Source organism: Saccharibacillus sp. WB 17 (assembly GCF_008634075.2).
Classification (GTDB): Bacteria; Bacillota; Bacilli; order Paenibacillales; family Paenibacillaceae; genus Saccharibacillus; species Saccharibacillus brassicae.
In genome coordinates, this window is sequence record NZ_VPFK02000020.1 from 1 (window position 1) to 56,532 (window position 56,532).

61 protein-coding genes and 1 pseudogene are annotated in these 56,532 nt (G+C 53.4%); 50 read left to right on the forward strand and 12 right to left on the reverse strand.

Annotated features, from left to right (window positions below):
• From FTE24_RS09375 to FTE24_RS09395, 5 genes are all read left to right on the forward strand, one after another.
• Positions 1-912: helix-turn-helix transcriptional regulator (locus tag FTE24_RS09375; RefSeq protein WP_160441712.1), on the forward strand; the 912-nt coding region annotated here is incomplete at its 5' end.
• Between the two features lie 64 nt (positions 913-976).
• Entirely contained in the window at positions 977-2,785 is a 1,809-nt protein-coding gene (locus FTE24_RS09380) for a sensor histidine kinase (protein ID WP_150232988.1), read from the forward strand.
• A gap of 1,021 nt (positions 2,786-3,806) precedes the next feature.
• Positions 3,807-5,108, forward strand: a complete 1,302-nt coding sequence (locus tag FTE24_RS09385; protein WP_141446865.1) for an ABC transporter substrate-binding protein — start codon at positions 3,807-3,809, stop codon at positions 5,106-5,108.
• Positions 5,109-5,377: 269 nt separating this feature from the next.
• On the forward strand, positions 5,378-6,307 hold the full coding sequence (locus tag FTE24_RS09390; protein WP_415663190.1) for a carbohydrate ABC transporter permease: 930 nt from the start codon (positions 5,378-5,380) through the stop codon (positions 6,305-6,307).
• Positions 6,300-7,124: a carbohydrate ABC transporter permease gene (locus FTE24_RS09395; RefSeq protein WP_141446863.1), complete on the forward strand. Its 825-nt coding sequence runs from the start codon at positions 6,300-6,302 to the stop codon at positions 7,122-7,124. The genes FTE24_RS09390 and FTE24_RS09395 overlap by 8 nt, the downstream gene beginning before the upstream one ends.
• A 114-nt stretch (positions 7,125-7,238) precedes the next feature.
• On the opposite strand, the pseudogene FTE24_RS09400 reads toward FTE24_RS09395, so the two are convergent.
• Positions 7,239-7,841 (reverse strand): annotated as a pseudogene (locus FTE24_RS09400) (response regulator transcription factor); the annotation flags it as partial.
• Between the two features lie 255 nt (positions 7,842-8,096).
• Between FTE24_RS09400 and FTE24_RS09405 the strand changes: the two are divergent.
• From FTE24_RS09405 to FTE24_RS09420, 4 genes are all read left to right on the forward strand, one after another.
• On the forward strand, positions 8,097-11,417 hold the full coding sequence (locus tag FTE24_RS09405; protein WP_160441713.1) for an ATP-binding protein: 3,321 nt from the start codon (positions 8,097-8,099) through the stop codon (positions 11,415-11,417).
• Between the two features lie 205 nt (positions 11,418-11,622).
• Positions 11,623-12,357 carry a glycerophosphodiester phosphodiesterase gene (locus FTE24_RS09410; RefSeq protein ID WP_150232995.1) on the forward strand — a complete coding sequence of 245 codons (735 nt, stop codon included), beginning with the start codon at positions 11,623-11,625 and terminating at the stop codon, positions 12,355-12,357.
• Between the two features lie 123 nt (positions 12,358-12,480).
• Complete coding sequence (locus tag FTE24_RS09415) at positions 12,481-12,675, forward strand: spore coat protein (RefSeq protein WP_150232998.1); 195 nt, start codon at positions 12,481-12,483, stop codon at positions 12,673-12,675.
• 13 nt (positions 12,676-12,688) lie between these two features.
• Positions 12,689-13,012 (forward strand): spore coat protein, encoded by a 324-nt coding sequence (locus FTE24_RS09420; protein WP_150233000.1) that lies wholly within the window; start codon positions 12,689-12,691, stop codon positions 13,010-13,012.
• Positions 13,013-13,126: 114 nt separating this feature from the next.
• Here the strand turns inward: FTE24_RS09420 and FTE24_RS09425 are convergent, their stop codons facing one another.
• On the reverse strand, positions 13,127-14,248 hold the full coding sequence (locus FTE24_RS09425) for a helix-turn-helix transcriptional regulator (RefSeq protein WP_150233002.1): 1,122 nt from the start codon (positions 14,246-14,248) through the stop codon (positions 13,127-13,129).
• A 151-nt stretch (positions 14,249-14,399) separates the two neighbouring features.
• Here FTE24_RS09425 and FTE24_RS09430 point away from each other — a divergent pair, with 151 nt between their 5' ends.
• Positions 14,400-14,888 carry a VOC family protein gene (locus FTE24_RS09430; protein ID WP_237401708.1) on the forward strand — a complete coding sequence of 163 codons (489 nt, stop codon included), beginning with the start codon at positions 14,400-14,402 and terminating at the stop codon, positions 14,886-14,888.
• A 496-nt stretch (positions 14,889-15,384) separates the two neighbouring features.
• Here the strand turns inward: FTE24_RS09430 and nagA are convergent, their stop codons facing one another.
• The 4 genes from nagA to FTE24_RS09450 all read right to left on the reverse strand — a co-directional run bounded on the left by nagA (position 15,385) and on the right by FTE24_RS09450 (position 19,208).
• Positions 15,385-16,644, reverse strand: coding sequence for an N-acetylglucosamine-6-phosphate deacetylase (nagA, locus tag FTE24_RS09435; protein WP_237401723.1), 1,260 nt, complete (start codon positions 16,642-16,644; stop codon positions 15,385-15,387).
• Between the two features lie 320 nt (positions 16,645-16,964).
• Positions 16,965-17,690, reverse strand: a complete 726-nt coding sequence (gene nagB / locus FTE24_RS09440; protein WP_141446851.1) for a glucosamine-6-phosphate deaminase — start codon at positions 17,688-17,690, stop codon at positions 16,965-16,967.
• The gene (locus FTE24_RS09445; protein WP_141446849.1) at positions 17,687-18,553 is read right to left on the reverse strand and encodes a MurR/RpiR family transcriptional regulator; all 867 of its coding nucleotides are present in this window, start codon (positions 18,551-18,553) and stop codon (positions 17,687-17,689) included. Before FTE24_RS09445 ends, nagB begins: the two co-directional genes overlap by 4 nt.
• Positions 18,554-18,758: 205 nt before the next feature.
• Positions 18,759-19,208, reverse strand: coding sequence for a DUF6843 domain-containing protein (locus tag FTE24_RS09450; protein WP_150233004.1), 450 nt, complete (start codon positions 19,206-19,208; stop codon positions 18,759-18,761).
• 122 nt (positions 19,209-19,330) lie between these two features.
• On the opposite strand from FTE24_RS09450, the gene FTE24_RS09455 reads away from it, so the two are divergent.
• The 5 genes from FTE24_RS09455 to FTE24_RS09475 all read left to right on the forward strand — a co-directional run bounded on the left by FTE24_RS09455 (position 19,331) and on the right by FTE24_RS09475 (position 22,131).
• Positions 19,331-19,927 carry a YdeI/OmpD-associated family protein gene (locus FTE24_RS09455; protein WP_150233006.1) on the forward strand — a complete coding sequence of 199 codons (597 nt, stop codon included), beginning with the start codon at positions 19,331-19,333 and terminating at the stop codon, positions 19,925-19,927.
• A gap of 286 nt (positions 19,928-20,213) precedes the next feature.
• Complete coding sequence (locus FTE24_RS09460) at positions 20,214-20,561, forward strand: DUF3817 domain-containing protein (protein WP_150233008.1); 348 nt, start codon at positions 20,214-20,216, stop codon at positions 20,559-20,561.
• A gap of 128 nt (positions 20,562-20,689) precedes the next feature.
• On the forward strand, positions 20,690-21,199 hold the full coding sequence (locus FTE24_RS09465) for a tetratricopeptide repeat protein (RefSeq protein ID WP_150233010.1): 510 nt from the start codon (positions 20,690-20,692) through the stop codon (positions 21,197-21,199).
• A 74-nt stretch (positions 21,200-21,273) separates the two neighbouring features.
• Positions 21,274-21,510 (forward strand): hypothetical protein, encoded by a 237-nt coding sequence (locus FTE24_RS09470; protein WP_150233012.1) that lies wholly within the window; start codon positions 21,274-21,276, stop codon positions 21,508-21,510.
• 117 nt (positions 21,511-21,627) lie between these two features.
• Positions 21,628-22,131, forward strand: coding sequence for a hypothetical protein (locus FTE24_RS09475; protein WP_150233013.1), 504 nt, complete (start codon positions 21,628-21,630; stop codon positions 22,129-22,131).
• Positions 22,132-22,263: 132 nt separating this feature from the next.
• On the opposite strand, the gene FTE24_RS09480 is transcribed toward FTE24_RS09475, so the two are convergent.
• On the reverse strand, positions 22,264-22,650 hold the full coding sequence (locus tag FTE24_RS09480; RefSeq protein WP_150233015.1) for an aspartyl protease family protein: 387 nt from the start codon (positions 22,648-22,650) through the stop codon (positions 22,264-22,266).
• Positions 22,647-22,907 (reverse strand): hypothetical protein, encoded by a 261-nt coding sequence (locus FTE24_RS09485; protein ID WP_150233017.1) that lies wholly within the window; start codon positions 22,905-22,907, stop codon positions 22,647-22,649. Before FTE24_RS09485 ends, FTE24_RS09480 begins: the two co-directional genes overlap by 4 nt.
• A gap of 393 nt (positions 22,908-23,300) precedes the next feature.
• On the opposite strand from FTE24_RS09485, the gene FTE24_RS09490 reads away from it, so the two are divergent.
• Positions 23,301-24,536, forward strand: coding sequence for a hypothetical protein (locus tag FTE24_RS09490; protein ID WP_150233018.1), 1,236 nt, complete (start codon positions 23,301-23,303; stop codon positions 24,534-24,536).
• Positions 24,537-25,056: 520 nt separating this feature from the next.
• On the opposite strand, the gene FTE24_RS09495 is transcribed toward FTE24_RS09490, so the two are convergent.
• The gene (locus FTE24_RS09495; protein WP_150233021.1) at positions 25,057-25,419 is read right to left on the reverse strand and encodes a DUF3221 domain-containing protein; all 363 of its coding nucleotides are present in this window, start codon (positions 25,417-25,419) and stop codon (positions 25,057-25,059) included.
• Between the two features lie 290 nt (positions 25,420-25,709).
• On the opposite strand from FTE24_RS09495, the gene FTE24_RS09500 reads away from it, so the two are divergent.
• From FTE24_RS09500 to FTE24_RS09510, 3 genes are all read left to right on the forward strand, one after another.
• Complete coding sequence (locus FTE24_RS09500) at positions 25,710-25,883, forward strand: DUF2281 domain-containing protein (protein ID WP_141446831.1); 174 nt, start codon at positions 25,710-25,712, stop codon at positions 25,881-25,883.
• A complete protein-coding gene (locus FTE24_RS09505; protein ID WP_150233022.1) occupies positions 25,880-26,257 on the forward strand; it encodes a type II toxin-antitoxin system death-on-curing family toxin in 378 nt (125 codons plus the stop codon). Before FTE24_RS09500 ends, FTE24_RS09505 begins: the two co-directional genes overlap by 4 nt.
• Positions 26,258-26,439: 182 nt before the next feature.
• Positions 26,440-27,072, forward strand: coding sequence for a hypothetical protein (locus FTE24_RS09510; protein WP_150233024.1), 633 nt, complete (start codon positions 26,440-26,442; stop codon positions 27,070-27,072).
• Between the two features lie 175 nt (positions 27,073-27,247).
• On the opposite strand, the gene FTE24_RS09515 is transcribed toward FTE24_RS09510, so the two are convergent.
• A complete protein-coding gene (locus tag FTE24_RS09515; RefSeq protein ID WP_150233026.1) occupies positions 27,248-27,472 on the reverse strand; it encodes a hypothetical protein in 225 nt (74 codons plus the stop codon).
• Between the two features lie 675 nt (positions 27,473-28,147).
• Here FTE24_RS09515 and FTE24_RS09520 point away from each other — a divergent pair.
• The 11 genes from FTE24_RS09520 (at position 28,148) to FTE24_RS09570 (ending at position 34,976) form a co-directional block, all read left to right on the forward strand.
• Entirely contained in the window at positions 28,148-28,534 is a 387-nt protein-coding gene (locus FTE24_RS09520) for an Imm8 family immunity protein (RefSeq protein WP_150233028.1), read from the forward strand.
• Between the two features lie 387 nt (positions 28,535-28,921).
• Positions 28,922-29,122 (forward strand): DUF2716 domain-containing protein, encoded by a 201-nt coding sequence (locus tag FTE24_RS09525; RefSeq protein ID WP_150233030.1) that lies wholly within the window; start codon positions 28,922-28,924, stop codon positions 29,120-29,122.
• A gap of 101 nt (positions 29,123-29,223) precedes the next feature.
• A complete protein-coding gene (locus FTE24_RS09530) occupies positions 29,224-30,138 on the forward strand; it encodes a phosphotransferase (protein WP_150233032.1) in 915 nt (304 codons plus the stop codon).
• A 22-nt stretch (positions 30,139-30,160) separates the two neighbouring features.
• A complete protein-coding gene (locus tag FTE24_RS09535; protein ID WP_150233034.1) occupies positions 30,161-30,457 on the forward strand; it encodes a hypothetical protein in 297 nt (98 codons plus the stop codon).
• 198 nt (positions 30,458-30,655) lie between these two features.
• On the forward strand, positions 30,656-31,153 hold the full coding sequence (locus tag FTE24_RS09540; RefSeq protein ID WP_150233533.1) for a MepB family protein: 498 nt from the start codon (positions 30,656-30,658) through the stop codon (positions 31,151-31,153).
• A 63-nt stretch (positions 31,154-31,216) separates the two neighbouring features.
• Positions 31,217-31,849 (forward strand): Type 1 glutamine amidotransferase-like domain-containing protein, encoded by a 633-nt coding sequence (locus tag FTE24_RS09545; RefSeq protein WP_150233036.1) that lies wholly within the window; start codon positions 31,217-31,219, stop codon positions 31,847-31,849.
• A 220-nt stretch (positions 31,850-32,069) separates the two neighbouring features.
• On the forward strand, positions 32,070-32,603 hold the full coding sequence (locus tag FTE24_RS09550) for a phosphotransferase enzyme family protein (protein WP_237401724.1): 534 nt from the start codon (positions 32,070-32,072) through the stop codon (positions 32,601-32,603).
• A gap of 35 nt (positions 32,604-32,638) precedes the next feature.
• Positions 32,639-33,406 carry a nucleotidyltransferase domain-containing protein gene (locus tag FTE24_RS09555; protein ID WP_150233038.1) on the forward strand — a complete coding sequence of 256 codons (768 nt, stop codon included), beginning with the start codon at positions 32,639-32,641 and terminating at the stop codon, positions 33,404-33,406.
• Positions 33,407-33,460: 54 nt separating this feature from the next.
• Positions 33,461-34,078, forward strand: a complete 618-nt coding sequence (locus FTE24_RS09560) for a hypothetical protein (RefSeq protein WP_150233040.1) — start codon at positions 33,461-33,463, stop codon at positions 34,076-34,078.
• Positions 34,079-34,105: 27 nt separating this feature from the next.
• Positions 34,106-34,492, forward strand: a complete 387-nt coding sequence (locus FTE24_RS09565; RefSeq protein WP_150233042.1) for a hypothetical protein — start codon at positions 34,106-34,108, stop codon at positions 34,490-34,492.
• A gap of 52 nt (positions 34,493-34,544) precedes the next feature.
• Positions 34,545-34,976 carry a hypothetical protein gene (locus FTE24_RS09570; RefSeq protein ID WP_150233043.1) on the forward strand — a complete coding sequence of 144 codons (432 nt, stop codon included), beginning with the start codon at positions 34,545-34,547 and terminating at the stop codon, positions 34,974-34,976.
• A 263-nt stretch (positions 34,977-35,239) separates the two neighbouring features.
• On the opposite strand, the gene FTE24_RS09575 is transcribed toward FTE24_RS09570, so the two are convergent.
• The gene (locus FTE24_RS09575) at positions 35,240-35,857 is read right to left on the reverse strand and encodes a hypothetical protein (protein ID WP_150233045.1); all 618 of its coding nucleotides are present in this window, start codon (positions 35,855-35,857) and stop codon (positions 35,240-35,242) included.
• A 228-nt stretch (positions 35,858-36,085) separates the two neighbouring features.
• Here FTE24_RS09575 and FTE24_RS09580 point away from each other — a divergent pair, with 228 nt between their 5' ends.
• The 16 genes from FTE24_RS09580 (at position 36,086) to FTE24_RS09655 (ending at position 48,300) form a co-directional block, all read left to right on the forward strand.
• Complete coding sequence (locus FTE24_RS09580; protein WP_150233047.1) at positions 36,086-37,114, forward strand: ABC transporter substrate-binding protein; 1,029 nt, start codon at positions 36,086-36,088, stop codon at positions 37,112-37,114.
• A 1-nt stretch (position 37,115) separates the two neighbouring features.
• The gene (locus tag FTE24_RS09585) at positions 37,116-37,892 is read left to right on the forward strand and encodes a (2Fe-2S)-binding protein (RefSeq protein ID WP_150233049.1); all 777 of its coding nucleotides are present in this window, start codon (positions 37,116-37,118) and stop codon (positions 37,890-37,892) included.
• A 45-nt stretch (positions 37,893-37,937) separates the two neighbouring features.
• On the forward strand, positions 37,938-39,659 hold the full coding sequence (locus tag FTE24_RS09590; RefSeq protein WP_150233051.1) for a helix-turn-helix domain-containing protein: 1,722 nt from the start codon (positions 37,938-37,940) through the stop codon (positions 39,657-39,659).
• A gap of 211 nt (positions 39,660-39,870) precedes the next feature.
• The gene (locus tag FTE24_RS09595) at positions 39,871-40,320 is read left to right on the forward strand and encodes a hypothetical protein (protein WP_150233053.1); all 450 of its coding nucleotides are present in this window, start codon (positions 39,871-39,873) and stop codon (positions 40,318-40,320) included.
• Positions 40,321-40,403: 83 nt separating this feature from the next.
• Positions 40,404-40,994, forward strand: a complete 591-nt coding sequence (locus FTE24_RS09600; protein ID WP_150233535.1) for a kinase — start codon at positions 40,404-40,406, stop codon at positions 40,992-40,994.
• An 18-nt stretch (positions 40,995-41,012) separates the two neighbouring features.
• Complete coding sequence (locus FTE24_RS09605) at positions 41,013-41,936, forward strand: RCC1 domain-containing protein (protein WP_150233055.1); 924 nt, start codon at positions 41,013-41,015, stop codon at positions 41,934-41,936.
• Between the two features lie 65 nt (positions 41,937-42,001).
• Entirely contained in the window at positions 42,002-42,994 is a 993-nt protein-coding gene (locus FTE24_RS09610) for an NAD(P)H-quinone oxidoreductase (RefSeq protein ID WP_150233057.1), read from the forward strand.
• Between the two features lie 2 nt (positions 42,995-42,996).
• A complete protein-coding gene (locus FTE24_RS09615) occupies positions 42,997-43,662 on the forward strand; it encodes a hypothetical protein (RefSeq protein WP_150233059.1) in 666 nt (221 codons plus the stop codon).
• Positions 43,659-44,384, forward strand: coding sequence for a hypothetical protein (locus FTE24_RS09620; protein ID WP_141446795.1), 726 nt, complete (start codon positions 43,659-43,661; stop codon positions 44,382-44,384). Before FTE24_RS09615 ends, FTE24_RS09620 begins: the two co-directional genes overlap by 4 nt.
• A gap of 48 nt (positions 44,385-44,432) precedes the next feature.
• Positions 44,433-44,867, forward strand: coding sequence for a ribosomal-processing cysteine protease Prp (locus FTE24_RS09625; protein WP_150233061.1), 435 nt, complete (start codon positions 44,433-44,435; stop codon positions 44,865-44,867).
• Between the two features lie 117 nt (positions 44,868-44,984).
• Positions 44,985-45,311, forward strand: coding sequence for a hypothetical protein (locus FTE24_RS09630; protein ID WP_150233063.1), 327 nt, complete (start codon positions 44,985-44,987; stop codon positions 45,309-45,311).
• 15 nt (positions 45,312-45,326) lie between these two features.
• Positions 45,327-45,857, forward strand: a complete 531-nt coding sequence (locus FTE24_RS09635; protein ID WP_150233065.1) for a GNAT family N-acetyltransferase — start codon at positions 45,327-45,329, stop codon at positions 45,855-45,857.
• Between the two features lie 15 nt (positions 45,858-45,872).
• On the forward strand, positions 45,873-46,430 hold the full coding sequence (locus tag FTE24_RS09640) for a dihydrofolate reductase family protein (protein WP_150233066.1): 558 nt from the start codon (positions 45,873-45,875) through the stop codon (positions 46,428-46,430).
• An 82-nt stretch (positions 46,431-46,512) separates the two neighbouring features.
• Complete coding sequence (locus FTE24_RS09645; protein WP_141446787.1) at positions 46,513-46,932, forward strand: hypothetical protein; 420 nt, start codon at positions 46,513-46,515, stop codon at positions 46,930-46,932.
• A gap of 14 nt (positions 46,933-46,946) precedes the next feature.
• Positions 46,947-47,303 carry a hypothetical protein gene (locus tag FTE24_RS09650; RefSeq protein ID WP_150233068.1) on the forward strand — a complete coding sequence of 119 codons (357 nt, stop codon included), beginning with the start codon at positions 46,947-46,949 and terminating at the stop codon, positions 47,301-47,303.
• Positions 47,304-47,337: 34 nt separating this feature from the next.
• The gene (locus FTE24_RS09655) at positions 47,338-48,300 is read left to right on the forward strand and encodes a hypothetical protein (protein ID WP_150233070.1); all 963 of its coding nucleotides are present in this window, start codon (positions 47,338-47,340) and stop codon (positions 48,298-48,300) included.
• A gap of 84 nt (positions 48,301-48,384) precedes the next feature.
• Here the strand turns inward: FTE24_RS09655 and FTE24_RS09660 are convergent, their stop codons facing one another.
• Entirely contained in the window at positions 48,385-48,849 is a 465-nt protein-coding gene (locus FTE24_RS09660; protein ID WP_150233072.1) for a GNAT family N-acetyltransferase, read from the reverse strand.
• A gap of 172 nt (positions 48,850-49,021) precedes the next feature.
• Between FTE24_RS09660 and FTE24_RS09665 the strand changes: the two genes are divergently transcribed.
• The 4 genes from FTE24_RS09665 to FTE24_RS09680 all read left to right on the forward strand — a co-directional run bounded on the left by FTE24_RS09665 (position 49,022) and on the right by FTE24_RS09680 (position 56,217).
• Positions 49,022-49,537 (forward strand): phage tail protein, encoded by a 516-nt coding sequence (locus FTE24_RS09665; protein WP_150233074.1) that lies wholly within the window; start codon positions 49,022-49,024, stop codon positions 49,535-49,537.
• Between the two features lie 21 nt (positions 49,538-49,558).
• Positions 49,559-50,059 carry a phage tail protein gene (locus tag FTE24_RS09670; RefSeq protein WP_150233076.1) on the forward strand — a complete coding sequence of 167 codons (501 nt, stop codon included), beginning with the start codon at positions 49,559-49,561 and terminating at the stop codon, positions 50,057-50,059.
• Between the two features lie 30 nt (positions 50,060-50,089).
• A complete protein-coding gene (locus FTE24_RS09675) occupies positions 50,090-50,608 on the forward strand; it encodes a phage tail protein (RefSeq protein ID WP_150233078.1) in 519 nt (172 codons plus the stop codon).
• Positions 50,609-50,679: 71 nt separating this feature from the next.
• Positions 50,680-56,217, forward strand: coding sequence for a cadherin domain-containing protein (locus tag FTE24_RS09680; RefSeq protein WP_160441714.1), 5,538 nt, complete (start codon positions 50,680-50,682; stop codon positions 56,215-56,217).
• Positions 56,218-56,532: the final 315 nt, after the last annotated feature.

Genomic DNA, 56,532 nt, shown 5'->3' on the forward strand with positions numbered 1-56,532 from the left:
GCGCTGCTCGCCGCGCTGCGCGAGTGCGCGGCCGCCGAAGCCGGCGCGCCTGCGCCGCCGGCCGGTCTTGCGCCGACTTCGTCCGGCGCCGCCGCAGCCCCGCCCGAATTTTGGGCCGCGGGCACGGCGTTTGCCGCGCTCGGCGAGCTGAGCGCCGCGTACCGGCAGCTGCGCGAGCTGCTGGAGAGCCGCTTCTATTTCCCGGACCGGGCGCTGATGCTGCCGGAAGAGCTGCCGGAAGTCGGTGAACCGCTCCCGGCGTTCAATCTGCGCCTGTTCACAGAAGAGATCAAGCGGGAGCATTTCGCGGAAGCGTTCCGGGACCTGCGCGAATATACGGCGCGCATGGCGGCCGATTACCGGTCGACGCCGGTCGGGCTGAAGTCTTTTCTCGGCAATATCGTGTTTAACCTGATCACGCTGCTCGGCAATATGGATTACGACGCCGCGGATCTGGACGAAGCCAAATACGGCTTTTTCCGCGAGATCGAAGAAGCGCAGGATGCGCGGTCCGCCCTGTTTTTGCTGGAAAGTTTCTTGCTCAAAGCAGAGGCCAAAATCGCCGAACACGCCGGTCAGACAGGCGGCGCCAACATGAAGAAGCTGCTCGCGTATATCGACGAGCATTATGCCGAACCGCTGAGCCTGACCGGGCTGGGCCGGTATTTCCATTTCAATCCGTCGTATCTGTCCAGCTATTTCGCCACGCACAACAAGGAAGGCTTCAGCGAGTACCTGAACAAGATTCGCGTCTCGCGGGCCGAAGAACTGCTGCGCGAAGGCGAGATCAGCATCTCGGAGATCAGCGGTCGGGTCGGCTACTCGGACCCCGGCTATTTTACCAAAGTATTCAAGAAGCAAACCGGCCTCTCGCCGAGCCAGTACCGCCGTCAGCACGGGGCCGGTCGATAAGGCGCGATGACCGGGAAGTCAGCAATGACCGGCTGCGGGTTCATCCGAAGGAGGATTTACTACCATGAGAGCATACTGGAGCCGGTTCCACGCACAGCGCCTGTTCGTCAAACTGTTCTTCGTCATGGTCGTCGCGACGGTAACGGTCTGCGTCGTGACGTCGCTCGTGACGATCCGTATGTCCGAGCGCCTGTTTACCGAGACGTTTGGCATTACCAATTCCAAAGTATTGAACCAGATCCGCACGGGGATGGAGTCGTTCAACGATTCCGTCGTCAACGCCGCTTCGCACGCTTCGCTTAACGGAACGATCAAAGCGTATTTGAGCGGGGGAGAAGGCAGCGCTATCCGTATGGCGGAGACGTATTTCGGCATGAACCAGCAGATGAAGCAGACCAAATCGAACGTCGACGCGTATAACGTTGGCGTGACCGCGGTCGGGATCAACGGACGCAATTACTCGACCGACCGCAATTATTGGCCTGTGCCCGAGCGTCGGCTGCTCAAGCATCCGCTGGCGCAGCGCACCGAAGCCGAACCGAGGCGGTTGATCTATCAGTACGATTCGGAAGCGGCGGGCGAAGGCGGCACGTACATTCCGTACATCATCGCGTCCAAAGCGCTGATGGAACGCACGAGCGGCTACATCTACGGGACGCTGTACATCTCGATCCGCGAAGACGAATTCCGCCGCTTCTACGGCAACTTCACGAGCGCCGGCAACGACGTCGTTATCCTCGATGCCGAAGGCCGCATCGTGTCGAGCAACCGCGAAGAGCTGATCGGCACCGTCTCGAAGCCGCTGCTCGGCTATGCCAGGCCGGCGGCGGAAGGCGACGAAGTGTCGCGGCGCAACGTGGACGTATTTGGACGGAATTCCATTTTGCTGTCCAGCTACATCCCGGAGTACGATTTTTACCTCGTTAACCTGATCGACCGGGACTACGCGGCGGGCCGGGTCGTCAACCTGCGCGATCTCGTGCTCGTCGGCGGCCTGATCGTCGGCGCGGCGCTGCTGCTCGTGTTCCTGATCACGCGCCGGCAGACCCGCTCGCTGACCGTGCTCGTCCGGCAAATGTCGACGGTCACGGAGAAAAACTTCGACAATTACGTGCGCGTCACCGGAGCCGGCGGCTACGAAGTGCAGGAGCTCGGCCGTGCGTACAACTATATGCTAGACGAGCTCAACGACTATATCGCCAAGCTGCTGCAGACGCAGAAAGAGCGGCGCAACGCGGAACTGGCCGCGCTTCAGCGGCAAATCAATCCCCATTTCCTGTACAACACGCTCGCTTCGATCAAGATTCTCGTCCAAAAAGGCGACAAGGAAGCCGCGGCGGAGACGATCAACGCGCTGATCTCCCTGCTGCAGAACACGATCAGCAACGTCAGCGAGACGGTCACGATCGAGCAGGAACTCGAAAACATGCATAATTACGTCTTTATCAACCATGCCCGCTACGGCGACCGGATTCGTGTTAACGTGTTCGCTTCGCCGGACTGCATGCACTACCGGATGCCCAAGCTCATCATTCAGCCGTTTATCGAAAATGCGTTTTTCCATGCGTTTAACGAAAAACAAAGCGGCATGATCTACGTGCTCGTCTCGCAGGCGGACGGCAGGCTCGTCTGCGAAGTGAGCGACAACGGCGACGGCATGGACGACGGCGGCGAATGGAGCGCCGCGGCCGACGGCACCGCGCTGCCGAATCCGAAAAGCAAACGCCAACTCTTCACCGGCATCGGCGTCCGCAACGTACACAACCGCATCACGCTGCTCTATGGCGAAGAATACGGCATCACGATCGACAGCCGCAAAGGCGAAGGCACCAAAGTCCGCATCACGCTCCCCCTGTTGACGGAGGAGACGTAGACGTAGCGGCTTAAAGGGGCAGAGGAAGCGATTCGCGGCGGCACAGCCTGCGAGCCCAGTCCAATCCAATCAAGACGATTCGTCGCATCCGGCCCAATCGAACCCAATCGTCCAACCCAGTCGAGCCTACTCGCCAAACCTGGCCCGGTCGAATCCGGTCCGGTCTAACCCAATCGTCCAACCCGGCACACTCGATCCCGGTATTAGAACCCGGTCGAGTCCGGTCCGAGACGCACGATCAATTCCCAACCGCCTGACTCGAAATTAACGTCCTGACGACAACTATTTTGCGGAAAAATAGGACTAACGAGCCAATAACTGCGAGAACGCACTTATTTTCGCCCCTAGCGACCTCCGATAGCCCAAAACGACGAAATAACTGCTCTCTCGCAACTATTCCGTCCAAATGGCAGTTCTGCGAGCAAATAAGTGTTCTCTCGCAACTATTCCGCCGACAGTTTGGCCTACGAGCAAATAGCTGCTCTACCGCATTTATTCCGCCTACAAGCCGGTCAAGCGAGCCAATAACTGCGAGAATACACTTATTTTCGTCCCAAGTGGCATTCGGCAGCCTAGAACGACGAAATAACTGTTCTCTCGCAACTATTCCGTCCAAATGTCAGTTCTGCGAGCAAATAACTGCTCTCTCGCAGTTATTCCTCTTTTATCACCCCGGCCCTCGGCTCGTCGCGTCCCCATCCCAATTTTCCCCTCAAAAACTTATCCCATTTTCATCTTCGGCTTCATTTTCGGCGTCCGTGCGATTCGGCAGGCGCCTTTTTTTTACGCTCGAACGCCGCAGTCAAACTGTAAATTTTACTCATATCCAAATTTATTACCATTGGTAACGTTACCAAAATCGCGACACACAATGATTTCCCTATTCCGTGCAAAGATATTCCTAACCTTAAACGAAGTGGCAATGCTAAGATTGATCTCGTAAAGCAACCGCTTACATCGACGATTTTCACGAATTAAAAGGGTGTCAGACCATCATGATAAACAGGGGAGATGAACGAAAATGAAAAACTGGAAAAAAGTTTTACTGCCGCTCGCGGCTTCGGCACTGATGTTGTCGGCATGCTCGGGAGGCGGCGGAGGTACAACCGCTTCGAGCTCGGACCCGGAGAAAAAAGAGATTACGATCTGGGCTTGGGACCCGAACTTCAACATCGCCGCGCTGAACCTGGCCAAAGAGAAATACGCCAAGGATCACCCGGACGTAACGATCAACATCATCGAGAACGCGCAGGCCGATATCGTGCAGAAGCTGAACACCGGCCTCAACTCGGGCACGACCAAAGGACTGCCTAACGTCGTCCTGATCGAAGATTACCGGGCACAAAACTTCCTGCAAGCGTATCCGGATTCGTTCCGCGACATGTCCGCCACGATCAAAGCCGAAGATTTCGCCGATTACAAAGCGGGCCCGACAAGTGTTGACGGCAAGCAGTACGGCATTCCTTTCGACTCCGGCGTAACCGGTCTGTACGTGCGTACCGATTACCTGGAACAAGCCGGCTACACGCTGGAAGACGTAACGAACATCGACTGGGATCAATTCATCGAAATCGGCAAAAAAGTCAAAGAAGCGACCGGCAAAGCGATGCTGACGCAAGATCCGAACGACCTCGGCATTCTGCGCATCATGCTGCAATCCGCAGGTTCGTGGTATCTGAAGGAAGACGGCGTAACGCCGAACATCGTGGGCAACGCCGCGTTCAAGGAATCGCTTGAAGTGTACAAAGCGCTGTTCGATGCCGACATCGTCAAGATGAACTCCGACTGGAGCCAGTTCGTAGCCGCCTTCAACAGCGGGGAAGTCGCTTCCGTGCCGACCGGCAACTGGATCACGCCTTCCATCAAAGCCGAAGCTTCGCAATCCGGCAAATGGGCCGTCGTTCCGATTCCAAGCCTGAAAGACACGGCCGATTCGATCAACGCTTCCAACTCCGGCGGCAGCTCGTGGTACGTCATGAACATGGACGGCCAGGAAACGGCAGCCGACTTCATGTCCACCACATTCGGTTCCGATGCCGAACTGTATCAGGAAATGCTGAGCAAAATCGGCGTACTCGGAACGCTCAAAGCCGCTTCGGGCGGTACAGCCTACGAAGAAGCCGACGAGTTCTTCCAGGGACAGAAGATCTACTCCGACTTCGCAAAATGGACAACCGAAGTGCCTAAAGTCAACTACGGCCTGCACACTTACGTGATCGAAGACATCCTGTCGGCTGAAGTTCAGAACTACCTGAGCGGCGCCAAAGACGTGGACGCGGTCATGAAAGACGCTCAAGCCCAAGCCGAAGCCCAGTTGAAATAAGCACAGGTTCTCCTTTTTCAACAACACGCCTTTCCGTAAAAAGCGCACCCGGGCAGGTCAGCCTGCCCGGCGTCTGCGCGATGGCCCGACCAACCGAAAACTAGCGGTGAACTCCCGGTTATACGTTGTGTTTTCAAACGGCAAGCGACGCGTTTGAAAACACACCCTTTATGCGGGGGTTCTTCCGCCATGGTTGATCAAGTTTTTTTGCACCGTCGCAAGCCGTTTCGCCACAGAAGTTTACAACGCCACTTAAGGAGGGATATCGGATGAAGACTACAGGTCCCGCAATGCAATTGACTCCACATCGAGAAAAATCCGGCCGCGGCCGTCGCTTCAAATCGGGGTTGGTCGGCTGGATGTTTATCGCCGCTTCCGTCATTCTGATCGCCGCTTTTTATTTCTATCCGATGATCCAGGCTCTGATCCTGTCGTTCCAGACCGGCACGGGCATCAATATGAAATTCAACGGCCTCGGCAACTATCAGCGGCTGTTCACGGATAAAATGTTCCTCACTGCCGTAGGCAACACGTTCATCTATCTGCTGTTCCAAGTGCCGATCATGATCATTCTCGCGCTGTTCATCTCGGTTCTGCTGAACGACCGCAAGCTGAAATTCAAAGGGTTTTTCCGCACCGCGATCTTCCTGCCGTGTATCACGTCGCTCGTCGCGTATTCGATCGTCTTCAAATACCTGTTCGCGCCGGACGGCCTCGTGAACGCGATGCTGCTTAACCTGCACCTGATCAACCTCCCGATCCAGTGGATCACCGATCCGTTCTGGGCCAAAGTGACGATCGTTATCGCGATTACATGGCGCTGGACCGGCTACAACATGATCTTCTACCTGTCGGGTCTGCAAAATATCGACCAGTCGATCTACGAAGCGGCCCGCATCGACGGCGCTTCCGCGTTCCGCCAGTTTTTCAGCATTACCGTTCCGCTGCTCAAACCGATCATCCTGTTCACGTCGATCACGTCGACGATCGGTACGCTGCAGCTGTTCGATGAAGTCATGAACATTACGAAAGGCGGTCCCGGCAACGCGACGACCACCATTTCGCAGTACATCTACAATCTGTCGTTCGAATATTCGGCCGACTTCGGTTACGCGGCTACCGTGTCGTATTCCATCGTAATCATGATCGTCATTCTGTCCTTCCTCCAATTCAAAGTGGCAGGTGATCGCAATGCTTAAAGCAAAAAGAGCGTCCATGTATTTGTTCCTCTGTCTCGCGGCCTTTATCTCGATCTTCCCGTTCTTCTGGATGATCGTCAGCTCCACCAACCTGTCGGTCGACGTCACGCGGGGCCGGCTGCTGCCGGGCGCGCACATGCTCGACAACCTGCGCAACCTGACGGCAAGCGTCGACATCTGGAACGCGCTCGGCAACTCGGCCAAAATCTCGATCACGACGACGATTCTCGCCATGCTGATCGCTTCGCTCGCGGGTTACGGCTTCGAAATCTACCGCAGCAAAGCGAAAGACATCGTTTTCTCGATCCTGCTGCTGTCGATGATGATTCCGTTCGCGGCCCTGATGGTTCCGCTGTACCGCATGTTCGGTAAAATCACCAATTTCTTCCCGACCTTCGGTATCGATACGCCGGCGGCGGTCGTTATTCCGACGTTCACGACGGCGTTCCTGATCTTCTTTTTCCGTCAAAGTACGAAAATGTTCCCGCGCGAGCTGCTGGAAGCCGGCCGTATGGACGGACTGACGGAACTCGGATTGTTTTTCCGTATCTACCTGCCGACGATGAAAACGACGTACGCGGCAGCGGCAATCATCACGTTCATGTCGAGCTGGAACAACTACATGTGGCCGCTCGTCATCTTGCAATCGCCGGAGAACCAGACGATTCCGCTGCTGATTTCGAACCTCGGTTCGGGCTACGCGCCGGACTACGGCCTGATCATGATGGCGATCGTGCTGTCGACGGTTCCGACGGCGCTCGTATTCTTCCTCATGCAGAAGCACTTCGTTGCAGGCATGGTGGGGTCGGTCAAATAAGAATCCGACAACCAAGAAAGGCCCTTTCACCTCGGAACAGGTGGAAGGGCCTNNNCGGATATAGTGCGGCTTGGCGGGGTTCTTCTCCAGTTTTTTGCGCAAATTATAGATGTGTACCATGACCGTATGGGTGTCGCCCATATGGACGTCGTCCCAGAGCAGCGAGAAAAGCTGTTCGTTTTTGTAGACGCGGTTCGGATTTTTGGCGAGATGAAGCAGCAGGTTGAATTCTTTGGCGGACAAGGCGACCGGCTTGTTGTCGACCAGCACGCGGTGCGCGGCGGGGTCGATCAGCAGGTTGTCGAACACGAGCGTCTCGTCGAGCTGCTCTTCCGGCTTGGGCGGCATGTTGTTGCGCCGAATATGGGCTTTGACGCGGGCGATCAGCTCAATCGGGCTAAACGGCTTGGAGATGAAGTCGTCGCCGCCAAGGCCGAGTCCCAGCACTTTGTCGGTCGCTTCGTCTTTGCAGCTGACGAACAGGATCGGTACGTTGCTCGTCTTGCGGATCTCGCTGCAGATCTGGAAGCCGTCCATGCCGGGCAGCAGCACATCGAGCAGCACCAGATCCGGCAGATGCTGCTGGGCCGCCCGGAGCGCTTCCGCGCCGGTATAGGCGGACACCGTATGAAAGCCTTCGCGTTTGAGGGATATCGTCAGCAGTTCGTTGATTTCGGGGTCGTCGTCGACGATCAGAATCGTTTTGTTGAAGGACATGAGGCGTCAGTCTCCTTGGGGATATCGCATGGATGAAGTCCTATGTTTACTGATTCGATTATCTCATGCAGACGCGTCCAAGTCGATTGAATATTTAAAATTCGACAAGAAACGGCAGGCATCCGGACATCGTTCGAATATGAAGATTCCAGGCGATCTTGCCAGGCGGGAAGACTGTGCTATGATACGTGAATGAAGCTGCCGACTCGGGTTTCATTTTCGGGAAAAGGGAGGAACTCAAGCGGTGGGAATGTTATGAAAAAACGTATATTGACCCGATCCTGCATCGCGCTCCTGGTTTTGTTTTTTCTGATTCTCGCCGGGCTGATGGTGTCTCGATCTTCGTCCGGTCCGAACCCGCTGGCCCCGCAGGGCGGGCATCTGTCGGTACCGGGCGAGACCGAATTTGCGGCGGACGGAATTGCGCTCGACGGTTCATGGGCCTTCTATTGGAATCAACTGCTGGAACCGGCCGATTTTGCGAACGGACGCACGGGTCCGGCTCGTTATATCGACGTGCCGCGATCCTGGACCGGGTACGAGATCGACGGGCAGCAGCTGGGCAGCAGCGGATTCGCCACCTACCGCCTCGTCGTGGACATCCCCGACAAAGACGTCGAACTGGGACTGATCACCAGAGGCATCACTTCGGCGCACCGGATGTGGATCAACGGCAAGCTCGTCGAAGAGAGCGGCACGGTCGGCCGAACGCGGGCTGAAGCTTTGCCTTATATGGTGCCCGCGCTGACGCGGATCGAAGCCGGCCAGTCCCAGGCGGACATTATTATCCAGGTCTCCAATTATACGCAGCGCAAAGCGGGCCTGTTCGGGTCGCTCACCCTCGGCGAATATGATCGGCTGGAACAACAGATGAAAAACAAGCTGGTCGCCGAGAGCATGGTCATCGGCTGCATGCTGATCATGGGGCTGTACCATGTCCTGTTGTACGCGCTGCTGCGCAAAAACCGGGAGTCTTTGTATTTCGGACTCGTCTGCCTCGTGCTGGCGATGAAGAACAGCGGCCATTCGCAGTATGTATTGGCGGAGCTGATCCCGGGACTGAGCGACAACGTTCTGTTGAAGCTCGAATATTTGGGTTTTGTAGGCAGCGCGCCGCTGTGCGTATTGTTTTGCTATTCCATTTTTCCCAATCAAATGTCCAAGCGCATGCGTAACGCATTGTGGGTCCCGGGGCTGCTGTGTACGTTGTTCATTCTGTTCACGCCGGCCCAGGTGTACACGGATCTGGCATCGGTCATGCAGGCTTACGCCATTCTGGTCGGTTGCGCGGTCATCTGGTACGTGATCCGGGCCGCGCTGAAGAAACTTCCGGGCGCCCGCTGGATGCTGGCCGGCGGCTTGGTCTTTTTCATGACGGTCCTGAACGATATTCTTACGAGCAACGGCGTTATCCATACCGGCATTTACTTTTCCTACGGCATCCTGTTCCTCATTCTCTGCCTGTCCGTGATCGTGGCGACCAAATTTTCCAATGCGATCCAGACGAACGAACGGCTGTCGGCGCGCCTGCTTGATCTCGATCGGGTCAAAGACGAATTTCTGGCCAACACGTCCCATGAGCTGCGCACGCCGCTGAACGGCATTATCGGGCTGACGCAATCGATGCTGCACAGTATGGGCGATCGACTGGACGACAGCCAGCGGCTGCATCTCGACATGATCGTGTCCAGCGGCCAGCGCATGTCTTTTCTTATTAACGATATTTTGGATTATGCCCTGCTCAAAAATAAAGACGTGCAGCTGAACCGGACCCCGATCAATCTGCATCAACTCGTACAGGTTGTGCTGACGGTGGTCAAACCGCTCATCACAGGCCGGAATCTCATTCTGCACAACCGGATCGATCCCCAGTTCCCGACGGTCTATGCCGACGAGAACCGCATGCAGCAGATTCTGTTCAACCTGGTCGGCAACGCGATCAAGTATACGCCGTCCGGCCATATCGTCATTCGCGCGCAGAGCGTGCAGGGCGAAGTGGAGATCCAGGTCGAAGATACCGGAATCGGCATCCCGGAACACAAATTCGCGATGATTTTCAAACCGTTCGAGAAGCTGGATTCGATCGACAATACAGGGACGGGACTCGGCCTGAAAATTACGAAGCAGTTGGTCGAACTGCACGGCGGAGAGATCCGCGTCCAATCGAAAGTCGATGAAGGCTCCCGGTTCTCGTTCACGATCGGGCAGCGGAAAAACAAAGCCCCGTCCGTGTTCGCCGGACGTTGGGCCGACGATTACGTTCCGGAAGGCGCGGAGGTGCAGGCTTCGGTCACGCGAGCTGCTGCAGCGGCCGCCGCCGGAGACGATTCGGACGGGCAGCCGTACCGCGTGCTGATCGTGGATGACGAGCCGGTGAACCTGCAGGTCGTCATTCAGCAGCTGGCCTCGCTGAACTGCGTGTTCGAAGTCGCAAACAGCGGCGCCGAAGTGCTGGAGCGCATGAACGAACTGACAGACATCGATCTGGTCATCACGGACATGATGATGGTCGGCATGTCCGGCTATGAACTGTGCGGCTGGATCCGGGAGCGCTACAGTCTGATCGATCTGCCGATCCTGATCATGACGGCAAGCAGCCGCGACGACACGATTGCCGCCTGCTTTGCCGCCGGGGCCAACGATTATATCTCGAAGCCGATCGGCCGCAACGAACTGGTCAGCCGGGTACGGACGCTGCTGCTGCTCAAAAGGTCCGCCCAGGAGCTGAGCCTGAACGGTCGCCAGTTGGCGGAGCTGAACGGACAGCTGTCCGAATTGAACACGAATCTGGAGCACCGTATCCAGAGCCGTACATTGGAGCTGGAAGAGAAGAACGAAGCGCTGGGCCGCCTGGAGCTGTCCCGCCGACGGCTGCTCAGCGACATCTCGCATGAGCTGCGCACGCCGATGACCGCGATTCAGGGCTATGTCGAAGCGATCGTCTCGGGACTCGTGGAACGCGAAGAAGACCGGAAGACGTATCTGGAAATGGTGCTCGTCAAAGCGCTCGGCTTGAACCGGCTGATCCACGATCTGTTCGAATTGTCCCGCCTGGAGTCCGGCAAGTCCGACATGATCTTTATGATGACGAGTCTGGAGGAATGGCTCGATACGATCCAAGACAAGTTCAGGTTGGACATTGTGCAGGCGAACCTGAACTACGAGTTCGAAGCGAACGTGACTGCGGCCAAGCTTCGGCATTATCAAGTCGTGATCGACACGGACCGGATCACCCAGGTGCTGACCAATCTCGTGTTCAACGCGATCCGGCATACGGAAGCGGGAGGCACGATCACGCTTCGCTGCTCGATCGAGGAGTGGGAAGGGGAATCGCCCGGACAGCTTACCGTCTGCGTGGAAGATACCGGCGAAGGGATCGGGGAAGAATCGCTGCCGTTCGTGTTCGACCGCTTTTTCCGGGAGCGGCACGGTCGGCATACGGTGCAGAGCAGCGGGATCGGACTCGCGATCGCCAAAGGGATCGTCCAGCATCACAGCGGCACCATTTCCGTGGAAAGCACCGTCGGGCAGGGCAGTTCGTTCGTCTTCACGCTGCCTCTCTATGTGCTCGATTAAGCCAAGTCGTTGAAGACCGATCTTCTCTGCGGAGAAGGTCGGTTTTTTTATTTACAGAAGATTAACACGATACGGTTACATATCTAATTATTGGGTTTTATTATAAGAATACCTGTGGGGAACTGCCCCACATGCCAAGCCGTTTTGACCCATATGACCGATTTCCAACCTATAGCATTCATTTATCCGAAGGAGGACACCGGCTATGAACCGATTTCCGCTGATTACCGCGCATACCGGATGCATGGGCTACCTCGCCCATTCGCTGGAGTCGCTGTGTGCCGCGTTGAAGCTGGGCGTGGATGTGTACGAAGACGATATTCGCGTGACGGTCGACGGTGTGCCCGTGCTGGCCCATGACGACGAAGTGAAGCTGTCCCGGGGACGCCGGGGCAGCCTCAAAGAGCTGACGCTCGAAGAGTTGGAAGCCGATTCGGCCGCGCCGATCCTGCTGCTTGCGGACGTGCTCAGCTGGATTCGGACGACGGGCAAAAGAATGAATCTCGATATCAAGACGGCCGAAGCGCTGGAGCCGGTGTCCGTCCTCGTCAAGCAGATGAACATGGACGACCGGGTGTTTTTGAGCGGGTGTGAATACGACTGGGCGGTGCGGGCGAACCGGATCGGCCCGTATTTGCGCAAGCTGCTGAACGTAAACGTCGACAGCTTTCGCAGCCTCAGTTACGAAGACGCCGTCAGTCGGGCTTGCGAAGAAGCGCGCACAGCCGGCTGTTTCGGGCTGAACGTGCCGCATCAGGCCGTGCGTCCGCAGCTGCTTGCCGCCGCGCGGCAGCAAAGCCTTGACGTGTTCGCCTGGACCGTCGCCGAAGCCGACGACATGCGCCGCCTGGCGCAGTGGGGCGTACATTCGATCACGACGCTCGACCCGGCGAAACTGATTGCGGTACGGGAAGACACGGCTTTGGCGGAAGCAGAGTGAAGAAGAGTTAAGCTTAACTTATTTAGCAAAAAAAACATAAAAAGATAGTATGATGCAAATCTGTTTACGTTCTTCGGGATCGGGTACTATTCTTTTAGACAAATCCACTGGAGGTGCATCACGATGGCAACGAAGGAACTCGCTTTGCATGAAAAACTTGAGATCCACGAACTTGTGATTCTCAAAACATCCTGTGTGACCAAAGCCGTAGCGATGTCGGGACTGGTTCAGGACGAGAAGCTGAGAGCGCTCATGCAGGAAGACATCGACAATTCCATGAAAGCAATCGACGAACTCAAAACACTTTTGATCAGCTGAGGAGGGTTTACCGATGACTACGCCAAAATCGATGACCAAAGAAACGCTTGTCAAAGCCGTAACGCCGATGAACGACATGGCGATCGCCACCGATATGCTGCTGTCCGCCAAAATGGCCGTGCGCAGCTACGCAATCGCCCTGACCGAAGCGGCTTCGCCGAAAGTGCGCAAAGTGCTCAAGTCCCAGCTGGATACGGCTATCAAAACGCACCAGCAAATCGCCGATTACATGATCGACAACGAGCTGTACCATCCTTACGACCTGGAAGAGCAGATCGATCATGACATGAAAAAAGCGGAGATGGCGCTTGAAGTAGTGCAGCAGAGCAAAGCTTGATCGAAGCGGAATCCGGCGGGTTCGCGAATTCGTCCATATAGCAAGGCTGTCGAGCAGCGCTCGACAGCCTTTTTGCTGCGCGTTCGGGAGGGCGGAGCCGGAAAAGTGGATCGGCTAGAGCCGTTCAATGAGACGCAAATAATGCGCCCGCAGAAGCGTCCGGAGCGTCTCCGGCTTCAGGATTTGGAGCGATTCGCCGAAGCCGGCGAGAAAAGAGACGATAAAGTCCGTCTCCTGCGGCTCATACGTGCCGGAGAGAATCGCGCCGCCCGCGCAGCCCGGCTCGCCCTGCGGCCCGGCGTCCGGTTTCGTCAACGTCATCGACGGATACAGGCCGCGCCGCAGCCGGGATACGGCTTCGGGAGCGACGGCGCAGCGGAACGGGATCGCTTGCGGCGACGGGCGGCGAAGGGTGTGGGCATCGCGCAGGTCAAGCGGAAGCAGGTCCGCGAGCGGTTCGTCCGCCACCGGTTCGGCGGACAAGATCCGGTCGCAGCGGAAGACGCGGTAATCGCTTTTGTCCAGGTCGTAAGCGCGGCAGTACCAGAATCCGCGCGCCGCATAGACGGCAAAAGGCTGGATGCGGCGCGCCGCCGGACCCGAAGGGCGGCCGGGGCTGGCAGCGATCGGCGGCACTTCCGGTACTTCCAGCGTTCCCGGCGAACGACCGGGGATCGCCTGTTCGGACGGACCGGGCGAATCGCGCGAACTGTCCGGACGACGGTTGGGCCCGGAGCCGGCCCCTGAGCCGGACGCATAACGGATCGCCAGCACTTGGCCGCGCACCGCCGCCTGCAGCAGCTGCTCCAGATGCTCGCCGGGTTCGGCAGAGGCGGCGGATTCGTGCGACGAAAAAGCGATCCGGTGTTCGAAGCGTTGGATTTGCCTACGCTGCTCCTCCGAGACGACGTCCATGAATTTGGCATGGATCGAAGCGAACGAGACGCGAAACGGATCGCCGGCTGTGCCGCGCACCGCCTGCATGGCGAAGTACAGCGACAGCACTTCGTCGTCGGTGAACGAGACGGGCGGCAGCGAGGCGGTATCGAGCACGCGGTAGCCGCCGCCGCGCCCGTGTTCCGCGTACAGCGGCAGGCCCAGTTCCTCCATCGACTGAACGCTGCGGATCGCGGTACTGCGGGAGATACCGAATTCCTCCATCAGCTCGCGCAGCGTGAACCGCCGCTTGCGGTAAACGTAGCGCTGCATGACGTTAAGCCGTTCCGCTTTTTTCATACCTTCTTCCTCCTGTCGTTGAAGATGGCGTACGCCGCCTATGTGGGGCCGCCGACATTCTTTTTCTTTTTACGCCAAAAAGGTTTCATGAATAGACACCTTTTCGGGAGATGATCTCAGTGTAACCCCTATACCGAAGGAGGAACAAATGATGAATATGTATCCGGATAAAAAATCAACAGGTCAAACGGCGGACACGCAGGTGGAGATGATCCCTTTTCTGTCACTCAATGGGCAGGCTGCGGCAGCGATCGCGTTCTATGAACAGGTGCTTGACGCCGAAGTGCTGCTGAAAGTCAGTTATGCGGAGATGGCGCAAAGGGACGATAGCTTCCATTACGCAGCAGGACAGGAAGAATGGATTACCCATTCCGTGCTGCGGATCGGCGCCAACAAAATCATGATCGCGGAGGAGGAACAGGATACAACGCGCCCGTGGAGCGCCGGCAACGACTTTTCGCTGTGCCTGCAGTCGACGGATCACGCTGCGATCGAGCGGCTGTACGACAGACTGACCGCCGATGCGCGCACCGTTGTCCTCGCGCCGCTGGCCGCCAATTCGTTCAGCAGCGGGTACGGCGCGGTGCGCGACCCGTTCGGCGTCGTGTTCCAGTTTACGGTGACACGGCACGCTTTTTGAGTGCAGGGAACGGCGACGGGGAAAAGAGAAAAGGAATGGGCGAGGCAGGAACGGAGGAGCAGGAAAGGAAGAGATGAGATAGGAACGGCGAAGCAGGAAAGGGAACAACGAGAATGAGGGGAAGCAGGATTTACAAGGGACGATTCGGAAGGCGAAAAATAGCCGGATGAACGGTCTAAAGCGGCAGGATATGTGAAAAAATCGATTTGGCAGCACAAAGAACCCCGGGCTTGAGACCAAGCCCGGGGTTCTTTGTGAAATAGGGAGTCAGACACGTCGAATCGAACGCGGTGACTTCGAATAACGGCCAAATTCCATCTATTTTGGGCAAATCGAATCCGTTTCCCGCAATAACGGCTTATATCCAGCTAATCAGGTCATTCATCGGCGAAAAAGGCCGTTTCCGATGAAATAGATGGATCTGGACCTTTATTGGGCGAGAAGCGAGATTTTTCGCCGAAATAGATGGATTCAGGTCGTTATTCGGCGCCTGCCTCTACCCGATCTTGCGGCCTGCGGCCCAGACGCCGCGCAGGTCCAGCTCTTCGTCCATCAGGACGAGGTCGGCGCGCTTGCCCGGCTCGATCGAGCCGGTCTTGTCGTAGATGCCGGCCTGACGGGCCGGCGCGGCGCTCGCCGCGTGCGAAGCGCGCTCGACGCTGAGCTGCGCCTGGCGGACGAGGAAGCGGAAGCCCTCGTCCATCGTCAGGCGGCTGCCGGCGAGCGCGCCGCCCAGCGTCAGGGCGACGCCGCCTTCGACCTTCACCGGCAGGTCGCCGAGGAAATAATCCCCGTCGCCGAGTCCCGCGGCGGACATGGCGTCGGTGACGAGGACGAGGTTCCCGTCGGTCTTCACCTTCGCCAGCAGCCTGACCGCGCCGGGATGGACATGAATCCCGTCCGCGATAATCTCGGCCGCGATCGAGTCGGTGCCGAGCACCGCCCCGGCCGCGCCGGGCTTGCGATGGTGCAGCGGCGTCATCGCATTGAACGTATGCACCGCATGGTTCAGTCCGGCGCCGACGGCAGCCAGCACTTCCTCGTAATTGGCGTCGGTATGTCCCAGCGCCGCCGTAATGCCGTTCGCTCTCAGCCACGCGATCGTCTCAAGCGCGCCTTCGCGCTCGGGCGCCAGCGTCAGCTGGCGTATCAGACCGGGATAGCGCGCTTCCCAGTCTTCCAGCCAATCCGTCCGCGGCTGCGAGATATGGGCCGGGTTCTGCGCCCCCGGCCACTGCGGGCTAATAAACGGCCCTTCCAGGTGCACGCCTTCGATGCTTGCGCCGGCGGCATCCGCGCCCGGCATCCCGCTGCGCTGCCGGTGCGTCCAGACGGCTTCCAGCACGCCGTCGATCATGTCGCGCGTTGCCGTCATGGTCGTCGCCAGCATCGACGTCGACCCGTGCGAGCCGTGGAACCTGGCGATGGTATCGAGGACGCCGGGCTTGCCGGCGTCCATGAAGTCTTCGCCCATCCCTCCGTGGACGTGAATGTCCACGAAGCCCGGCAGCAGCCAGCCTCCGGCGGCGTCGATGACCTGCTCGCCGCCCTGCCCCGCGTGCTTCGCTGCGCCGCTTCGCCCTGCGATCTCCATCGCCCCGTTCCGGCCCGCGATCTCCGCCGCGTCCACCCCGGCCGAAACCGCCCGGCCTTCGGCATCCTCCACGGAGACGATGACGCCGTCCGCCACGATGCAGGTGCCGCCGGCGATCACGCCGCCCGGCGTCACGATCTTCGCGTTGACGAAGCGGAGCAGTCCGCTTCCGCCTTCTCCATCTTCTCCGCCTTGCTCTTGCTTTTTGCTTTTTGCTTCTCCCAAAGCTTCCAGGCCGGCGGCCGGCCCCGGTTCCGGCACGTCGATATTCAGCTCCAACTGCTCCACATGCGGCTCGGCCGGCGCGTTTTCGTTTTCCACATATTCGCGCTCATTGCTCACGGCTTCCCCTTGCCTCTTCGGGTTGTCGCTGCGATTTTCTCCCGCATGCTCCCGCCCGGTTTCCAATCCGTCCAACCGTTCTTCGGGCCGTTCCCCGTTCGGGTGTTCCGCCCGATCTTCTCGCCGTTCTTCTCCGCCGCTCATTTCGCCCACGCTCCCGCCGCCTCGTCGAGCAGGACGACGAGATTCGGATGCAGCTGCAGCAGCGAAGCCGGGCACTGCGTCGTGATCGGTCCGGTCAGCGCGCGCTTGGCGATGTCCGCTTTGGACGCGCCGCGCACGACGAGCAGAATCTGCCGCGCTTTCATAATGCCGGCCACGCCCATCGTGATCGCCTGCTTGGGCACTTCGTCGATCGAATCGAAAAAGCGCGCGTTCGCTTCGATCGTCTGCTGCTGAAGCGTCGCCGCATGGGTGCCGGGAATCAGTTCGTCATCCGGTTCGTTGAACCCGATATGCCCGTTGTGGCCGAGTCCGAGCAGTTGGAGATCGATGCCTTCGTCTTCGATCATGGCGTCGTAATACGCGCATTCCTGCTCCAGATCGACCGCGAGGCCGTTCGGCACATGCGTGTTGGCGGGATCGATATCGATCTTGTCGAACAGATGCGTGTTCATGAAGCAGCGGTAGCTCGCCGGATGGCCGCCGGACAGCCCGACGTATTCGTCGAGATTGTACGAGCGGGCTTTGGCGAAGCTCACGCTGCCGCTGTCATGCAGCTTGACCAGCTCGCCGTAGATGCCGATCGGCGTGCTGCCGGTGGCCAGGCCGAGCACGGCTTTGGGCTGGGCTTGCAGCAGGCTGGCGATCAAGCCGGCTCCGGCGCGGTTCAGGTCTTCTTCGGTACGGAACGTCAACACATTCATGATTTGGCACCTCCGGGTGGGTTGAGATACTGACGGACGTTGTGGTAGGACTGTTCGAGCATGGGCACGTATTCGTCGAAGCCTTCGCTCAGCATGCCCGCGAACAAGATGTCGATCACGTGCAGCTGCGCGATCCGGGACGCCATCGCGCCGCGCCGCACGCCTTCTTCGAGCGACGAGGTGAACAGCGGAATATCCGCCAGATCGGGCAGGGGACTGGTGCCGTACCGGGTCAGCGACAGCGTGAGCGCTCCGGCGTCTTTGGCGCAGCGGAGCGCGGCGATCGTCTCCGGCGTCTCGCCCGAATACGAAATCGCCAGCGCCACGTCGCCGGTATTGAGCGTGGACGCCGACGTGATCTGCATATGCGAATCGGCGAACGCGGTACAGCTTTTGCCGATCCGGATCAGCTTCTGATACAGATCCTGCGCGACGATCGACGACGTGCCCATTCCGTACAGGTCGATACGCCGGGCACTGCCGAGCGCCGCGACGGCCCGTTCCAGCGCTTCGGGATCGAGCAGCCGGGTCGTGTCGGTAATCGAGGAGAGATGGTTGGCTTCGATGGCGCGCGCGATCTCTTTGAGCGGCCGTCCGGCGACGATATCCTGATACGTTGCCGCTTCGGACGGGCGCGACAGCTCGCCGATCAGGCGCATTTTGAAATCGGGAAATCCTTTGAAGCGCAGCGATTTGCAAAACCTCGTCACCGTCGCCGCACTGATTCCGCAGGCGGACGCAAGCTCCGTAATGCCGAGGCGCTGGACGAGCTCCGGTTGTTCCAGGATGTAGTCGGCCAGCCGTTTCTCCTGCGGGGAGAAGCGGTCCAGCCCTTCTTTGATCAGCAGCAGCGTAGCGGACATGACAGCACTCCTTCGGCAGGCGGCCGCCCATACCCAAGACTAACCACCTTATGAAAAATATTTTTAAAATAATTAATATAAAAAAGAAAAAGTTTTTCTTGCGTCCATCATAAACGATGCGTGCCGCGGATACAAGCCTCTTTTGCCAGTGCTGCCGCAAACACGAAAAAGACCACTTCCGGTACACGGAAACGGTCTTCGGGAATCAGGACGGCGCAAGCGCGGGGTTCGGGTAATGCTCCATCCGCTCCGGCGAACCGACGAAAAATTGCTCGACCAGCTTCTTGCCGGGCAGCGGATGGCCTTCGGCATCTTTGCCGTTGGAGCGGGTGCCGATCGACGGGTCCTGAATCACTTCCGTAATGTCTTCGATCGCGCTTCGATTGCCCTGCCCGTCGACCCAATAATATTCGTCTTCGGCTTTTCCGCGCGCAGGTTCCGGCGTCGACGTATCCAGCGTGCCGTCGCTGCCGATTTTGAAGATCCCTTTGCCGTCTTCGAGCGGAATCTCGGGTGCGCCGGCCTGGTCGAAATCGATCAGGACCCACCCTTCATAGCCTTCGGGAATGAGGTAGACGCTGGCCGGACGCCGCTCCGAACAACCGACCATCAGCACAAGCAGCAGACCGATCCAGATGATTGCTATTTTTTTCAAAACAAACGCTCCTCTTATTAAATAGTGGAAGCCGTTTCCTTGTATAATGAAGCCAGCTCTATTCATACAGACGCTTGAAGATCGCAAAAAGTTCGACTATTCGAACCATGGAGGGATCCAAGATGCATCAACCGCAAACGAACCCCAAAGTCGACGCTTTTCTGAAACACGCCAGTCAGTGGCAGAGCGAATACGCGAAATTGAGAAGCCTGGCGCTGGACAGCGAAATGACGGAAGACTTGAAGTGGGGCCAGCCGTGCTACACGATCCAGGGCGGCAACGTCGTACTGATCCACGGCTTCAAGGAATACTGCGCGCTGCTGTTCATCAAAGGCTCGCTGCTGCAAGACAACGAACAGATGCTGATCCAGCAGACGCAGAAAGTGCAGGCGGGCCGCCAGCTGCGTTTTCGCAATCTGGAAGAGATCGAGCAGCAGGAAGAACGCATCCGGGCGTATATCCGCGAAGCGATCGAGATCGAACGCGCCGGCCTCAAGGTTGAGCTGAAGCCAAGCGAAGAGTATGCGATTCCCCTGGAACTTCAAGTGCGCTTCGACGGCAGTCCCGAGCTGAAGACGGCGTTCGAAGCGCTGACACCGGGCCGCCAACGCGCGTATCTGCTGCATTTCTCCGAACCGAAGCAGTCCAAGACCCGCGAAGCGAGAATCGACAAGCACGTGCCGCGGATCATGCAGGGACAAGGATTGAACGATCGGTAAATGCGCCAGCCCGAGCATGGTCCCGGTCCCGCCGGAAAAGTGTGCACGTCCGCGGGGGAATCCTTTTCATGGAAGCAGCCTCCGTTTGGATCACGATGGACGGTCGGAATCGACAACGCTTTTCTCTTATATCTAACCATACATATGGAGTGCTTTAAAGTTGAGAAGTGCGCCGAACATCCGTTAGAATGGGAAGGAACCAACCTTTTAGGACGTTTGCGCAAGCGTCTCGGTGGGTCTGTACCGCCGTTTACGCAAACGCCTTCACCATTCGAAGGAGGCTGACATGCTGAATACCGTGCTCGGAAGATTCAAACTGATCGGGTACATGGAAGGGGTCTCGTTTCTGCTGCTGCTTCTGGTGGCGATGCCGCTGAAGTACGCCGCGGGCGTCGATATGGCCGTGACAATCGTGGGAGCGGCGCACGGCGCGCTGTTCGTGCTGTACATTCTGGCCGCCTTCCACGCCTTTATCGCACTCAAGTGGGGCATGACCAAGTTATTCTGGGCGCTCGTCGCGTCCGTCCTGCCGATCGGCACTTTCGTGTTCGAGTCGTATTTGAAAAAAGAGATCCAGGCGGGCCGCGCTTACGCGACGCCGGAAGAAGCGCGTGGACTGCGGCGGGCGGGGTAAGCATACCTAAGTTCCCCGAATGAGAGCCTTGAGAAGGATTTTCCTCTTGAGGCTTTTTTGTATGGACATTCATAGGTGTCAAATTCAAATCGGGTAATAGACAGGGAAGAAGAGAGGCGGATGAGACGATGAGAAGAGAACGGTTGGACAAAGCTATTCAACTTCGCGAAGAAGGACGAGCGGCACAGGATCAAGCCTTGCTTGCTGAGGTGCGTGCCCTGCTGTTGAATTTGGTGCGCGATTATCCGGACGATGCCGAGGTGCAATATCAGACGGCTGTCGCTCACGACAATTCCGGACTGGGCCGAGAAGCGATTCCTTTCTATGTGCGGGCTATCGAACAGGGACTGGCTGGAGCGGATCTGGAAAGAGCTTTGCTTGGCCTCGGCAGTACGTATCGGTATTTAGGGTTCTATGAGGAAGCGGAACAGACTTTGCGCCGAGGTGTACAAGAATTTCCAGACCATAGAGGCCTCCAGGTGTTCTTGGCTATCGCTCTGTACAATACGGGCAAACACAAAGAGTCGACCGAAATCTTGTTGGCTAATTTGCTCGAAACTACCGCAGATGAAAAGCTCCGTTATTTTAAAAGACCGCTCAAGTACTACGCCGAACATCTTGATGAGACCGGGGAATAATCGGGCATGCTATTTATGATGCAGGTATGCGTCAGCCATCTAATATAGCGGATCAGGAGAAGAGGGGGCGCAAAATGAAAACGGCAGTAAAAGCAATAGGGATCATAGCGGTTGTCATAGTGGTTGTTATTGCAGGGTTGGCGTTGATGTGGTTTATGTTCTTGTCGATTAACGATAAAACCATGAAAGAAGTCGAAGAGAGAAATCGTCAAGAAACAGAACAAAGTAGGCAGGTTACGGTGGATGGAAAATATGAATATTTTTTTAATTTGGTTGGAAGACTAACCGACAGTCCACGTACACATTTATAGGTTAACCACAACGCCCCAATTAAAAGATGAAATAGAAACTTTCGAAGTAAACATGAAAACAGAGAAGGCAAAAAAATGGAGTGATAAAGGTCCGAATTACCAGAGGAGAGTGGGTTTTTGATCCTGGATTATTTAAAAAAGCATGCCGAAAAGGCATATAGAGAAATTCATTTGATCCTAACGTCTCCGCATTTTTTGTTTTCTAATGATCCCAAGCTCATTCAAAACGAAGTTAATCATAACTATACGTATATACACGGGTTCAACAGATTGATTAAAAATAATCGAATATCGTCGGAGAAGTTGATAGAAGCTTTTTCATACCTCGAGCAAGAAATCATGAAGTATCTCAAAAAGCACTATAAAGACAAGGACTTTGTATTTTATTTGTATGCAGACGCCTTGGTGCCGGCATTTAGAGTGACACTGGTTTCTTATTACGGCGATCGGGATTTGAAAGAAAGTAGTTCGTTGCCTGAACTGATCGATGGGTATAAAGAAAATGCTTATTTTAACGGATTAGAAATTGTAGAGCAAGAGACTGATCAAGAACAGATAGAATCGGAATCAGATATAATCCCCAATGTAGCAAAGCGGTATATGAAGCTGATAAATACCTAGTTGGAATCTCGAATAGACGGGTAACTTGACTTGACGTAATATTCACGCTGCAGGCATACGCCCTTGGTCCGGTATACATAGGGTCGTGAATATAGGAACGTTATACAAAAATTCAGAGAAGAAAAAAAGTAGTTAGGGTTTCCTAACTACCATATATTTAAAATCAATATTCAATTGTAAAGTCGATAAAAAATCCACACCTAGAATCCCATCAAAACCATAAGGTTCTTTTGTCTGTCCAAGCTGAACGACAAAATTATCTAGTACATGATGATTCAAGGTCAATGAATGAATAGACTGCTGAAATGAAAGTTCACTTTGACCCCCAATTCCATACATTCGCACAGCACGACCTTTTACTGGATCAATGGTTAAACCTGTAGGTTCGATTAAATCAATATCAAAGATTGTGACTGCACAACCTGTATCCAATAATACATTAGGAAGCAAAACAGATTCATGTTGATAAGCGAATAAAACTTCAATGATAGGAAGTCCGTTAACTAATCTTATTTTCATCGAAGACCTCTAATTCCAATAAACGCTTGTTCTTGAACTTCGATGTTCTCGTTGACGGTATGAAAGATATAATATTCGCGTGAAGGTTCGGAAGAATGCTGTTTTTTGTAAGCATCCCAAGCAAGCTTAGTATCTTCGTAATCATTAATGACAGAGAATTCTTCGATATTACGCATGTTATTAGCTGAGTAGGCTGAAATTGCTTCAACAAGAACCCAACGATTCGGAAACTGAATTCTAGCTTCACACCATTTCATATCCTTTCCTCCCTTGATTCTTTACCTTTAATTGTACGGAGAATAAAGAGTAAGAGCAATGAAGAAGTTTAGGCATAGTCAAAGGAGTCTGAATCTTCATATAACATAATATTCACGCTGCGGGCATTCGTCCTGGGTCCGGCATTCGCCGGACACTCAGCATAAGCTGAGTCGTGAATACAGGAACGTTAAATGAAACCGCTTAAATATAGACAGAAATCCAAATAGTTAAAGTAGAAAGTATTCTAATAAAATTTATCATAATCACATCTTTTTTTAATTTTTTTGTAATAAAAAACCAAAAGAAGGGTAATGATTTAATGTGCGCCTTCAAGGTTTAGGATGTAAAAAATTAGCTTAGAAAGGGTGGTTTTTTTGAAAAGGAAAATTTTTATGGCTTCAAGCAGTATGATAGCTTCTCTACTGTTAATGACTAGTTTTAGCCCGGCTAATGCTACAGATGAATTTGGGAATTCGGCTAAAATTTTTGAATACGAAGGACGGGAATACACCGAAATACCTATTGATGCCGGATCACCACCTACAGATGTGAGAATTCAAGCTCAAACTGAATTGAGCTTAACAAACACCGATTTGATTGATGATCGTGTAGAAGTCGACAAGTATTTAGAAGAAGAGCATAATGATGTTTATGCTGGTAGTTATACAAATGATATAGGCGAAAATATTATTTTGATAAAGGGAGCTTCAAAAAAAATTGAAAATCAGATAACACTACAAAGTAACTTGCCGGAGCGGCTTGAAGTTAAACAAGTTGACTATTCTAAAGAGGAACTACAAGTATCAAAAGAACTTTTAGCCACTCATGCAATCGAACTTAATCTAGCTGCAGTTGGTATAAATGAAAAGTTGAACAGAGTGAATGTTTATGTTTCAAAGGAGTCTGATCGTGAAGGAGTAAAAAATATAATTGATGAGAATATGATTAATTGGATTGACTCAGGTGAAATCGCAATTGATGATCACGCTTATAACCTGTACCCTGGAGAACAAATAGATTCCCCTTCTCCTACAATTAATGCTTGTAGTTTAGGATTCAATGGGCGTGCTAACAAAACTGATGTAGGTGTTACAGCAGGGCATTGTTTAAATGGAATATGGTATGACAAATCTGATGGTCCTTTATCTATTGGTAGTATGTTTAACGCTAATAATAGCTCTAATACTACTTACGATGCAGGTTATATTACCTATTCTAGTATTGTTGTTCCAAGCGTTTATTTGAACGGAAGTTCCTTGACGATAGGAACTACTGATTATGCGGGTTACTATAGAGGAATAGGAGACAGTGTTAGAATCCATGCTCTTCATGGCAACGGACAGAGTTATGCTCCTGTAAAGGTACTAGACACTTCTTTTACAATAGCTGGACAACCCTATGATCTGGTTGCTACAGAGGTTCCACGTGAAGCACAGTATGGAGATAGTGGAGGGTTAGTGTATAGTCTAGCTAATAACGGCAAGAAAAACTATGCTCGTGTTGAAGGGATATTTAAAGGAACTGCTACGGATGCAAATGGTTATCCCATATACGGGTTATTTTCTAAATACAGTCACGTATACAATGGTTTAGGCATGTCAGGTGTATATACGGATACAACGTTTTAATCAATCAATAATTGCTTATTAACAACTAGATTTAAATAAAAGAGCTGGCGATAATAACTTATCGTTTCAGCTCTTTTTATAATCTTATAAAATATATATTCAAATAGTCTAGTACCTTGTCAACACTAAAGGTAAGGTTACACCCGCTTGAAACGCATCTGAAGCGTACACGTTTCAAGCAGGTATAAACCTCTGATTAAGAGTTGACAAGGTACTCGTACTCTGTACCAAATGAAGGTAAGGTTACGCTCGTCCAAAACGCGCTAGACCCATGCGCGTTTCGTCCAAACGTAAACCTACTATTTGACCTGATACAGAGTACTAGGGCGTGTACGCAAACTCCGCTGGAAGCAGATTTTGCTGAATTTTCGTTCTCGGCAAGGAACTTTTTCGAAGGCGTGCCGGGGCACGTCAAGGAGAAGTGACGCAGTAGAGGGCGAAAAGGTAGCAAAAGATGCACGTCGTTGAGTTTGCGTACACGGTCTAAATAGACAGGAAGCAACATTGAAACTTAAATACTTTATTTACGAATTATTTTGATATCTTCTGCTGTTGCTTGAGCAGGGTAAGAAAAATCAATACTACCTTTAATTTTAAATTCTACTTCATAACCTATTTCAATCTTTTCGTAAATATTTTTCGGAATAGCAAGAAAAATGGCATTAGGCTTGTTCTCATTTAATATTTTTTCAACATTATTTATTTTTAAATCTTCTTTATTGGCATCTTGAGTCACTAAAATGCGTTCATTTTCCTTTAAAATTACAATACCATGCTGTTGATCCCAATTTTCTGAAAGTGAGTTTGCAGACTCTTTATTATTTGACTGACACCCCACTAGAAATGTCATCATAAAAATAAAAATAAAACTATATTTTATCAAAATTATTCTCTCCTTCAAAATGGATTTGTAATTTAATTATATTATGGAAAGGTAAAAGATGCATCGTTTAAATCTAAAATTTAATAAATGATTCAAGTTTTAGGAGGGAATTGATTGTATTTAAAAGAACTGTGGCAATAAGAAATTTTGAATTTAATATTCTTATTGGATAAGCGGCTTCATATAACCTAATATTCACGCTTCGGGTATATGCCTTGGGTCCATAGAAAAGATTAAGCGTTTTAAAGTTTTGCGTTATACTATGAATTAAGAACAGGAGGCGATTAATAATGAGTCTGGAACAAAAATTGATTAACGACTTTTTGTCTTTGCCCCAAGAAAAACAAATGGAAGTCATTGATTTTGTTGAGTTTTTAAAGACAAAAAGCACACCTCAGACAGAGTCTATAATGGACGATATCATTAATGAAAATTTAGAAGCGCTTAAAGAACTCGCCAAATGAAAATGATTACCGTTGACCAATTGCTGATCTATCATCAAAAGATTATAAAGGCGACTGGTGGAGCGAATGGAATCAGGGATCAAGGCTTGCTAGAAAGTGCATTGGGTAAAGTTGAACAAACCTTTGACGGTAAAGAACTGTACCCGGGGCTTACAAGGAAAATCGCTGTCGTGGCTTTCTCTTTAATCAAAAACCATGGATTTGTGGATGGAAATAAACGGATCGGAGTAGCCGTTATGCTACTTTTACTCCGATTAAACGGATATTCTATTCGATATAGTCAAGACGAACTCGTTCAATTAGGGTTGGGAACAGCAGAAGGCAAATTGAATGAAAAAGATATCGAGGAATGGATTGTAAGGCATCGGGAATAAAGCTCGATGTCTTATTCTATATCTTCTTGAATATTCAAAGAAGACTAGTAGAACGCATAACATCGTATTCACGCTGCGGGCATTCGTCCTGGGTCTGGTATTCGTCAGGTACCTGACATGCGCCGGATCGTGAATACAGGAACTTTATACGGAAATCCATAGAAAGCCTGGAGGGATCATAAATGGGGACAAAGTTTGCAAATCTTCATATCAAGACCGAAGATCCAACAATCATTAGGCAAGGGCTTCAACATTTAAATAATCAAATGGGAATTGAATTGACTGGACGCGCAAACGATAACAGAAATGTTATTGACCATTACCTGTATAACTTTGAGAAACAAGAACCAATTAGGGAAACCGGGTTGAAGGTCACTTATTATACTAGCCAAGGAAGACAATGGACTAGTGTTCTGAACGATTATTTTGAATGGGGCACTATTGAACCGGTTGGAGAGCTGCTTTCGAAGTTTATGTCTGAACCTATTATGACTATAGGTTTCTTTGATGAGGACATTTTTGAATTCACTATATTTCAAAACGAAGGAATTAAATTCAAAAAGTATTTTTGTGGAGAATGGGCCAGTGAAGAATATGGTCTTAATGAGGAAGTCATTGATATTAAATATCTGAAGGAAGTTCTTGAGATTGATCAAGAGCACATCGATAAATTACTACAAATTGAGAACCCGCAACAGGCAGTACATAAGCTTTCAGAATTGATTCATATTCATTTATGGGTAAAATCAAGTTGGATTGTTGAAGACGAAGACCTTGCAGAAAAATATTCTAAGCTGGATTTAAAGATTATGTAAGCAGTTCAAGGAGAAATGAATATCTGGTAACCTGATATTCATGCTGCAGGCATGCGTCCTTAGTCGGGCATTCGCCGAACACCGAACATCTGTTGGATCGTAAATACAGGAACTTTATAGGAAAGATCGAAAACCCAAAAAAATAGAGTCACTCAAATTGAATGACTACAAGTTTTCATTGTCTATTAATTTTTTCGAATTCGGATTCCAAGCGAAAGATTCGTTTGTTCAAGGCGGCAACCTCAGAATCTTTATCCGTAAAGTTATGATAAATACTATGAATTTGAATAGACATTTGTTTTTGATTCTGATCCAAAAGCATTTGATTCTGGTTTAATTGTTGAACATCTTGTCTAAGGGCTTGAAGTTCTTGAAGGATCTGATTAAGCATTTCTTCCATAAACAATCCCACCTTTCGCACAGATAATTATAACACGGATACACAGATTGAAAAATAAAAGAAAGTTGAAAAATGAGAGAAGAGAAATTGGGTAAAGACTTGAATCTTAGAGAATGATAAGGGCTTGTAGGAAATGTCAAAGAAAAACGATCTATCCTATAACCTCATATTTTCATGCTGCGGACATTAGTCCTTGGTCTGGCATTCGCTAGACACCCGACATGCGTCGAGTCGTGAATACAGCAACGTTATATGAAAGGACTGAAGCCATTGATATTGAATGAAGTCTTTGACCAATATCATTTTTTATTCAGTCCAAAGATAAAAAATCACAGATACTTTTTTATTTAAAGACGTTGAATTAGAGCATTTACAAAAAAAAAAANGAAAGATCGAAGACATTGCGTAGATGCTGTACTTTAGGTCGCGCGTACAGGAGCAGCCTGGCATGATTTGCCCGACTTCGCATAAATGATGCTGGATACGAAGATTGTCCGGGTTCCTCAACACAGAACAGGCGCAAAAGAGAGCTAGGCAAGCAATCGAACGTTCACAAGGGGGAAATACAACTTATTTCATGCGACGGATTCAGCTAGAAACCAATTCGATTTCTGTAAAGGACAACTTGTGGTGAAGATCTTGTTAATTATACGTATTACTAAAGGAGGCTTATCAATGATTGAAGTAGAACTCAAAGACATTCATGTATTTAATGAACCAGATTCAGCAACTAATTTCTGCTTGGCTGCAATTTTATACATAGGACTTAAAGGAGAAGAAGGTGCGGATGCTTTTCACGCTATTATTGTATCCCCGAAAGGTCTTTATGATTCTCTTAAGAACGAAAAAAATACTGTTTTAAGAAACTATATTTTATTGCAAGAATATGATTTAAAAGAACTTGAACGCTTAGTAACTGAAATCGTTGAAATCAGTGGAAGAGAAACCTGGAAACAAACAGCGTTATTCTTAAACAAATTTTTTTCATGGAATTACGAAGATTATGGCCTTGACCCTGATCATTTAGACCTTGATCAGTTAGACCCTAGATATAGGGATTAGATATCCCTTTTGACTTTGAAAAAATCAGGCATCATTAAATGTCACCTCATGGTTTTCGCAAACAATAAAGCAGGCAATCAATATTGGAATGATACAGGATGGATCAAAAGGGATGATATTCTGATCTTTTCAAAAGATACATAGGGAATAGGATCGGAAATATGGTCCTTACCCTTTTTAACCGACATCAAGGATCGTGGGAAGTGCATCAAGTTGAGAGTAATCCAGGGGCGCAGGTGTTTTGGAAAAGAGTAATTAATGAATACACGAAAGGTCAATTTGAAGAGCGCATAGAGAACGGGAAGACCATACAGACGTTTATGAGCTAATTCGAGAAGACAGATAAACCAAGCATATATCCAAAAGATTGGCCTACATTTTCAATCCATGAATTTTAAATCTTGTTTGGAACCGCACGAGTATCTATACGCGTTGGATTGGCAGCATGAATCCTTTTATTATTCTCCATATTTGCAAGAAAAGTTTCCGAGAATATCATTTTACCTTGATGGGGATTACTATTTATTTTTGAAGAAGGCCAAAGGTTTTTGGTGGAATAATTCGAAGAGGCGGATGAACTTCATATAGCCTAATATTCACGTTGCAGACATTCGCCCTTGGTCCAATATGCATCGTTCCGGAGAATGTAAACGTCTAAGTAAAGTAAGGAATGAGGAGGTAGACATGGCATGGGAGCAACAAATGTATGGGATGCGGAGTGGGAGGTTGACGAAGAGCAGGTGCGGACGCTGATCGGCACACAATTCCCGCAGCTGTCCTCGAAGCCTGTAAAGCGATTGGGCTGGGGGTGGGACAATACGGTTTTTCTGATCGGTGACGAGTACGTGTTCCGGTTTCCAAGAAGAACGTTTGCAGTCGGCTCGATTCGTATGGAAGGGGAGCTGCTGCCCAAGCTGGAAGCCTATATGACTATTCCCTATCCGAAACCGTTGTTTTACGGGGAAGCAAGTGACGCATACCCGGCGCCATTTCTTGGCTATGCCCACGTGCCGGGAGATTTCCCGATCGGTTTGACGGAAGAACGCCGGGCTTTATCGGCAGAAACGCTGGCGAAGTTTTTGCGAAGATTGCATGAGTTTCCGGTGCAGGAAGCGCTGAAATGCGGAGTTCGGCAAGACCACCGAAGCTTAACGGACATCGCGGCGCGCAAAGTGAAATTGGAAGGTTTTCTATCGAAGGTGGATGAACACTTGTCGCCGGAGGAGTCCGGTGTGATCGAAGCGTATATGAGCAGGCTGCAAACGGACCGTGTCGAGGCGGTGAATGTACTGCTGCATGGCGATCTTCATTTCAAAAATATGCTTGTGAATAAGAACGGGATCGTTGCCGGCATCATTGATTGGGGCGATCTGAGTATAGGTCATCCGGCTTGCGATCTGAGCGTGGCGTACAGCTTTTTACCACCATACGCTCGCGGGGTGTTTTTCGAAACGTACGGAGGAGCCAACGAGGAAACGAAGCTGCTGGCGCGGCTGATCGCGGTATACATCCCCGTACTGATCTTGATGCAAGCGGTCGATGACGGGAATGAAGCGATTGCGGTAGAAGCGAAATCCAATATTATGCGAGCACTGTCGGATTAGGCTTATGATGAGGAGAAATGTAATGGAAAATAATAAGTATCCCGAAAATTACTTTGAACACTACATCATTAGTTTTTCAGGCATCGGTTATGCGCCAAACAAAGTTGGATTTGAAAAACTGGCAAAGTTGTACATGGATATAGAAGGGATTAACGAATTTTTCAATCTGATAAAAGAGATACAGATTGTAAAGGAAAATAACGATTGGTCACATTTTGAAAGTATAGCTGAAGATTTTGAAATAGAAGGCTTAGATATTTTTAAATTAAAAGAGCTGGTCGAGGTAACTATAAATATATTTAACAATATCAAGGTTTAACAGCTTATGATTTAGCAAAGAGTAAGAGATTTAAAGATCTTATGAATTTCTTGCAGTAGTTATCGAGTGGAGATAAGCCCTTGTTTTTAGAAGCACAAATCGCTATTCCGATGAGGATCAAATCGAAAAAATGAAAAAGATTGCGAGTCAGCTTGGGGCAGTCGTAGTCGGGGATGAAGGCGAGGCGTATTGATGGGAATGGATGATTTTCACGAAGCCTTAACCTATGTAAACGAGAAATTTTATAAGCCCAACCATTTGATCATCGAAGATATTCAAGCCGAAAGCCAAAATGCAAAATATGGGGCGGGCAGATTCCGTATCCGTTCCACAACGGTTAGATTCAGGGTGGCCAAGCAAACGCCCAAGAAGATCGGTCAATTCGTCGTCTGTTGGGAAAAAGGCAGCGACAACAAAAATCAAGCCTACTCTTATGAAAAGGCTGCTGATCTGTTGGTCATTAACACCTTCGGAAGTCACAACGAGTTTGGGCAATTCATTTTCCCGAAAGATCTATTGTTCAAACAGCACATCCTCAAAACAGAGTCTTCCCATGGAAAAATGGCTCTCAGAGTCTATCCGAGTTGGGATGCGCCTACCAGTAAGCAAGCTATAGACACGCAAAAATGGCAGCTGCCCTATTTTGTACAACTGGATCAAGGTTCTTCTTCACAAATAAATTCCTATATACAGTAACCATTCGTCAATCGAAACGTTTATAAGAAGATGGCGACGTTACATACAAAGGCGGGGATTTCAATGGGCAGCTTATTACTTACCTCTTGCGGTTTTTGCACAGAAGATATTAAAAATCAATTTCTGGATCTTATCGATCGAGAAATCTCTCCATTAAAAGTCGCGATCCTTACAACAGCCTCTCCGACGAGAAATCATAATCGATATGCGCAGCGGGCCATGCAGGAGTTCAAGGACATGGGCTTTCGGCATATCGATTTTGTCGATATTGAATTCGATGATCCGCAGATTCTGATGGATCGAGACGTTATCTATATCAACGGCGGCAATCCATTTACGTTACTGCATCACGGCAGGAAAAGCGGAGCGGATCAAATCATGCAAAGACGGGCTGCCCAGCATGTCGTCATAGTCGGAGTGAGTGCCGGAACGTTATGGCTGGGGCCGAATATTAACCTTGTCCATGTGTTTACTCCACAGATGAATACAATGGGATTAACGGATTTGCAGGCGTTGGGTATTATCGGCTCGCCTATTTTTCCTCACTATGACCGGGAAGACTTATTCCAGGATGCGGCAAGTCGCACGATAGAAGAGAGAATCGCCGCATTCGAATTCGAGGAGAACTGTAAGGTGACGAGGCTCACAGACGAACAATGCCTCTCGATCCAACTTCAAAAGGATGTGTCAATTTGAGTTTATTTCCTGTAACGTACTCGCTTTTGTCCAAACAAGCCCTACTCTCGCATATTAAAGCCCATTATGAATTTCAAGCCCCTTTGCAGCTCCAATACTTCCTCAGAGGCATGAACGATACGTATATTTTGGAGACCGGGTCGGGCCCATCCCCATTGCCAAAAAACACGGGACTTTCATCAACGAATTTGCTGTCACCGAAGGCGTAAAGTACGGGGTGATGTTCAGTTTCGCGGAAGGTCGGGAAAAGCCGATCCATCACGTGGAAGACAGTTATCTGTTCGGGGAATCCGTGGCTCAAATGCATACAGCGACCGGGCATTTCCAAAGTGAACACGCAAGAGATTTTCTGGATTTGGAGTTTTTGATGGACAGACCGCTTGAACTCATTCAATTACATATGCAGCATCGTCCGGAAGATTACCATTTTATTTGCGAAAAAATGTCCGAATTAAAGAAGCAGCTGGCGGCGAAGATCGAAGCAGGGCTCGATTGGGGCATTTGTCACGGGGACTTGCATGGCAACACGAATACAGCCTTTACGGACGACGGAGTGTTAACCCATTACGATTTCGATATTTCCGGGTATGGGTGGAGAGCTTACGATATCGCAGCGGTTGCTCTATTTGTCGTATTGAGACAACTGTGGCTGTTTGGTTTATGTTTTAACGAATCGGAGCTGGTCGGGGGCGCCGACTTTGACGAGGGCTTTATCGACAGTAAAATGGAGTATTTCAGGAAAGTCGTTTTTTGATCTTTTATCGTTTTTTTAGCGTAGGAGGAAACCGGATGAGACTGGAAAAAGTGATCAATCGAATAGAGATACAGGACGAATACAAGGAATTTGTGGAGAAGTATATCGATGAGATCCTCGCCGAATTCGGGGGTCAGGTCCACAGCCTGTATATGTGCGGTTCGGTTCCAAAAGGAACGGCCACACCTTTCAAATCGGATGTGGATTTTACGCTGGTGTGCGCAAAACCCGAAGAGATCGATTACGACAAAGTATCTCTTATCAAAGACAGGTTGTTGGCACAATATCCATTCCTCACCAAGATCGATACGATCGTCTGCTCGATCGACGACGTCTTGCATAAACCGAACGAGTGGGGATTTTGGATCAAGATCATTTGCGTGTGCGTCCATGGGCCCGATCTCGGAGAACAAGTACCGCCGATCGTTATTGCGCCAGCGTTCATTTTAGACCTGAATACAGATACCGAAGCGGAAGTGAAGCGTCTGCACCGTTTACTTGCCGAGACCGACGACCCGGCTCTGAAGACCCGATACATCAAAGGGTATGCCAAGCGATTGATTCGGGCTCTATATTCTCTCGTGTTGGAACATACGGGGGTATGGGAAGACGATATCGTGGAGATGAAGAACGCTATCGTAACCTACTGCGAGATCGACTCCGCCTGGGTGGAGGAGCTGTATGCTTGTTATCTGAACCCTGATATACCGGTGGCGGAGTTTCTCGGGCTTGCGGATCAAGTGTATCGCTATTTTGAGCAGGCTTTGCAGACGATGGCTGCTTCCAGAACTGACTCCGACTGATTGGCAAACACCGTCACGAGAGAGTGAAGAAGACTTGAAAAGGAGCAAATCCCGATGAACCTTATGCACGTACTCGCCGAAGTCGCAGGAACAATAAACCAAACAGGGATTCCTTACGTCATAGGAGGATCGGCGGCTACCGTTGTCAACGGCTGCACTTCAATCCAACCCAACGATATCGATGTAATTTTGAAAAGTGCGCCGGACGTAGAGAAAGTCGTGTGTTTGTTTGAAGCTTTTTTACCGGAGTCGCAAGTCGTTGAACACACAGAGGTGTCCAAGTGGAGGTCCACGCCATCGCAGCCCGTCCTTACCTTTGCGGATCATGCCAATTACAAATGGACGTTTGCCCGATTTGTGATCCGGGGCGTTAAAGTGGAAATAGGCAGCATCGAACCGACTCCCGATTTTGAATATGTGCCGGCAACCGGCATCTGGGAAAGCGGTCCGTCCGTGTGGCCGCACATCAAGCGGGTCGTGATCGAGGGAACGGCTATACCGGTGCTGCCGCTGGAAATCCAGTTGGAGACGAACATGAATCGGGGACTTGAAGACCGGATTGCGAACATAATCGAAGTTTTTCGAAGCGAAGGGTATGATTCTGAGTTACTGCAGTTCTCACTTGGGAAAGAGAATTATTTGAATGTAATTGAGTCTATTCAAGAAACCTAAATGTGTGAGCATCAGGGGGCTGGGCAGATGCACAAAAACGAAGCGGATCTGTGCGTAGAAGGTATCAATCGATTTTTAAAACAGAATCTCTGGATGGATTTTGAAGTAGTCAGCTATCAGCAAAACGAACTTGTGATTTGGGGGAGCTTGAGTCAGGCCTATCCTTTTGAAATCGAGATCGTCTTCAGTGAGATTTACTTTGCTTCTTTACCTTTTCAATGGCATGCCGATACGAAGAAGAAAATTTTAAAAATTGTAGAAGGCGAAGCAGCGAAAAGTATCAATCTGTATTTTGGAGTCGAGCAGGACTACCTTATTTTTAGTTTCGTTCCCGAAGATCGGGCAGAAGATACGCAGTGCCTCATAGGCGCAAAAACGATCAGGTATAAGCTAGCAGATACAGGGGCATCCTAACAACTGACGTCTTCTATTAGGGTAGATCATTCCAATATAAAGGATCAAACCAATGAGAAGGAAAACAAGCAGGATTGTACTGTTTATCGTCATGCTAACAGCAGCGGCTGTGATTGTGCTCATAAAGAGAGACGAAGATGCCTCACCGTTGAGGTATATCAAAAAAGAAAGTGCTCACCACTCATTTGTCATTACGAAAAACAACGAAGTGAAGTTTACAGAAGAAATTCATATTCAAAACGCAAGCAATCGTCCTCAAAAATTCAAAGGTATCGGTGTTTATTCGAATAATTTTAAGAATGGATTGCTTGCAGCAGAAAGACTGAATGGATTTACAGACAGTGATCAACCAGAAATTTTAGAGTTGGGTGCACAAGCGCAGCAGACCTTCAGCATTGATTTTCTAGGAGAAAAAGGGGCAGCCCATATGAAGCAAGATCGAAGCCCGCCTGAGGAGATTTTATTTATATTCATTAAAAAATAGTACATAAAACACTGAGCCGTACACTTGTGTAAACTAAAGGAGAGCAGAAATGGATAGTTGAAAGCAGCAGGGCTACCTCTAGTTCAACCACACAAATATGTTAGCAGCCTTGGGACGTCAGGCCTATTATCAAACGATTGAAGCCAAGCCTGACCATGCTTCGATCCATTTTAACAAAACTATGATATGACAGAAATTTGAATTGGATCAGGCATAGGTTGACCCCGGATTTCAAAGAAGTTATTGGAAATAGAATGAATAATCTACCTTAAATATAAACCGTTAGTAGTGCTTACAAGGTTAATGAAATCTTTATCTGTTTTATGCATGATTAATATTTTTAAAGCCAGACTATTGATCCAAATAATTGTTTTTAGATCTGCTAATACTACACAAGTAGTGATTTTTTCTTTTAGAGAAAGCTTAATAAGGAATTCAATTTGGTTATAGTTTTTGAATACAAGAGGCTTATTTTCAAAATCATGAAAACTCATAAAATTCTCTTCAAAAAACTTCATCTCTTCAGGAAATGATTTTTTTAAAAGATTACTTTTTTCGAATAAATTACTGACTAAATGAAATTCTGAAACACCCCACAAATGAGATATAAATTCCAAATATTGATTTTCGATTTTTTCATATTTTTTTTTTGAAGCTTCATCATGTTTACATTGATCATAAAATATTTCTAAGTTATGACTTGCGGGGTATCTAAGCGCTTTAGGAAAGCGATCTACAATAAAAGACTGGTTAGGAAAAATCCCTTCACTATCTAACCACAGCAAATCTTCCTGGAGCAAACTAAGATTTTGAAGGGCACCGACTGGATCAATCCAAAGCTGTTTTTGTATAAGATGTTGAATTTCTAACAGATTATTCATATCAAAGACACCTAGCTTTCTACATAATAAAATAAATACTTTTAATTTTCATTATAAACACATGATTACACTACGGATATTTATTCTGAATTTATCAGGCACCGACCCGCGTCGCATTAGTCCGACACCAATGTCGCAAAAGTACATGGTAACGCCGGGCGAACATCGGATATACTCCCTTATATATTCGATAATGAAAATCATTATCATACATAAGGGGGATTTACGATGAAGACGGGAATGAAGGCGCGAGTGGCCGGAGGCCAGGGAATGGCTGCCTACAAATCGCGATTAGGAATAGCCTGGATGCTGGTCGTTGTAGTTATATTGACTGCCTGCGGAGCTGGCGCGGATACCGGCAAGCCGTCCGCGGCAGCGGCGGAGACGCCTGTCAATGCGGAGACAAGCGCGGGGGCGTTCCCGGTTACGCTCAAGCATATGAAGGGCGAGCTGGTATTGAAGGAAAAGCCGAAGAAAATTGCCGTGCTCGACGTGAAGTTTCTGGATCAGATGTTAGCTGTCGGCGAGAAGCCGGCGGGCAGCGTCATTGCCGGCGGCAGCACCGATTTTCCGGAATATCTCGGCGATCAGCCGAACGGGGTACAGGTGCTCGGAACGCGGGATGAGCCGAATCTGGAAGCGATCCTGTCATTGGACCCGGATCTGATTATCATGACCGATTTTCAGGAAAAGCAGTACGATAGCGTGAGCAAGATCGCGCCGACGCTCGTGCTGGATTTCTATGAAGACTGGCGCGATACGTTAACGACGGTCGCCAAGATCACGGACAAGCCGGCCGAAGCCGAGGCGGTGCGCCAGGCGTACGAAGACAAAGTGGCGGGATTAAAAACGAAGCTGTCCGAGCAGCTGGGCGACGAGACGGTAGCTCTGATACGTCCGAGAAAAGAAGGCATTCGCATTCACGGTATCGAGCATCGTACGGGCGGCATTCTGTATCGGGATTTGGGCTTGAACATGCCGCCGTTGGTTGAGGAAGTCGGCGAAGAAGGTTCCCTGGAAATCTCGATGGAAGAAGTGCCCGGGATCGGCGCCGATCGTTATTTCGTCCTGTCGGACGAGCTGTTCGCGGCAGAAGCCGAAGCGATGGTGAACAATCCGGTCTGGACCTCGCTGGATGCGGTCAAAAACAACCGGACGTACGACGTGAACTCCACGCTGTGGATCGCTTATTACGGTCCGCTGGCTATTGATTTGATCATCGATCAGGCGGCGGAAGCGCTGCTCGGAACGAATTGATATGGAGGTTTATCTGAACACGGAAGCGTGGCGGCAGACGGCGGCCAAGCATTGTATTCGGCTCGGCGATCCGCCGGCGAACAGCGTGCGCACGATTGCGTTGAGCGAACTGCATAACGAAGCGGCATGCCTGGAGTATGTAAGCTGGCTGCGGGACTATATCGGCGCGCCCGACCTGGCGGTCGCCGCTTCGATGTTGGCCAAGCGCCTCGGTTATCTCTGGACCGCTCCGCTGGTGACGGCGCTGACTTTTCATCAACAGCACGTATCATTCTCGCTGCCAGACAGCTTCCTGTATCATCCCGCGCTGACGGAAGACGAGGGCACGACGCGGTTTCCTTTTCTGGCGGCTGCGGGGGTAGGGGCGGAGGCACTGCCGATATACCGGACAGATCGGCGGGCAGAAGCGGTCGAGGAGCTGTTCGCGCGCCAGCTGACTCCGCTGCTCAAGACGCTTGCGGCGATTGCGCCGCTGTCGATGAGCATCCTCTGGGAAAATATTATGGTCCGGATCGGCCCGCTGTACAAGCCGAACGCGGACCATGCCGAAGCGGAACGTCGGCAGGTTCAGGCGGATTTTGCCTATCTGACGCAGGAAGCGCCCGGAGCCCTGTTCGATCAAAGACGCAATCCGTTCACCCGGTTTACCACGCTCGAAGGGGAGGTCCCGGCGGCGAAAAACGAACGGATCACCTGCTGCTTCTATTACCGGATGTCGGAGGAATACTGCAAAAAGTGCCCGAAAATTGACGGTGAGAATAAATCTCAATTACAATGACCTTAGCTACGATTTCTTTTTGCTAACGGTCAGGAGATGAGAGCAATGCCGCTGCACGAACAGACAAGCCTGTGGAGTGAGACGACGATCAAGATGCGAGGCGGATATGCCGGTACTTTGCAGACCGGCAGTACGCTTGTCCGGAACGAAACCGACTCGAATCTGCTGCTGCTGGCGATAGGCGGGGAAGGGGAGCTTGCGATGAACGGCGAAGTATGCCGCATCGGGGCTTCTTTTGCTTGTCATATGGCGCAGGGGACTTCGTTTACGCTCACGTCCGGGTCGGATGAACTTTATTATATGGTCATGACGTATCGGGCTTTCTCTCTGGAAGGGTCTTCCCAAGCGACACCTTCGTACCGGAAGCACCCGCTGCAAACTTCTTTCGTTCAGAGCACGGCGGCCCAGACGGAATGGGTGCAGCAGGCCGAGAAAATTATCGCCAAATGGCGCCGCGGCGAAGGATTGGAAGTGTTCCATGCCAACGCGCTGCTGCAGGTCATGCTGTACGAACTGATCATGGAATACGAGAGTGCCCAGGGCGGAGGAGAATCCGACAAAGTAGAGGCGGTGACCTCGTATATCGCTTCGCATTATCGCCGCAATCTGGGGCTGCAGGAACTGGCGGACCTCGCAGGATGCAGCGTCAGGCAGCTCCAGCGGCGCTTCAAGCGGGAGAAGCAGCTCGGACCGATGGAGTACGCGATCCGGCTGCGCATGGAGAACGCGTCGCGGATGCTGCGGCATACGGACGCTTCGATCGGGCAGATCGCGGACCGGATCGGTTACCGGGACGTGTATTATTTTAGCCGGGCGTTCAAAAAATATTACGGCGTGTCCCCGCTCGGGTACCGGCTGGACCAGGCTTCCAAACAAGACGAACGTTACGCGCAGGCGCTGCTGCGAAATCGTACGGCGTCTTCGTACGACTCGGCCCAAGGCCCGGTCATCTGCCATCTGCGCGGCGAATACCTCGTGCGGCAGCCGCCGCGGCGGATCGCCGTACTCGACGTGCAGTATGCCGATCATCTGCTCGCGCTTGGGCTGCCGCCGGCCGGAAGCGTCGGATCGGGCAGCGCCTCCGTCGATTTTCCGCCGTCGATCCGCGCAGGACTTCAAGGCACGGCGCTGCTCGGAACGTACGAATACCCCAACCTGCCGGCCGTGGAGCGGCTGTCGCCGGATCTGATCATCTGCACCGAAGTGCATGATCGGCACGCCGAACGGTTAAGCCGGATCGCTCCCGTCCTGACGTTCAAGCGCAACGAGAGCTGGCAGACGATTCTGGGATTGTTCGGCGAGCTGACCGGCAGGCGGGCGGAAGCCCAAATCATTCTGGCGGATTACGACCGGCGTACCGCGCTGCTGTCCGAAGAACTGGCTCCCGCCCTGGCAGGGCAGAGCGTGGCACTGATTCGCCCGCTCGATTCGCTCGTGCGCGTCCACTCGGCGGCCCACCGCACGGGCGCCGTGCTGTACCGCGATCTCGGCCTGCCGGTTCCTCTGTTCGTCGCGGATGCTGCGGACACGGCGTATCATATTTCCGTGGACAGGCTTGCGGCCGTGCAGGCCAGCCACTATTTCGTGCTGAGCAATCGGACGATGCAGGGAGGCATATCGACGACGGAGCAGCGGGTGTTGGATCGGCTCGATACACACGGGAACCGGCAGATCCACGGCGTCGATGCCGCGATCTGGATCGGCTGTTACGGACCGATCGGGATTAACGGTATCGTGGATCGGATCGAGCAGGCGTTGTTGAAATAAGCGAAGAGGAATTCGAACTGCTGTTTATCCACACCGGTCGGGGGCGTTACGAGGTCGTCTATTCCATCAAAAGAAACCGGTATTCGGCCAATCGCTTGATCGAGACGACGTTGAGCGGATCTTTTGACTATGACGTTGAATTTCTGGGCGGGTTAACAGAGAAATTGCAAACCGTGCGCACTCTTTTGGCATAATCTTGTATACTTGTCTTATGAATAAAACGTACAGCACGAAAATTCCTGTCTCGATGTATGTGAATCTGGTCGCTTATGCGGGTATGGCTGTTATGCAGCTTAGGCTGGTCTTGGTCATGGAACGCTCGTTTTTTCTAATAGCTTCATGTACGTTTTTCTTTGCCTTGATGATCATCATGTGGGTCTTGATCGCGAAAATAAGCAGGAAAAATAACAAATTGGAAATCATGCACGATCAAATCACAGTAAACAACGTCAACGTCCCGCTTGAGAGGATCGAACAGATTGTCGTACAAGGCTATTTTATCCAAAGTATCGGAATCAAGCTGTACGGAAAACGGTACGTTCCCCATGATCTGCATTTTCGGTTCAAGCGGGATGAAGAAAAGAATGTGGAAGAGTTCCGCAAGTGGGCCGAAGACAGCGGAATACATACAAGCACAGGCTGGATCAGAAGATGGATCTAGAAAAATGAACACCTCTGATTGCACGCGTAGTCAGAGGTTTTTGCTATAAAGGGATGATTGGAGGAGTGGTGTGTATGCAGCATATGGAGAAGATTATCGCGGAACTGCTGCCCAAGCTGGAAAAGGAAAACAGATTCGTGCTGGGACTGGACGGGCTGAGCCGCTCGGGCAAAACGACGTTCACGGCGGAACTGGTTCGGCATCTGCGTGAGCGGAACTTTGAAGCCGTCGCGCTGCATCTGGACGATTATATCGTGGAGCGAAAAAGGCGGTATCATACCGGCGAAGCGGAGTGGTTCGAGTATTACGGGCTTCAGTGGGACGTGGAGGGACTGCGGGAACATCTTTTCGGCCGGGTAGGCGCGAGCGGCAGCCTGTTTCTTCCGAAGTACGAGAGCGAATCCGACGATCATCGGATGCAGGAGATCGTGCTGCCGGAGCGGGGTGTCGTGGTGATCGAAGGCGTTTTTCTGCAACGGGGGGCGTGGCGGGAATATCTGGACGGCGTGATCTATTTGGATTGTCCGCGGGAAGTGAGGTTTGCCAGAGAAAGCCCGGCCACTCGGCAGAACACGGACAAATTCGTGAACCGGTATTGGCAAGCGGAAGACCATTATCTGGCGGCGGAAGACCCGTTAAGCCAAGCGGATTGGATTGTAAAAGAGTACAGCTAAGAGATAAGGAGGCGCCGGATGGAGTCTTATTTCCCGAATGCCGCGGAGTCCGAAAGAGGGATGCGGAAGAGGCAAACGATCGCCGCCGCGATCCGGCATACCGCTGCGCTCCGGTCCGACGGCACCGTCTCGGCGGCCGGCGATAACCGGCACGGTCAATGCGACGTCGGCGGCTGGTCCGATGTCGTCGCAATCGCGGCCGGTAACGTACATCGAGCGACTAACACCGGCAACGCGCATACGGTCGGTCTTCGGGCGGACGGCACGGTGGTCGCGACCGGATGGAATGCCCAGGGGCAGTGCGACGTGGAAGACTGGCACGGAATTGCGGCAATCGCCGCAGGCTGGCGGCGCACGGTCGGGCTGACAGCGGACGGCCGCGTAGTCGCGGCAGGGCGCAATGCCGAAGGCCAATGCGAAGTCGGCGATTGGCGCGAGATGACGGCAATCAGCGCGGGAGACTGGCATACGGTCGGTCTTCGATCGGACGGCACCGTATGCATGGCCGGCAGCCGCCGTTACGGTCTGGACCAAGCCGCCGATTGGCGCGGCATGGCGGCGGTCGCGGCCGGGTATCTGCATACGGTCGGCCTTCGTTCGGACGGGACGGTCACGGCGGCCGGTTCGAACAAGCACGGCCAGAGCGAGACGGGCGATTGGCGCGGCATCGTCGCGGTCGCCGCCGGCAGCTATCATACGGCCGGCTTAACCGCGGAAGGCCGCGTCGTCGCCTCGGGCTCCAACGCGCACGGCCAATGCGACGTCAGCAGTTGGCACTCTATCGTGGCAGCAGCCGCAGGATGCTTGCATACGATCGGCCTGCGCGCGGACGGAACGCTCGTCGCAACCGGCAGCCGCGAATACGGTCAGTGCGACGTCGACGGGTGGAGCGGTCTTCGGGTGCCGGTCAAGATTAACGGGAGCTTTGGGCCGTTTATATAGAAGGGTAACGTATAAATCAGCGAAGACTACCCAAATCCACCTCAACCAAAGGAGCTTACCCCTATATGAAAGCAATCATCGTGGAACACAAACAGCAGGAACAGGCAAACGGACTGACGTTGACGGAGCTGCCCGCTCCGATTCCGGCCGAAGGCGAACTGTTGGTCAAAGTCCGGGCGGCGGCGGTCAATCGCACGGACATCGTCACCCGCGAAGGGCAGTCCGGCTATGCGGTCAATCCGATTCTGGGCGTGGAAATCGCAGGAGTTGTCGAGCAGGCGGACGGGAACTCGGGCTTTGTGCCGGGCGACCGCGTGATGGGGCTCGTCAACGGCGGCGGCTACGCGGAATACGCGGTCATGCCGGCGGAGCGCGCGATGAAAATTCCGGACGCGTATTCGTTTGCCGAAGCGGCGGCCGTGCCGGAGGTGTTCCTGACGGCGTATCAGACGCTGTACTGGATCGGCCGGCTGCAGCCGCATGAATCGGTGCTGATCCACGCGGGAGCGAGCGGCGTCGGAACCGCGGCGATCCAACTGGCCAAAACGTTGAGCCGGGCGCAGGTGATCGTCACGGCCGGTTCCGAAGAGAAGCTCGACTTCTGCCGGAACCTGGGCGCGGACGTCGGGATCAATTACAAGACGCAGTCTTTTGAACAAGAAGTGCTGCAAGCGACAGACGGCCAGGGCGTCGATCTGATCCTCGATTTCGTCGGCGCGGACTATTGGGACAAAAATCTGGCCAGCATCAAAAAAGAAGGACGCTGGGTGTTGATCGGCATTTTGGGCGGCGTGCAGGTGGAGCAGGTCAATCTGTTCGCGCTCATGTCCAAATGCGTGCAGTTGACCGGAACGCTGCTCACTCCGCGCAGCGACGCTTACAAAGCGCGGCTGACCGCCGATTTTGTGTCCGAAGTCTTCCCGCATATCGAACGGGGCGAGATCAAGCCGATCGTCGATACGGTCTTTCCGCTGGAGCAGGCGATCGAAGCGCAGCGCCATATGGAAGAGAACCGCAATATCGGGAAAATCATTCTGCAAGTCGGAAAGGAAGACTGAACATGCCGTTACCGATGGTTCATTTGGGCGTCGCCGTCCGCTATTTCGAAGGAGGCGGCGTTCCCGAAGCTTTTGCATTGGGGAGCATCGCGCCGGATGCTATTCATATGCGGGCCGGAGCTTGCAGGGAGGACAAGGTGCGCACCCATTTTGGCGGCAAAGAAACGACGCCTGACATTCTGGAGCGGGAATACGCGTCGTATCTTGGCCTAAGCGACGAGCCGGAGTGGCGGGTTTACGTCCAGGGCTATTTTGCCCACGTGCTGACCGATTATTTGTGGGGACAAAGCGTATACGAGGACTTCAAGCGGCGGACGGAACAGGATGGACTGCCGCCCGGCGAGATCAAGAATACGTATTATGTCGATACGGACGGGATCGATTTTCGCTTATACGAGACTTCGGCGTGGACCGACGAGATCCGGGCCGGCCTACTGCGCGTTCCCGCTCGCGGGGTGCCGCCGCTGCTGACCGAACGCGAAGTGGACGAATGGCGGCTGCGTACGCTGCATTGGTTCGAAGAGCCGGCCCACAGGCCGGAGTCCGAACCGAAATACGTGACGATGGCGATCGTCGAAGATTTTATTCGGCAGACCGGAGACGCCACCCGCGACGCGATTCGGGAGTGGGAAGCGCGGCTGGAGCGGACAGGCGGGCATCGGTCGTGAACAGCGAAGACTGCCGGGACCTGATCTACGTTAGCCGTCCGCATGCGGACGACCTATTCTGTTATGCCTACGGAATCGAATTCGCGGAATTCCTGTCGGGGGTGAAGCCGCCGCTTGCGAATCTGCTGCTGCTGAACCACCGTTTCGATGCCGCCAAGTGGAATCCCCATACGGGATTGGAGTACGTGACCGCCGCGGAAATCGGGAGGCTGATCGAAGACGACGTATACGGGTACGGGGATTTTTGCTGGGTTGATGTGGAGCGGAAAGAAGATTTGAATAGGCTGACGCGGCCGCAGATCGCGGAGCTGCTGTTGTTCGGGCATCTGGCGGAAACGCTTGACGACCTGCCGTTGGCCCGCTTCGCTTATTACGCGCACGACGACGGCTGGTTCAACAAGACCTATTTTGCGGTAGCCGAGGACTATGCCGGGATGCTGTCCGGCGTCGTGCGGTCCAAACTGAGTCTTTTTGCCGGACAAGAACTGAACGACCTGCCGGAGACTGTGCAAACAGGGATCATGGCTTATGCGACGGACGGCCTGTTTATCGATTTTCTCCGGATGGAGATCGAAGATTCGCGAATCCGCGTTCCGATCGCGACCGTAGGGCATCATCGCGATATGGATCTTGTGTACGGACTGCGGGATAGAACCCCAGATGTGCGAGCCTGGCTGGACTACGCGGACGGAAAGTGGAAGCTTGCCAAAGGTCATGAATAAGCAGCGTCGGCGCCGAACCCTTATCTGTAAAAATGAAGGAGGCTCCTTATGTACGAACCGGACGAGCAGGAACTTGAGTTCCAAAAGTCCATTCTGGACGAAGTCGACCATTCGCTGACCGTGACGTTTTTTTATAATGAAAAGCGGGCTTTGTACGGATTTGTTGCAAGCGGCACGTCGCAGTTTGATGCGTATGGGGAAGACATTCTCTCGGCCGGAGTCTCCGCTCTGATTCTCAATACGATCAACAGTTTGTTTGCGCTGACCGAAGATCTTGTGGAAGAAGAGACGCGCAGGAATCACTCCAGCTGCATGCTGCCGAACCTGAAGGCCAAAAACCGCGCCAGCCGTGAAGCGATTACGCTGTTAAAGTCGCTTGAGATCGGGATTGAAGGGATTCAGCATATGTACGGAGAAGAACATCTGACGATTGAACGAACATACGCCGGGCCGCCTGCGAAAGTGTTTAAGCTTTTTAAATGAGCGGCCCTCCCGAGCCTGCCAATAATCAGAAAGAGATTCTGTCATGCTTTTTTGGCAAACCATGCAGACTAGAAAATTGAAAAAGGACGGATTGTTGTAGAGAAAGCAGGTGAGCTTGTGGGCTGTATCGTTTTTATTGTGGTATTGATTCTTGCCGGAATTTTTTATATGACTGTAGGAGGAGCTGTGGCCGGTTATGTTATGCAGCTCAAAGGAATTACCGGAATGGATGCTCACACCGCTGTCATGACCTATGCTTTTAAGACCGTGCCAATGCTAACTTTCTTCACCGCATCTATCGTTACGCTTCTGTTCATAATTAAAGATACATTGAAAAGTAAGCAGACGACGACAGATTTCCAGAATGGAAAAGAAGAAGATCGGAAAAAGGAAGATGATCCATATCAGGATAAGCCGCAATCGGATTGGAATCCAAACGATTGAGAAAGGAGAACGTCCATGATCATCCTGCAGCCTTTTGAACGTGCTGATTTTGATGAACTGATCCGCTGGAGCGGCGACGAAGCTTTTTTGCTGCAATGGTCGGGTCCGCAGTTTCGGTTTCCGCTGTCGGAGGACCAACTGGAAGCTTATGTGCAAGGGGCCAACGAACCGGACGTCTCCGATCGGCTCGTCTACAAGGCGGTCGACCCGTCGAGCGGCGCAGTTGTCGGGCACGTCTCGCTCGGCGCAATCGACCGGTACAACCGTTCGGGGCGCGTCGGCAAAGTGCTCGTATTCGGCGATTACCGGGGCCGGGGATACGGCAGCGGGATCCTGCACGAAATTTTGCGCATCGGATTCGACAATCTGCAGCTGCACCGGATCAGCCTCGGCGTGTTCGACTTCAATCTCTCCGCGCTGCGACTGTACGAGCAGGCCGGCTTCGTCCGGGAAGGACTGATCCGCGATTCGCGCCGGCACGGCGATACGTACTGGAACCTGATCGAAATGGGCATGCTGGAGAGCGAGTGGAAAAATAGGGAGTGAGAGGACGTGGGCAGCATGACGCGAGTCATCTTCGGCATGACGATGTCGCTGGACGGATTCATCAATGACGCCGAAGGGCGCATAGCGAAGCTGTACCCGGATTTTGACGAACTTCAAGCCAGCGAATTGATGCGCGAAGCGATCCGGGATACCGGCGCGGTGATCATGGGGCGCCGTACGTTCGGGATGGTCGACGATCCCGATACTTACGCCGACGGATACGAGTTCCAGGTGCCAATCTTCGTCGTGACCCGGCAGGCACCCGCGCGCACGCCGAAAGAGAACGGAGCGATCCGCTTCACGTTCGTGGACAGCCCCGAAGAAGCGGTGCGTCAAGCGATCGGGGCGGCGAACGGCCGCGATGTCACGGTCGTGGGCGGACCGGACGTCGGGATGCAGCTGCTTGGGGCCGGACTTGTGGACGAACTGCAAATCGGCATTACGCCGATCGTGCTCGGCGAAGGGACGAGGCTGTTCGACCGGCTGTCCGGGCTGCCGATTACGCTGCGCAAAACGCGGGTCGTGGAGACGGGGCAGCGGACGGATTTGTTTTTTGACGTGGGAACGGGTTGATCGATTATCAGTTGAAGCTTCTGGATTTCTCCCTTATAATCAGGATAGTGTGATGAATATTGTAAATATTGGAGGAACTCTTATGTTCGTAGGCAAAGGCGCAGTACGTGAAATGGCGAATGAAATCGATAAAGTGGTTCGGGACATCGACCAGATCACGCAGTCCAGAATCGACCGGGTAGCCGACAAAATCGACTCCGAATTGAATTCCTGCGGACGCGAATTGACGAATGCCGCGACGACGCTGTCGCAAATCAAGCCCCTCATGGATCGACTGGTGGCCCAGGTCGGACAGAACGCGCCGGACCATGTTCAGGTGCTGGTCTCTTCGATCGCCCAGGAAGTCGTAGCCAAAGCTTCCGGCGCGAGCGGCAATATCGAAGAAGTGCAAAGAAACATCAAGGACGTCGACAAGCTGACGGACGAGATCGATACGTTGACCGACGAAATCGACAAGCTGACCAACAAGATCGACGAAATTACCGACAAATACCAGAAGTAAGGGAGACCTGCCCGATGAGTGATTACACGCCGCCCGTAGGCAACGGACAACCGAACTATTTGTCGAATGGCTGGGGCAACAACAACCGGACCAAAGAGACGGTATCCAAAATCGATCATATCGCGGACAAAGCGCAGTTCGGGATCGAGATGCTGGACCACAGCCTGATCGGCATCGACGCAATCGAGAAAGAACTGGTCGAGCTGTCCAACGCTTCGACGCCGCCTTCCCAGGCGCAGCTCCGGGCGTTGGCCCACAGGCTGGACGCCCATCAGAAGCAGTTCCAGCAGGGGCTCGGCCGGATCAAGGAAATGATGACCGATATCGACAAAGCGACGGACACGATCCAAAACAATCGGACAAGCTGGTAATCGCAAAGTCGTGCCCAGGCACGGCTTTTTCTTTTTGCCAAAAGAAGACACCCTATGTTATGTACAAAACGGACGATCAAGCGCAGATACGCCGTGCTGTCCGCGAAAGGGTTTAAGGGGTCTAAGTGCAAGCGGCATCGATCGCTGTATGGCGGATTCCCATCACGAAGTAAAGCGAGAGGATCATATGCTGGACGGCTTGTTCGTGTTTTACAAAGAGAATGTGATCACCTATCGGCTCGTGTTTCAGTTCATGCGCGTGCGTTACTTCTTGATGCAGTTTTTTTTCTTTTTGTTATTGGTCTCCATTTACTTGTTGGTCTACGGCTTATGCATCATGCTGCTTGCGAACGAACCGCTTGTCGCTCAAATCGGATTGTTTGGCGGGATTGCGGCAGCCGTTCTGCTTACGCATTCGATGTGGCAGCTGAACAGAAAAGCCAAAACTATTTTGGAAAATCAGTATGGGCTAGAGGCGGCGCAAGGCGTATGGAGAACGGCGGCGTTCGAGACGCTTCAAGCCGATCTGCTCAAAAAGTACCTGCTGGAAAACGGCTTGTATGCGGATGACAAATTGAAGCTGTTGATCGAAGGGTATGAGGCCGCAAGCCGCAACGACAAATATCCGATCCTGCTGAACTCCGGCATACTGATTTCGCTGTCCGTCCCGTTGTGGATTCAGTTTGTGACCTTTGCGTATAAATCGGTTAAGACTTTGGAGGACGCGACCTGGCTGCTCCTGAGCGGCGTTACGCTCGTCCTGATCCTGATCTCGCTGATCAGTTTTACAAAATGGTTTTTCGGGGAGCTTCAGGATGCCGTTGTTACCGGGGATCGCGCTCATCGCAAAACGCTGATCGAACGGCTGCAGGATGCAAGGCTGCGTTATCAAAAAGCGGCGGAGCGGCCGGACGGTCCTCCGGCGCCAAGTCCACGAAAAATCCGGGGAGCGGCTTCGCCGCGTTTCGCAGCCAAACGACGCGGAAGATCGACATAACGACAAGACCTTATAGCCCGCTGCCGGAAAATAAGCAAAAAAGGCTCGCCTTCGCGGCGGGCCTTTTTGTATGCGGGCAAAGATTCAATCTCCTGTCCACGCCATCTCCGAATACGGTTCGGATACGGCGGTGAGCCGAAAGCCGAGCCGCTCATACAGCTTCTTGGCCGGGCTGCCGGACTGTACGCTGAGGCAGATCGGCGCACCGGCGGAAGCGGCACGCCGCTGCAGGTCGCGCAGCAGTTCGGACCCGATGCCCCGGCCGCGATATTCGGGCAGCAGGGAGACGTCGATGATTCGCCAGCCGTCCGGGCGGCAATCGAGATAGAGCTGTCCGATATTCCGCTCCGCCTGGCGAACGAGATAACGGACCGCTTCCGGGTAGCGCGAGGCGTAGGACATCCGCTGCGCGTTCCACTGCAGGGTCAGGAAAAGCTGCCGCTGCGCCTCGTCCCAGCCCCACGCATCCAGTTCTTCGCGGCGCGTGCCGGCATAGAGATCGTACAAAAAAACATCGTCTTCGGGTGTCGCGGGAACCGTCGTCACCATGGAATCCCTCCGCTGTGCAGAAATTTGTAATCTTTTTTATAAGTGTAACTCTTTTTGGCAATCTTGTTCAGTTTTTGTTCAGAGAATGGTGGTATACTGAAGTGGATTTTAAAGGGTTCTAGTCCTTATGCTGGTGGGTTCGGACGAACACAAATAAAGAGGAGGCTTGGGAATGACCGATGCTTACGTAGGAGAGATTCGAATATTTGGAGGGAATTTTGCACCTGTAGACTGGCAATTTTGCGACGGACAGCTCCTGTCGATCAGCGAGTACGAAACGTTGTACGCGCTCATCGGAACGACTTACGGCGGAGACGGGCAAAACACGTTCGCGCTGCCCGATTTGAGAGGCCGGACTCCGGTGCATGTGGGGAACGACGGTCAAGGCAATACGTATAGGCTCGGCTCGCAGGGCGGAGTCGAAAGCGTGACGCTGACGTCTGCCCAGATGCCGTCGCATACGCATCCGATCCGGACATCAAGCAATCCGGGAACGGCCGCTTCGCCGAGCGCAGGGTATTTTGCGACCAGTTCCAGCAATCAATACTCGGACGCGCCCAGAACCGGATCGATGGCTCCCGGAACAATCACTCCTCAAGGCGGCAATCAACCCCACAACAATATGATGCCCAGCCTTGCCCTCAACTTCATCATCGCGACGCAAGGCTATTTCCCACCCCAATCGTAAACCCGAAGGAGAGAATCAGACATGGCAGAACCGTATCTTGGCGAAATTCGTTTGTTTTCATGGGGAATGATTCCCCGCGGTTGGGCGGCTTGCAATGGACAGCTGCTGGCAATCTCCACGAACCAGGCTCTTTTCTCCCTTCTTGGCGTCAATTACGGCGGCAACGGCACCACGACGTTCGGTCTCCCCAATCTTCAGGGCAGAACGGCGATGTCTCCGGTGAATCCAGCCGGACCGGGACTTTTGAGCGGACAAGCCGTGCATACGCTTACAAATGTTGAAATGCCTGCCCATTCGCATGGAGCCGTCGGCGGTTCGGACGCGACACAGACCGATCCGACCGGCAAATTTTGGGGGACGAACGCAACCCGATTGCAGTATACGCCGGATGCTCCGACCGGGACGGCGAATGCGGGCGCGCTGGGCGCCGCCGGACAGGACCAACCCCACGAAAATCGTCAGCCTTACCTGGCCATGAATTACTGCATCGCGACGACCGGCCTGTATCCTTCGCGTCCTTAATCCAATTCCGATCGAAAGCGAGATGATGAGATGGATCCATTCGTAGGTGAAATTCGATTATTTGCAGGAACTTTTGCGCCTAGAGGTTGGCTGGTGTGCAACGGGCAGCTTCTTCCTATTCGACAGTATACGGCTTTATTTTCGCTACTGGGCACTACATACGGGGGAGACGGAACGACCACTTTTGCCCTTCCCAATCTGATCGGCCGGGCGGCGATCCACGAGGGGGCGGGCCCGGGACTGACTCCCCGTTCGCTCGGCGCCCAAGTCGGCGAAGCCGCCACGACGCTCCAGACTACTCAACTGCCCAACCATACCCACGTGACAGCCGCGATCTCCGCGACAGCGAACAGTGCCGATCCGACCGGCAGAATCTGGGCGAATCCGGGCGGACGGTCGCAGAAAATCTATTCGGACAAATCCGAGACGCCGTTGAATGCCGGACTTGTGGCTCCCTCCGGCGGCGGTCAGCCCCACAATAATCTTCAGCCTTACCTCGAATTGAATTACATCGTGGCCATCGAAGGCGTATTTCCTCAAAGACCTTGACGCTTCATCTCCCGAATTCCGTACGTTCCCGCATGGCAAGGCCCACTCCAGCAAGGAAGGGAATTGATCGTATGGATATATCGCCGTACAAAAGATCATTGGCTTCGTTCACAGCAGTCCTGATGCTGCTTAGCGTCTTTTTCGGCTATGCGCCCGTGACCCATGCCGCCGTGCTTCCCGCGAACGGGAAGCAGACTTTTGACGGGTATGCGCCGGCTACAGGAACGGTTCTTGAAAACCAATTTTTCCGAATTACGGCTTCTCCGGCCAATGCACTGTTGACAGCCGATTCGAGCGGCTTGTTTTTCGATTCGGCTGACGCGTCGGTGTCCGCTCCCGGACGGACGTATTACTACCAAATCGGCGTGAACGGAGATCTCGGCAGCTTTATTCTGGACACGGCCGAGGTCGGAGAATATACGGCCACGGACGGGAATTATACGGACATCAAGATCGTCGGCTATTCGGGCGGAGTCGAAGCCTTTACGCTAGGACCGCAATCCTTGGCGACAGACGGAAACACGACGTCCGTCGTTCCTTTCGATTTTGCGCCGGCAGCCGGCAAAAAAATCGATGCGTTCCGTGTCTATTACACGCTGGGGGCGTCGTCGGAAGCGTGGAACTTCAACGTGTTCAACTTCACGATCTCCCAGGCGACGGCCCGAAATACCGCGCCTGTCGCGGCGGCGGGTACACTGAACGTGACGGAAGATAATGTGCAGTCCGGTACGCTTGCAGGCAGCGATCCCGAAAGCGATCCGCTGACGTACTCCATCGTCGGCCAGGGCACCAAGGGCACGGCCGCGATCACGAACGCCAATACGGGCGCCTATACGTATACGCCGAACGCGAATGCGACAGGCGCGGATTCCTTTACGTTCAAAGTCAATGACGGCGTATTGGATTCGCCGCCGGCGACAATTAACGTGACGATCGCGGCGGTGAACGATGCGCCGACGAATCTTGTGCTGAGCAGCAGCAGCGTCGCGGAAAATGCGGCAATCCCGACGAACGTCGGCACATTGACGGCAGTCGATCCGGATGCGGGCGATACGTTTACGTATGCGCTTGCGAGCGGCAGCGGCGATACGGACAATGCAAGCTTTACGGTCTCGAACGGAACGCTGCAAACGGCGGCGTCGTTCGATTTCGAGACAAAAGCGAGCTACAGCGTGCGGATTCGTGCTACGGACAGCGGCGGGGCTTCGTATGAAAAAGCTTTTGCCATCGCGGTCACGAACGTCAACGAAGCGCCGACCGACCTCTTGCTCGACGACAATAACGTTGCGGAGAACGAACCGATCGGTACGGTCGTCGGCACGCTGTCGTCGATCGACCCGGATGCGGGCGATACGTTTACGCGTTCGCTCGTCAGCGGCAGCGGCGATACGGACAATGCCGCCTTCACGATTTCGGGCAGCGAACTGCGGACGAACGCGGTGTTCGACGCCGAAGCCAAATCGGCGTACGCGATTCGCGTCCGGACGACGGACAGCGGAGGCTTGAGTTATGAAAAAGCGTTCACGATCAACGTGACCGACGTCAACGACGCACCGGTCGTCGGAGGTGCGGCCGCGAACCAGGCAGTCAACGACAATGGAAGCGTTACGCCGTTCTCGGGAGTGACGATCTCGGATAACGACAGCGCGAATGTGACGGTGACGGTCGCGCCCGACGTGGCGGCAAAAGGGTCGTTCACGGCTGCGAGCCTGACGGCGAGCGGATTTGCCGCCGATGGCAGCGGCGGCTACGTCCGCAGCGGATCTCCGGCCCAGGTGACGGCCGCGATTCGGCTGCTTGCGTTCAAGCCCGCGGAGAACCGGGTCGCGCCGGGGCAAACGGAGACGACGACGTTCGCGATCGGCGTCAATGACGGGGCCGGAGGCCTCGCGAATAACGGCCTGACGTCGGTCGTAGCACTCTCGCTCAACGATGCGCCGACGGATATGGCGCTCAGCCGTCAGACGGTCGCCGAGCAGCAGCCGTCGGGCACGGCGGTCGGCACTTTGTCCGCGGTAGACCCGGATGCCGGCGAGACCTTTGCGTATTCGCTCGTCAGCGGCCCGGGCAGCGCGGATAACGGAAGCTTCACGCTCGTCGGCAGCGAACTGCGGACGAGCGCGGCGTTCGATTACGAAGCCAAAGCGCTCTACAGCGTACGTGTGCGCGTCGTCGACAACGCCGGATCGGCGTTCGAAAAAACGTTCGAAATCGGCGTCACCGACGTCAACGACGCACCGACGAATCTGACGCTCAGCGGTACTGCGGTCGCCGAGAACGAGCCGATCGGTACCGTCGTCGGCAGCTTGTCGGCGGTCGACCCGGATACGGGCGACGACTTCGTCTACACGCTCGCAAGCGGCAGCGGCGATACGGACAACGCCGCTTTTGCGATCGTCGGCAGCGAGCTGCGCACTGCGGCGGCGTTCGATTTCGAGACGAAATCGAGCTATAGCGTGCGTGTTCGCGTGACCGATCGAGGCGGTCTGACGTACGAGAAAGCTTTTGCGATTCAGGTGAGCGATACGAACGACGCGCCGTCGATTCTCGGTACGGCGGCCGATCAACCGGTGAACGATAACGCGGCGATTGCGCCTTTTGCCGCCGTGGAGATTATCGATCCGGATAGCGCCTCCGTGACGATCACGGTGACGGCGGATTCCGCCGCGAAAGGGCGCTTCACGCCAGCCAGCCTGTCCGTCGGCGGCTTCTCGGAAAGCGCGGGCGGTGTCTATACGCGCAGCGGAACGCCGGCAGCCGTCACGTCGGCGCTGCGGGCTCTCTCCTTCGCGCCTGCGGCCAACCGCGTCGCGCTGGGACAGACGGAGACGGTGACGTTCGACCTCGTCGCGGAAGATTCCGCAGGCGGACGCACGCAGAACCAGGGCGCGACGCTCAAAGTGTCTGCGGTCAACGACGCGCCGACGGATGCCGCGCTCGGCAGCGATGCCGTCGCCGAGAACGCGCCGACCGGCACGGTCGTCGGCAAGCTGTCGGCTGTGGACGCCGATCTTGGCGATACTTTTGCCTATACGCTTGCAAGCGGGGTCGGCGATACCGACAATGCGCGATTTGCGATCGTCGGAGACGAACTTCGCACCGCGGAAGCGTTCGATTACGAGACGAAGTCCGCTTATAGCGTACGTATTCAGGTCAAAGACGCGGCCGGAGCGATGTTCGAAAAGTCGTTCGCGATCCGGGTGACCGATGCCAACGACGCTCCGACGGAACTTGCGCTCGGTAGCCGCGACGTCGAAGAGAACAGACCGGCCGGCACGACCGTAGGTACGCTGACGGCCGTTGATCCGGATACGGGCGATACGTTCGGGTATACGCTGGCAAGCGGCAGCGGAGACAGCGATAACGCAAGTTTCGAGATCGAAGGCAGCACGCTGCGAACCGCCGAATCGTTCGATTTCGAGAAAAAATCCAGCTACAGCGTACGCATCCGCGTGACGGATCGCGGCGGCTTGACGTACGAGCAAACCTTTACGATTAACGTACTCAATGCCAACGATGGTCCGACGATCGCGGGCACGGAGGCGAATCAGCCGGTGACCGACAAAACGACGCTGAATCCGTTCTCGAACGTGACCGTGTCCGATATCGAGAATGACGAAGTGACGGCGATCGTCACTGTCACGGACGTCGCTCAAGGCGCGTTCACGGCCGAGAGTCTGGCCGCAGCCGGCTTCACTGAAGCAGGAGCCGGCACCGGACGTTACGTCTCGGATCGCGCCGCGCCGGCGGACGTGACAGCGGCTCTGCGCAAGCTCGTGTTTGCGCCCGCGGAGAACAAGGCAGCTCCGGGCCTGACCGGTACGGTCGGCCTGACGCTTGAAGTGACGGACGCCGAAGGCGCTTCGACTCGCGACGAGGCGACGACGCTCGTCGTCGCTTCCGTCAACGACGCGCCGACGGCGATCCGGTTGTCCGCCGCCGAAGTGCGGGAGAATCTGCCGGTTGGCACGGTCGTCGGCCGGCTGTCCGCAGCCGATCCGGACCCGGCGGATACGTTCCGCTATGCGCTGGTCGAAGGCGAAGGCGGCGAAGACAATGCGGTCTTCGCGGTAGCGGGCGACGAATTGCGCACGGCGGAGCGCCTGGATTATTCGAAGCGCAAAGCGTACTCCGTGCGGATTCGGGTGACCGACGTAAACGAAGAAAGCTTCGAACAAGTCTTCGCCGTGACAGTGACTCCGCAGCCTGCGGCGGGCGAGACGCCGAATCCGCCGACCGTGCAGGAGCCGGTCATCGATTCGCCGCCGCCGGCCCAGAGCGGGACGCGGCAGGTGGACGTTGTGGTGCAGGAAGGCCAGGAAGCGGCGGTCCGGGTAGAGATTACCCGCACGTCAGCGGCCGGACTTCAGCTCGATACGGTCAGACTGAACGCGGCCCAAGCCACGGAAGCGGCAGCCAAAGCGGCTGCGGGCGGGCAGGATTTCGCCCGCATCGTCATTGACGATATTCCGGGCAATCCGGCCGACGAAGTAGCCGTCAATATTCCAATGGCGGCTCTGAGTCCGCTTGCGGCCGGCGATATCCGGTTGGAAATCCAGACCGGGGACGTCAAGCTGACGCTGTCTTCGGCGTCGTTGGACGCGCTGCAAAGCGACGGCCAAGACTTGTACTTCCGTATCGTGCCGATCAAGCAGCCGGAGCAGCGGGCCGTATTGGAGCAGCGCGTATTGAACGCGGACGAAGTGCGCAGCGCGGCTGCCGGTACGGTCGTTCAGGTGCTCGGCCGTCCGATGACGATCGAGACGAATTATACCGGCCGTCCGACAAGCGTCGAGCTTCCGCTGACCGACGTCACGCTGCCTGCCGATCCGGCCGCGCTTCGGGCGTTGGCCGCACGGCTGGCCGTATACGTCGAGCATAGCGACGGCGAGACCGAACTGCAGCGGGGCGAAGTGAAATACGACGCGCGCGGCATTCCGGTCGCGATCGAGATCGAAGTCGACAAGTTCAGCACGTTCACGATCGTGGCCGCCGGGCCGTCGATCCAGCGCGAACGTTACGTATTCGGCTATACGGACGGTACGTTCCGTCCGGAACGGACGATGACCCGGGCCGAGATCGCCGCTGTGATCTCCCGGAATATCGGCGTTCCTTCCGGCAAGGGACAAGGCTATACGGACGTTGCCGCTTCGTATTGGGCGAATACGTATATCGCACATCTCCAGGAAGCCGGCATCATGACCGGAGACGGCAGCGGCAAGTTCCGTCCGGGCGACGCGATCACGCGGGGCGAACTGGCCGCGCTGATCGCGAAATGGAAAGCGCTGGCTCCGGCTCAAGCCGGACCGGCGGCTTCGGACCTCGCGGGCCATTGGGCGCGGTCGAACATCTCCGCCGTTATGGAAGCCGGGTTCATGACCGGGTATCCCGACGGCACGTTCAAGCCGAACCGGGCGCTGACAAGAGCCGAAGCGGTCGTCGCCCTGAACAAACTGTTCGGCCGTCCGCCGCTTGAAGGCGTGGAACGTCCGACCTGGTCCGACGTACCGACTTCGCATTGGGCTTATGCGGACATCGAAGCGGCGTCGGGCAGCTACTCCGCCGTGCCTTCGGGCAGCGGCGGCGAGGTGAAGGTCGATCCGCGCTGACGGGCCGGACCTGCCTTAGAAGCGCTTGAACAAATCAAGATAAGGAGGAGTTTTCTTTTATGGGAGAAGCAAGTGCAGCCGCGCAAACGGAAGCTGCAAACACGTTGACGTTTTCGGGCGTTCAACGCGGCAAAAAAGACGATCTGATTCATTTGGTGGCGGCGGATTTGGTGTTGACCCAACAGTATTTCGAAGATTCCGCTTCGGATTATATCGTGCAGGCGGATACGGTACATCTGGCCGAAAATTTAAGGCTGCCCGGACGTCGGATTGCGATCCATGCCCGCATCGTGTCCTCGGACGGACCGGTTCGCA

Bases quoted from the DNA above. Each gene is read 5' to 3' on its own strand.
- FTE24_RS09515 (WP_150233026.1), bottom strand. From the start codon at position 27,472: ATGGAAGAAATGCTTAATCAGATCCTTCAAGAACTTCAAGCCCTTAGA.
- FTE24_RS09390 (WP_415663190.1), top strand. From the start codon at position 5,378: ATGAAGACTACAGGTCCCGCAATGCAATTGACTCCACATCGAGAAAAA.
- FTE24_RS09550 (WP_237401724.1), top strand. From the start codon at position 32,070: ATGTTCAGTTTCGCGGAAGGTCGGGAAAAGCCGATCCATCACGTGGAA.
- FTE24_RS09635 (WP_150233065.1), top strand. From the start codon at position 45,327: ATGATCATCCTGCAGCCTTTTGAACGTGCTGATTTTGATGAACTGATC.
- FTE24_RS09460 (WP_150233008.1), top strand. From the start codon at position 20,214: ATGCTGAATACCGTGCTCGGAAGATTCAAACTGATCGGGTACATGGAA.
- FTE24_RS09585 (WP_150233049.1), top strand. From the start codon at position 37,116: ATGGAGGTTTATCTGAACACGGAAGCGTGGCGGCAGACGGCGGCCAAG.
- FTE24_RS09500 (WP_141446831.1), top strand. From the start codon at position 25,710: ATGAGTCTGGAACAAAAATTGATTAACGACTTTTTGTCTTTGCCCCAA.
- FTE24_RS09660 (WP_150233072.1), bottom strand. From the start codon at position 48,849: ATGGTGACGACGGTTCCCGCGACACCCGAAGACGATGTTTTTTTGTAC.
- FTE24_RS09485 (WP_150233017.1), bottom strand. From the start codon at position 22,907: ATGAAATGGTGTGAAGCTAGAATTCAGTTTCCGAATCGTTGGGTTCTT.
- FTE24_RS09480 (WP_150233015.1), bottom strand. From the start codon at position 22,650: ATGAAAATAAGATTAGTTAACGGACTTCCTATCATTGAAGTTTTATTC.
- FTE24_RS09675 (WP_150233078.1), top strand. From the start codon at position 50,090: ATGGATCCATTCGTAGGTGAAATTCGATTATTTGCAGGAACTTTTGCG.
- FTE24_RS09605 (WP_150233055.1), top strand. From the start codon at position 41,013: ATGGAGTCTTATTTCCCGAATGCCGCGGAGTCCGAAAGAGGGATGCGG.
- FTE24_RS09455 (WP_150233006.1), top strand. From the start codon at position 19,331: ATGCATCAACCGCAAACGAACCCCAAAGTCGACGCTTTTCTGAAACAC.
- FTE24_RS09625 (WP_150233061.1), top strand. From the start codon at position 44,433: ATGTACGAACCGGACGAGCAGGAACTTGAGTTCCAAAAGTCCATTCTG.
- FTE24_RS09650 (WP_150233068.1), top strand. From the start codon at position 46,947: ATGAGTGATTACACGCCGCCCGTAGGCAACGGACAACCGAACTATTTG.
- FTE24_RS09545 (WP_150233036.1), top strand. From the start codon at position 31,217: ATGGGCAGCTTATTACTTACCTCTTGCGGTTTTTGCACAGAAGATATT.
- FTE24_RS09505 (WP_150233022.1), top strand. From the start codon at position 25,880: ATGAAAATGATTACCGTTGACCAATTGCTGATCTATCATCAAAAGATT.
- FTE24_RS09565 (WP_150233042.1), top strand. From the start codon at position 34,106: ATGCACAAAAACGAAGCGGATCTGTGCGTAGAAGGTATCAATCGATTT.
- FTE24_RS09570 (WP_150233043.1), top strand. From the start codon at position 34,545: ATGAGAAGGAAAACAAGCAGGATTGTACTGTTTATCGTCATGCTAACA.
- FTE24_RS09680 (WP_160441714.1), top strand. From the start codon at position 50,680: ATGGATATATCGCCGTACAAAAGATCATTGGCTTCGTTCACAGCAGTC.
- FTE24_RS09555 (WP_150233038.1), top strand. From the start codon at position 32,639: ATGAGACTGGAAAAAGTGATCAATCGAATAGAGATACAGGACGAATAC.
- FTE24_RS09410 (WP_150232995.1), top strand. From the start codon at position 11,623: ATGAACCGATTTCCGCTGATTACCGCGCATACCGGATGCATGGGCTAC.
- FTE24_RS09405 (WP_160441713.1), top strand. From the start codon at position 8,097: ATGAAAAAACGTATATTGACCCGATCCTGCATCGCGCTCCTGGTTTTG.
- FTE24_RS09600 (WP_150233535.1), top strand. From the start codon at position 40,404: ATGGAGAAGATTATCGCGGAACTGCTGCCCAAGCTGGAAAAGGAAAAC.
- FTE24_RS09470 (WP_150233012.1), top strand. From the start codon at position 21,274: ATGAAAACGGCAGTAAAAGCAATAGGGATCATAGCGGTTGTCATAGTG.
- FTE24_RS09665 (WP_150233074.1), top strand. From the start codon at position 49,022: ATGACCGATGCTTACGTAGGAGAGATTCGAATATTTGGAGGGAATTTT.
- FTE24_RS09590 (WP_150233051.1), top strand. From the start codon at position 37,938: ATGCCGCTGCACGAACAGACAAGCCTGTGGAGTGAGACGACGATCAAG.
- FTE24_RS09580 (WP_150233047.1), top strand. From the start codon at position 36,086: ATGAAGACGGGAATGAAGGCGCGAGTGGCCGGAGGCCAGGGAATGGCT.
- FTE24_RS09385 (WP_141446865.1), top strand. From the start codon at position 3,807: ATGAAAAACTGGAAAAAAGTTTTACTGCCGCTCGCGGCTTCGGCACTG.
- FTE24_RS09445 (WP_141446849.1), bottom strand. From the start codon at position 18,553: ATGTCCGCTACGCTGCTGCTGATCAAAGAAGGGCTGGACCGCTTCTCC.
- FTE24_RS09540 (WP_150233533.1), top strand. From the start codon at position 30,656: ATGGATGATTTTCACGAAGCCTTAACCTATGTAAACGAGAAATTTTAT.
- FTE24_RS09420 (WP_150233000.1), top strand. From the start codon at position 12,689: ATGACTACGCCAAAATCGATGACCAAAGAAACGCTTGTCAAAGCCGTA.
- FTE24_RS09535 (WP_150233034.1), top strand. From the start codon at position 30,161: ATGGAAAATAATAAGTATCCCGAAAATTACTTTGAACACTACATCATT.
- FTE24_RS09490 (WP_150233018.1), top strand. From the start codon at position 23,301: ATGGCTTCAAGCAGTATGATAGCTTCTCTACTGTTAATGACTAGTTTT.
- FTE24_RS09560 (WP_150233040.1), top strand. From the start codon at position 33,461: ATGAACCTTATGCACGTACTCGCCGAAGTCGCAGGAACAATAAACCAA.
- FTE24_RS09575 (WP_150233045.1), bottom strand. From the start codon at position 35,857: ATGAATAATCTGTTAGAAATTCAACATCTTATACAAAAACAGCTTTGG.
- FTE24_RS09615 (WP_150233059.1), top strand. From the start codon at position 42,997: ATGCCGTTACCGATGGTTCATTTGGGCGTCGCCGTCCGCTATTTCGAA.
- FTE24_RS09640 (WP_150233066.1), top strand. From the start codon at position 45,873: ATGACGCGAGTCATCTTCGGCATGACGATGTCGCTGGACGGATTCATC.
- FTE24_RS09530 (WP_150233032.1), top strand. From the start codon at position 29,224: ATGGGAGCAACAAATGTATGGGATGCGGAGTGGGAGGTTGACGAAGAG.
- FTE24_RS09430 (WP_237401708.1), top strand. From the start codon at position 14,400: ATGAATATGTATCCGGATAAAAAATCAACAGGTCAAACGGCGGACACG.
- FTE24_RS09645 (WP_141446787.1), top strand. From the start codon at position 46,513: ATGTTCGTAGGCAAAGGCGCAGTACGTGAAATGGCGAATGAAATCGAT.
- FTE24_RS09465 (WP_150233010.1), top strand. From the start codon at position 20,690: ATGAGAAGAGAACGGTTGGACAAAGCTATTCAACTTCGCGAAGAAGGA.
- FTE24_RS09525 (WP_150233030.1), top strand. From the start codon at position 28,922: ATGAATTTTAAATCTTGTTTGGAACCGCACGAGTATCTATACGCGTTG.
- FTE24_RS09670 (WP_150233076.1), top strand. From the start codon at position 49,559: ATGGCAGAACCGTATCTTGGCGAAATTCGTTTGTTTTCATGGGGAATG.
- FTE24_RS09595 (WP_150233053.1), top strand. From the start codon at position 39,871: ATGAATAAAACGTACAGCACGAAAATTCCTGTCTCGATGTATGTGAAT.
- nagB (WP_141446851.1), bottom strand. From the start codon at position 17,690: ATGAATGTGTTGACGTTCCGTACCGAAGAAGACCTGAACCGCGCCGGA.
- FTE24_RS09415 (WP_150232998.1), top strand. From the start codon at position 12,481: ATGGCAACGAAGGAACTCGCTTTGCATGAAAAACTTGAGATCCACGAA.
- FTE24_RS09395 (WP_141446863.1), top strand. From the start codon at position 6,300: ATGCTTAAAGCAAAAAGAGCGTCCATGTATTTGTTCCTCTGTCTCGCG.
- FTE24_RS09380 (WP_150232988.1), top strand. From the start codon at position 977: ATGAGAGCATACTGGAGCCGGTTCCACGCACAGCGCCTGTTCGTCAAA.
- FTE24_RS09520 (WP_150233028.1), top strand. From the start codon at position 28,148: ATGATTGAAGTAGAACTCAAAGACATTCATGTATTTAATGAACCAGAT.
- FTE24_RS09610 (WP_150233057.1), top strand. From the start codon at position 42,002: ATGAAAGCAATCATCGTGGAACACAAACAGCAGGAACAGGCAAACGGA.
- FTE24_RS09425 (WP_150233002.1), bottom strand. From the start codon at position 14,248: ATGAAAAAAGCGGAACGGCTTAACGTCATGCAGCGCTACGTTTACCGC.
- FTE24_RS09510 (WP_150233024.1), top strand. From the start codon at position 26,440: ATGGGGACAAAGTTTGCAAATCTTCATATCAAGACCGAAGATCCAACA.